The sequence below is a fragment of the Rhizobium sp. WSM409 genome (assembly GCF_057653825.1).
In genome coordinates this window covers 2,133,053-2,190,723 of record NZ_CM172794.1, presented here as the reverse complement: position 1 = coordinate 2,190,723, position 57,671 = coordinate 2,133,053, and the positions used below count along the sequence as shown (strand labels likewise).

Below are 57,671 nucleotides of genomic sequence, written 5' to 3'. Positions count from 1 at the left end.
GGCAAGGCTGCGCGCGGCCTGATCGTTGCGTGCCGCGACGATCAGGTCAGTCTTCCCGGCAAGGCGTGAGGCCAGGCCCTTGCCCATGTTTCCGATGCCGATAATTGCAGTCTTCATCGTTCTGTCTCCTGTTTCCGATGTGATGGCCACAGGGATACATCCGAAATATTCCGTCGTTAATTGCATTGATCCCGATAACAGAGATGCATAAAAGTATCGAATGCCCGATCTTCTGAACTTGCAGACCCTCATTGCCGCCGCGACATCGGGGAGTTTCGCCGCCGCCGCGAAGCGGCTCGGCATTTCGCCTGCCATGGTCGGCAGGCGCATCCAGGCGCTGGAGCAGGAGTATGGGGTCAAGCTGATCGAACGCACGACGCGTACGCAGCGGCTGACCGAGGTCGGGTCCCGCTTCCTCGTCAAGGCAAACAGAATCATCGACGAGTTGGAGGAACTCAACGACATCTCCCGGCCTGACGCCGAGGCCATGTCGGGACGCCTGCGTCTAAGCGCTCCGACGACACTGGGGATCAAGCGGCTTGCGCCTGTCATGGCCGAACTCGCGGAGCGGCATCCGGCACTTTCGGTCGAGCTCAATCTCAGCGACCGCAATGTCGACTTGGTGGCCGAAGGGTATGATCTAGCGATCCGGATCGGCGAATTGAAGCCTTCGTCGCTTATCGCGCGGCGTGTCGGCAGCTATCATTTCGTCTGCTGCGCCTCTCCGATATATCTCGATAGATTTGCCGTGCCGGAGAGGCCTGAGGATATTCGCCTCGGCCGCTGCATTCTCAACCTCAATCTCGTGCCCCGCGACGAATGGCCGTTCGAGACAAAGGGCGGTGAAAGTTTCACGGTTGGGGTTCGCGGCAACATCGAGATCGACAACGGAGAGGCGCTGCGAATGGCAGCGCTCGCCGGGGCAGGCATCATCTACGTCCCGGTGGATCTCGTGGCGGAAGACATAGCGGATGGCAGGCTCGTGGAAGTTCTCGCCGGCTGGCGGAAACTGGTGCTGCCGATCCACGCCATTCATCCGTCACGCCGGTTCGTGCCCGGCAGGGTTGGCGCGATCATTGATGCCATTGCTCGGGGGCTGCGGGATTAGGGATTGTTCCGCCGCGTGCGGGATTGCCGCCGCAGTCATCGATTTCCGATGAAAATTCAATAGGAAGTCGCTTCCTTTCTTTGCTGCCGCCGAGGGCTAATCCTTTTCGAAACTTGTTTGAGGATCGTAGCAAGCGCAAAATGCCGGCCGCGACGGTGCGGGGCGCCGGTCGCATGGAGGAAACCATGGACAATTTGAACCTCACGACCCTGCAAAGGGGGCAGACGATGGTCAATGACGTGGCCATCGATGCCTTTGCCGCCGGATTTCGCGGCAGTCTCCTGACCAGTAAGGACTTGGATTACAATGAAGCGCGGACGATCTGGAATGCGATGATCGACCGCCGGCCCGGACTTATCGCGCGCTGCGCCGGTGCTGCCGATGTTATGCGGGCGGTGCGGTTTGCACGCGACAATAATCTGCTCGTTTCAGTGCGTGGCGGCGGCCACGGCATTGCCGGCAACGCCGTCTGCGAGGGCGGTGTCGTCATCGACCTGTCGGCGATGAAATCGGTGCGGGTCGATGCGCAGACGCGGCGCGCCAGGGTCGAGCCGGGCGCCACGCTTGCCGATGTCGATCAGGAAACGCTGGCCTTCGGGCTGGCGCTGCCGACCGGCATCAATTCCACCACCGGCATCGCCGGGCTCACGCTCGGCGGCGGCTTCGGCTGGCTGACCCGCAAATTCGGGCTGACCATCGACAATCTGCTTTCGGTTGATGTGGTGACGGCCGACGGCGAGTTGGTCAAGGCGAGCGAGACGGAAAAGCCTGATCTCTTCTGGGCGTTGCGCGGCGGAGGCGGCAATTTCGGCGTCGTGACCTCCTTCGAATTCAAACTCAACCCTCTCAACACGGAGGTTCTTGCTGGGCTCGTCGTGCATCCCTTTGCTGATGCGGAAACGGTGCTGAGGGAGTACCGGCAGGCGCTGGAGACGGCACCTGACGAACTGACCTGCTGGGTGGTGATGCGCCAGGCGCCGCCGCTGCCGTTCCTTCCGGCCGAATGGCACGGCAAGGAGATCATGGTGCTGGCCATGTGTTATTGCGGAGACATCGCGGCGGGCGAAAAGGCGACGGCCAGATTGCGGGCGATCGGAAAACCGATTGCCGACGTCGTCGGTCCGGTGCCGTTCACCGGCTGGCAGCAGGCATTCGACCCGTTGCTCACGCCCGGTGCGCGCAATTACTGGAAGAGCCAGGATTTCGCCTCCCTTCCGGATGCGGCGATCGACGTGCTGCTCAACGCCGTGCGCAAGCTGCCCGGCCCGGAATGCGAGATCTTCATCGCCCATATCGGCGGCGCGGCCGGCCGTGTGCCGACCGAGGCCACCGCATTTCCGCAGCGCAGCTCGCATTTCGTCATGAATGTTCATGCGCGCTGGCGGGAACCGGGGATGGACGCAAGCTGTACCGGCTGGGCGCGGGAGCTTTTCGAGGCAACCAAGCCGCATGCTGTCGGAACCGCCTATATCAACTTCATGCCGGATGATGAGGGTGATCGCGTCGAAAGCGCTTATGGCGCCAATTACGCTCGTCTTGCCGAGGCCAAGCGGCGCTACGATCCGAACAATCTGTTCCGCATGAACCAGAACGTGAAACCGATGGCGGCGGTGCGCGCTGCCTAGCCGGACCATCCCCGCGCTCGGGTGATAGACTCGGGCGCGGGATGATGCGCCAATCGCTTGTGTCACCCTTCGGTGAGTTCGATCAATTCCTGCAACAGCGCCGTATCATCGGACGCGGCATGGTCGTCAGGCCTCAGAACATGGGCAAGCCATGCGCCGTCCGCCGCCAGGCGAACGATCTCGAGCCGCATTCCCACGTCGGTTTCAGCGTGCCTGACCAGCCGGTCATTCATCCATCTATGCCAGAGGCTCTTGGAGTAGGGGTCGGAAAGCACCGTCATCGTCTGCGCCGACCACGGGCTGTTGTTGAGGGCACGGTCGGAAAACAGGGTGCGGACGTAGGCGCGGGTGAATGTGCCGTGGCCGCCCTTGTCCCTTTCCAGTTCCTCGTCGATCTCGCGGTCGAGGTTTTCCATCATGCCGTCGAACACGGCCTCTATAAGAGCCTGCTTATTGGGGAAGTGGTGAAACAGACCCCCCTTGGTCACGCCGGCAGCACTTGCGACTGCCTGCAGGCTGACGGCGGCGAGACCATGTTCCAGCGCCAGCTTGGTGGCGCAATCGAGAAGAGCCTGCCGCACGACATCCGGCTGTTTCTTTCTGTTGCGGGGGCTATCTACCAATGCATGACCTGTGTTCGAGATAAGCTTCGCGCCGAGGCGCGCGAGAGGATCAGTATCACTCCCGGGATCGCCGAGCCATGGGAGTTCCGACCATGATAATGCTATCATACCAACCGGTAGGTATCTTGCAAAGTAAAAAAAGATCGACTATCTGTCGGCTGAGGAGGCCCGCCGAACGTCATTTCGGCGGGCTGTGCTTTTTTGGACCCCAGCGGGACCAACAGGAAGGCTAGTGAACATGCTTTTTCGAACGAAATCATTGGGTTGTACGCTTGTCCTGGCGCTGATATTCGGCGCCGACCTGCCGGCTTACGCACAGGAAGGCGGCGCGATGCCGCCAACAGCCGTCAGCGTCCTGACGCTCAACGCGCGTCCGGTTCCCGTTATCAGCGAATTGCCCGGCCGCATTGCCGCGACGCGCGTTTCCGAAGTGCGGGCCAGGGTTTCCGGCATCCTGCAGGAACGGATCTTCGAGCAGGGCAGCCTCGTTCATCAGGGCGATGTGCTCTACCGGATCGATCCAGCGCTTTTCCGGGTCCGTGTGGCCAGTGCGGAAGCAAGCCTCGATCGCGCCAGGGCGACGCAGCTGAATGCCCGCCAGCAGCTGGACCGGCAGAAGTCGCTGCGCGACCGTGATGTTGCAAGCGGTATCGAATATGATGCGGCCGCCGTCGCCCTTGCCCAGGCCGATGCCGATGTCGCGCTGGCGCAGGCCGCACTCGACGAAGCGAAGATCAATCTCGGCTATACCGAAGTCCGCGCACCGATATCAGGCATCATCGGCGGCGCGCTGGTGACGGAAGGCGCGCTGGTGACGGCCGATGGAGGCGACGCGCTGGCGATGATCCAGCAGATCGACCCCGTTTATGCCGACTTTATGCAATCCTCCGGAGACCTGCTGGCGTTGAAGCGGGCGGTCGAGAACGGCAGCCTCACATCGACCGAACCAGGCAAGGCCGACATCAAGCTCGTCTTCGACGACGGCACCGTCTATGGCGAAGCCGGGAAGCTGCTCTTCAGCAGCGCCAGCGTCGATGCGACGACGGGCCAAGTCACCCTCCGCGGTGAATTCCCCAATCCGAAGGGCGACCTGCTGCCCGGTCTTTACATCAGGGTGCGCATCGAACAGGCCGTCCGAGAGAAGGCAATCCTTATCCCGCAACGCGCCGTCATCCGCACGGCCGACGGCAAGGCGCAGGTCTACGTCGTCCAGGAGGGAGACGTGGCACAGCCGCGGGACGTGGAGCTCGGTCAATCCTTCGGCAATGAATGGGTGGTCGAAAGCGGTCTGTCATCAGGTGAGCGTCTCGTTGTCGACGGCAGCCAAAAGCTGCAGCCGGCGCAAAGGTCGCGCCGGAAGAGTGGCGGGATGGCCAGCTCGCGTCCGGTGACGCCAAGAAGCCGGAGTAAGGTCGATGGCACGTTTCTTTATCGATCGCCCGATCCTAGCCTGGGTCTTTGCGATCTTCATCTCCATCGCTGGCCTGATCGCGCTGCCGTTCCTGCCGGTCGCCCAATATCCCAAGGTCGCGCCGCCGCAGCTCAGCATCACCACCAGCTATCCCGGCGCTTCGCCCCAGGATATCTATCAGGGCGTCACCCGCCAAATCGAGGAAGAGCTGAACGGGGTCGAGCACCTTTCTTATTTCGAGTCGACGTCGGATACATCGGGCGCGATGACGATCACCGCGACCTTTGCGGCCGGCACCGATATCGACCAGGCCTCCGTCGACGTTCAGAATGCCATTCGCCGCGTCGAACCGCGGCTGCCGCAATCCGTCAAGGATCAGGGCATCACGGTCGAGGAGGCGTCGTCGGGCTTCCTGATGTTCATCTCGCTGACATCGACGGACGGGAAGACCGACGAGGTGGCGCTCGGCGACTATCTCAACCGAAACGTCATCGGCGAGCTGCGCCGTCTCGAGGGCGTCGGCCGCGCCCAGCTATTTGCGTCGCAGAGGGCGATGCGCATCTGGATCGATCCCGACAAGATGGTCGGCCTGAACCTCACAGCATCCGACATCAGCGCGGCGATCTCGGCGCAGAACGCCCAGGTCGCGGCGGGCCAGATCGGCGCAGCACCCAATCCGATCTCGCAAGACCTGACGGCGACAGTGCTGGTCAAGGGGCAACTGACCGACATCAAGGAGTTCGGAGACATCGTGCTGCGCGCCAATGCCGACGGATCGAATGTCCGGCTGCGCGATGTCGCGCGCATCGAAGAGGGCAGCGAGAGTTATAGCTTCTCCACCCGCTTGAACGGGCAGCCGAGCGCCGCCATTGCCATCCAGCTGTCGTCGACGGGCAATGCCGTCAACACTTCCAATCTGGTCAAGGCGAAGATGGAGGAGCTGTCGCGCTTCTTCCCTGCTGGCGTCGAATATTCCGTTCCCTATGATACCAGCCCGTTCGTTTCGGCATCGATCGAGAAGGTGGCGCATACGCTCGCTGAAGCCGTGGCGCTCGTCTTTGTTGTCATGCTCATCTTCCTGCAGAGCTTCCGTTACACCATCATTCCGACGCTCGTCGTGCCGGTCGCGCTGCTCGGGACGCTTGCTGTCATGTTTGCTGCCGGCTTCTCGATCAACGTGCTGACGATGTTCGCGATGGTGCTTGCCATCGGCATTCTCGTCGACGACGCCATCGTGGTGGTGGAAAACGTCGAGCGGCTGATGGCGGTGGAAGGGCTGTCACCGAAGGAAGCGACCAAGAAGGCGATGCGGCAGATCACCGGCGCGATTCTCGGGATTACGCTGGTTCTCTCCTGCGTCTTCGTGCCGATGGCGTTCTTCCCAGGCTCGACAGGCATCATCTACCGTCAGTTCAGCCTGACCATGGTCGTATCCATCCTGTTTTCCGCCTTCCTGGCGCTGTCGCTGACGCCGGCGCTCTGCGCCACTTTCCTGAAACCGATCAAGGGCCATCACGAGAAGAAGGGCGTCGCCGGCTGGTTCAACCGCAACTTCGACCGGCTGACCGGCCGTTATGCCCGCACCGTCGAGGGACTGGCCAAGCGCTCCTGGCGGGTCATGGCCGTCTATGTCGCGCTGCTCATCGGCCTTGGCTATCTTTTCGTCAACCTGCCGAGCAGCTTCGTGCCGGACGAGGATCAGGGCTTCCTGATCGTCGACGTGCAGGGACCGCCGGAGGCGAGCCGCAACCGCACGGTGGCCTCGCTCGAAAGCATCGAGGCAATCTTCAAGAAAGAGCCGGCCGTTGCCAACGTCGTCGCGATCCAGGGCTTCAGCTTCTCCGGGCAGGGACCGAACGCCGCCCTGGTGTTTGTCACGCTCAAGGACTGGGCCGAACGCGGCGCCGGCAATTCGGTGCAGGAGATCTCCAACCGCGCCAATATGCAGCTGTTTGGGCTGAAGGACGCGACGTCCTTCGCGCTGTCGCCGCCGCCGATCGAAGGGTTCGGCACGACCAACGGCTTCACCTTCCGCCTTCAGGATCGCGGGGCGAAAGGCCAGGCGGCACTGACCGAGGCGGCGGGAATGCTGATCGGCAAGGCATCGCAGAACCCCATCATCGCAGGTATCCGCCCGGAAGGCATGCCTGACTCGGCCCAGCTCGTGCTCGTCATCGATCGCGAGAAGGCAAATACCTTCGGTGTCGCCTTCGCCGACATCAACAGCACGATCACCGCCAATCTCGGCTCGAGCTATGTCAACGACTTCCCGAATTCGGGCCGCATGCAGCGCGTCATCGTGCAGGCGCAGGACAAGAGCAGGCTTCAGGCGGAAGACCTGATGAAGCTCAATGTCCGCAATGCGAGCGGCGGCATGGTGCCGCTATCGTCCTTCGCCGTCGCCGAATGGCAGAAGGGACCGGCGCAGATCGTCGGCTATAACGGCTACCCTTCCGTGCGTATCTCTGGCGCTCCGGCGCCGGGATATTCATCGGGGGCGGCGATTACCGAAATGGAGCGGCTGGCCTCGGAACTTCCCGACGGCTTCGGCTTCGAATGGACCGGCCAGTCGCTGGAGGAGCTGAGATCGGGATCGCAGGCGCCGTTCCTGTTCGGCCTCAGCATCCTCTTCGTCTTCCTGCTGCTGTCGGGGCTTTACGAGAGTTGGTCCATCCCGTTGTCGGTGATGCTGGTCGTGCCGCTTGGCGTCATCGGCTGCGTGCTCGCGGTGATGAGCCGCGACATGTCCAACGACATCTACTTCAAGGTCGGTCTGATCGCGATCATCGGATTGTCGGCAAAGAACGCCATCCTGATCGTCGAATTCGCCAAGGACGGTTTTGCCGAGGGCAAATCGCTGATGGATGCCGCGATCGAAGGCGCTCGTCTGCGCTTCCGACCGATCATCATGACCTCACTCGCCTTCACATTGGGCGTGGTGCCTCTGGCGATCGCCACCGGGCCAAGTGCGGCGAGCCAAAATGCCATCGGCACGGGCGTGCTCGGCGGCATGATCTCGGCGACGGTGCTGGCGATCTTCTTCGTTCCCGTCTTCTTCGTCTTCGTGCTGCGTCTCTTGAGGACGAAGCGGCCCGAGACTGTGAACGAGGAGGCGGCGGCCGGGCAGGAGCCGGCAACCGTGACGTCGCCGACCTGAGGTGAAGAATTGGCGGGTTGCCTTACGCAACCCGCCACAGACCTTTGCGGCGGTCCGATTTCGGAATTATGCAGTCGGCTTCGGCGTGATCGTCACGTCGGCGCCATGGGCATCGCGCAGTTCGCCTTCCTGTCCCGGCTGCCGGTCGGCGGCCTGATGCAACAAGATCGACTCGTATCCTTGCGAGCGCGTCCCCTCGATCAGGGTGATATCGGCGTTTCCAGGATTGTCGGAGCGCTCGAACCACTCGACGGGGCGGTGCAGGAAATTCATTTCGACCGCCCGGTTGGTGACGCCATGGCCGACGATCACGACGTTGTGGTCGCTATTTTCTGCATCGTGCATGACGGTTTGCAGGAACAGGCGCACCCGCTGGGCCACATCCGCCCGGCTTTCGCCATCCGGCGGCCGTGCGTAGAACTTGCCGCTGTTGCTGCGCAGCCTCGCCCATTTTTCGAACTCCTCGGGAAACTTCTGCTTCTGTTCCGCGTGATCGTAGATTTCGGTGAAGAGACCGAAATCCTGCTCGCGCAGCAGATAATCCTCCCTGATATCGCCGACGAAACTTTCCGGCAGGGCTTCGAGCAGCGCATCCTTGCTCTGCCGGGTCCTCAGAAAGGGCGAGTACCAGATATGCAGCTTGCCGAAACCAGCGCTCGGCAATGCTTGCAGGTAGGAGGCGATCACGCCGCCTGCTTCGAGAGCCTGCCGATGGCCCCATCGCGTCAGCGGCACATTGTGATCGCCGAATTGACGGTAGGCCTGTTCGTTGATGTTGCCGAGGGATTCGCCGTGGCGAACGAGAAAGAGACGCATCAGCCATCCCGCATTGTCGAATATGAATCGCCGTCATCATGAACGCCCTGAATGCACAGGGCAACCTTGTCGGCGGGCCTGGCGGCGACGGGCATACAGCCCGCGTGGCGACGGCCATGCGGCCCGCGCGGCGAACGGCCATGCGGCCGCGTGGGATGAACAGGTTTGCAGGGCTTTTCCCCAGCTTGTCATCTTTCTGAAACACGAGTCTGGTTTTGGAAGGTTAGATGAAAGATGGGACATGAGCGGCAGCTCGTGAAAGACATGATGGAACCCAGACATTTCCGCACGCTCTTCATTTCCGATGTCCATCTCGGCTCGAAGGCCGCGAAGGCCGACTTCCTGCTGGATTTCCTGCGCCACCACGAGGCCGATACGATCGTGCTCGTCGGCGACATCGTCGACGGCTGGCGCCTGAAGCGCAGCTGGTACTGGCCACAGGTCTGCAACGACGTCGTCCAGAAACTGTTGCGCAAGGCGCGCAAGGGCACGCGCGTCGTTTATATTCCCGGCAATCACGACGAATTCCTGCGCGCCTTCCCGGGCATGCATTTCGGCGGCATCGAGGTCGTCGAGCGTATGATGCATGACGGCGCCGACGGCAGAAAATATCTGATCCTGCATGGCGACGAGTTCGACGTCGTCGTCCGCAACGCCCGACTGCTCGCCTATCTCGGCGACTGGGCCTATGACACGGCAATCCGCATCAACATCATCCTGGCGGCGGTGCGCCGCCGACTCGGCATGCCCTACTGGTCGTTCTCGGCCTGGGCGAAGCTGCAGGTCAAGCATGCTGTCAACTTTATCGGCGAATTTGAGCGCGTCGTGGCCGAGGAAGCCCGCAAAAACGGCGCCGATGGGGTGATCTGCGGACATATCCATCATGCCATCATTCAGGACATGGACGGTATCCGCTACATCAACACCGGCGATTGGGTGGAAAGCTGCACGGCTGTCGCCGAGCACGAGGATGGCACGTTCGAACTGATCACCTGGCGGGCGCTCGCCAGCAGCGTGCCGGCGCTTGCCGCTATCGAAATGCATGACGAGGGCGAACTGGCCCCGCAAGCCGCCTGATTTTGGCGCCGGCGCATCCGCGCCTGCGCTCCCACGAATTTAGCCGTTACCGTCAGGCGACAGGCCCTATTTATTTTCTAAAACGTTTCAGAACGGCTATTTCTCGCAATAGTCGCCTCCAGGGTGGTGTGTTAGGACAACGTCCAGTTTCCTTCAGGTCCACCCATGATTCCCGCTCAAAATTCCCCGACGGGTGAGGGAGCGCCGCCGCGCTTCCGGCTTCTCAGTGCGCTTTCCTATTGTGCGCCGCTGCTCGTCAACGGCATCGTCCTGCCGTTCTTTCCCGTCTGGCTCGCAACCCATAGCTTTAGCGATCATGAGATCGGCATCATCCTTGCCATACCCATGGTGGTTCGCGTGCTGGTGGCGCCTGTCGTCGCCATGATCGCCGATCGATTGAAGGAGCGCGCCGACGTGCTGCTCTGGTCGGGCGGCCTTTCGCTGCTGACGGCGGTCGCGCTGTTCTGGACGACGACTTTCTGGCCGGTGACGATCGTCTATGCGCTGCAGGGCGCCACCTTCGCACCCTATGTGCCCGTCGTCGAATCGATCGTCATCTCGGGCGTGCGCCGCTGGGGGCTCGATTACGGGTCGATGCGCGTGTGGGGCTCCATCGCCTTTATCGTCTCGACGCTGGTCGGTGGCCAGATGATCAGCCGGTGGGGCGGCGGAATGGTGCTCGATGTCATGGTGTTCGGCTTTGTCATGACCGTTGTCATGGCGATCTTCTGTCCGCGCATCGGGCCAACGCGACGGCGGGGCCAGCCGATCAACATCCCAGCCGCTACCGGCAGTGGCCTGCGCGAGCCGCACCTGCTGCTGCTTTTGATCGGCGTTGCCATCCAGCAGTCGAGCCATGCGGTGCTGAACGCTTTTTCCTCGATCTACTGGCATCAGCTCGGCTTCTCCGGCACTGAGGTCGGCCTGCTCTGGAGCGCCGGCGTCGCCTCGGAAGTGACGGTGTTCTTCCTGTCGAAGCGTCTCAACCGTCGCTTCGATGCCTGGACGCTGATCCGCTTCGGCTGCGCCATCAGCGTCTGCCGCTGGATCCTGTTTCCGATGAATACCGGTTTTGCCGGTTTCTTCCTGCTGCAATGTTTCCACGGCTTCACCTATGCCTTCGTGCATACCGGCGTGCAGCGACGGATCATGGCGACGGTGCAGGAGACGCAGGAATCTTCGGCACAGGGCGCCTATTTCTTCTATGTCGGCATGGCGATGGCGCTGATGACCCTGGCGTCGGGTTATCTCTACGCCTGGCTCGGCGTCGTCAGCTATTACGTCATGGCGCTGGTCGCGTTTTCCGGCCTCGGCCTCGTCATCTTCGCCTATTACCTTCAGCCCCAAAGGGTGCTTTCCGGCGGAAAGACCAGCGAAGCGGCGTAGCGCAGGCCGGGATCGCGGTCGCGGGCAAGCAGCAGCGGACCGTCGAGATCGACGAAATCGGCATTCTGGGCGAGGAGAACGGCGGGCGCCATGGAAAGCGAGGTGCCGACCATGCAGCCGATCATGATACTGAATCCGAGCCGTTCGGCCTCGGCCTTCATCGACAGCGCCTCCGTCAGGCCGCCGGTCTTGTCGAGCTTGATGTTGATCGCGTCGTAGCGGTCGGCAAGGCTTGCGAGATCGCCGGTGTGGTGGACACTCTCATCGGCGCAGACGAGGAGCGGGCGGCGGATTTCGGCAAGCAGGCCATCGCGGCCGGCCGGCAGTGGCTGCTCGACGAGGGCGATGCCTGCTTCGGCGGCGATATGGAGATGACGCTCCAACACCGCTTCCGGCCAGCCCTCATTGGCGTCGAGAATGATGGCGGCATCGGGGGCGGCGGCGCGGACGGCGCGGATGCGGCTTTCATCGTCGCCGGTGCCGACCTTGACCTTCAGCAGGGCGCGGCCGGCATGCTCGCGCGCTTGGGCGGCCATCACCTCCGGTTCACCGAGCGAGATGGTGTAAGCGGTGGTGAGCGGCTGCGGAGCGGCAATGCCGAGGCGGGCGGCGACGCTGTCTCCTGTCTGTTTTGCCTGAAGGTCCCAGTGGGCACAATCGACGGCGTTGCGGGCCGCGCCCGGCGGCATGGCCGACAGCAGGTCATGGCGTGAAATGCCGGCCTCGATCAGCGGTCGCGCCGCCTCGATCTGGGCGAAAACGCTCTCCATGGTCTCGCCGTAGCGGCGGTAAGGCACGCATTCGCCGCGCCCCTGCGCACCCTCTTCGACAAGCGTGCAGGTGATGACCTCGGCTTCGGTCTTTGCCCCGCGGGAGATGGTGAAGGTCCCGGCAATCGGAAAGGAATTCATCTGGATATCGAGGGTACGCGGCATTATTGCTCTCCTGCAAGCATGGAAATTGCACGGTGCTTCTGTATATTGACGCGCCGGGCGAACGATCTGCTTCGCGATTCGGCAATGTCGCTGTAAGCCTTGAAAGACACAAGTATCTTGAACGCCGAGAATCGCAACGCCGCCTCCCTTGATGTGGACGACCAGGCTGATGGATCGGGACAGCGTGTGCGTCTTCAGGGCAATTGGCGCAGCGCCTACATCCATCTGGTGCTACGCGATTTCGAAAAGCTTTTGCAGAAGAAGACTGGCGACCTGACGGTAGACCTCTCGGATATTTCGGAGATCGACACCGCCGGCATCTGGCTGCTGTGCCGGCTGAAGAAGCAAGAAGAGGCGGGCGGGCGGACGGTTCGCTTCGAAGGCACCAACTCGCATATCGACGAAATGCTGGAGATGTTTTCCGAGGAGCCGACCAAGGTCGAGCCGGAGCAGACGGAGAAAGTCTCGCTTGCCGCGCGCATCTTCGCGCCGATCGGCAAAATGACCTACGAGGTCTGGGACAATTTCGCCGCCGCCATGTATATCCTTGGCTCGGCGGTGCGCGGCGCGCAGATGAAGTTCGGCCGCGGCAGCGGCGTTTCGCCGGCCTCGATCGTCAACCAGATCGACCATATGGGCGTTCGCGCCGTTCCGATCATCTTGCTGATGTCTTTCTTGATCGGGGCGATCATCGCCCAGCAGGGCGCCTTCCAGCTGCGCTACTTCGGTGCTGAGGTTTTCGTCGTCGATCTCGTCGGCATCCTGCAATTGCGCGAAATCGGCGTGCTTCTGACTTCGATCATGATCGCCGGCCGCTCGGGCAGCGCCATCACCGCCGAAATCGGTTCGATGAAGATGCGCGAAGAGATCGACGCGCTGAAGGTGATGGGGCTGAACCCGATCGGCGTGCTGATCTTTCCGCGGCTGGTGGCGCTGACCATTGCGCTGCCGCTTTTGACGGTGCTGGCGAATTTCGCTTCGCTCGGCGGTGCTGCCGCTGTCGCCTGGGGCTATTCCGGCATCACCTTCGCCAATTTCCTGTCGCGCCTCCACGAGGCGGTCACATTGTCGACGGTGCTGTCAGGCATGATCAAGGCGCCGTTCATGGCGCTGGTCATCGGCATCGTCGCCGCCGTCGAGGGGCTGAAGGTTGGCGGCAGCGCGGAATCGCTCGGCCAGCACGTGACGGCCGCGGTGGTGAAGGCGATTTTCGTCGTCATCCTGATGGACGGGCTTTTTGCGATGTTCTATGCAGCGATCGATTTCTAGGATGGCGGACCGCGTGGACGAGAAACCGATCGATATGGAAGACAAGGACGAAAGGGACATCGTGCTGTCGGCGCGCGACGTCACCGTCGGCTTCGGCTCCAAGGTCGTGCTCGACAATCTGAACCTCAATATCTACCGCGGCGAGATCCTCGGATTCGTCGGCGCGTCGGGCACGGGTAAATCGGTGCTGATGCGCACGGTGCTCCGGCTGCTGCCGCGCCGCTCCGGCACGATCAAGATCCTCGGCCAGGATTTCGACGAACTCGACGAGCCGCAGCGCAACGCCCTCGACATGCGGCTCGGCGTGTTGTTCCAGCAGGGGGCGCTGTTCTCGTCGCTGACGGTCAAGGAAAACATCCAGGTTCCGATGCGCGAATATCTCGACCTGCCGACCTCGCTGATGGACGAACTGGCGCATCTGAAGATCCGTATGGTCGGGCTTGCAGCCGATGCCGCCGACAAATATCCATCCGAACTGTCCGGCGGCATGATCAAGCGCGCAGCCCTTGCCCGCGCACTGTCACTCGATCCGGAACTCGTCTTCCTGGACGAGCCGACCTCCGGCCTCGACCCGATCGGTGCGGCCGAATTCGACGAACTGATCGCCAACCTGCGCGATAGTCTGGGATTGACCGTGTATATGGTCACGCACGACCTCGACAGCCTGTTTTCGGTCTGCGACCGTATTGCCGTGCTCGGAAAGAAGCGAGTAATGGTGGAAGGCACGATCGACGACATGCTGGCCTATGACGATCCGTGGGTGCAGGCCTATTTCAAGGGCAAACGCGCGCGGTCGATTGTGCCGCAGAACGATGCTGCCGCGCGGCACGACAGCAGCGGAAAGTGACCGGATAAGATGGAAACCAAAGCCAATTACACGATTGTCGGTTTTTTCACGGTGCTGGTGATCGCGGCTGCCTTCGGCTTCGTCTACTGGATGGCCGAATATGGCCGCGGCGGCCCGATGACGGAACTGATCGTGCGTATTCCGGGCTCGGCCAACGGCCTCAGCGTCGGCTCGCCGGTGCGCTTCAACGGCATCCAGATCGGCTCGGTGCAAACGCTGTCGATCGATGCCGACGATCCGCAATATTCGCTGGCCTTCACCCAGGTGCGCACCGATGCGCCGATCTACCCCTCGACCAAGGCCGCCCTTGAAATCCAGGGCTTGACCGGGGCTGCCTATATCGAACTCTCAGGCGGCCGCAAGGGCGAGGAAAGCATCCTCCAGCATGCGATCGACAACGGCAAACGCGCCGTCATCGTCGCCGACCAGTCGAGCGTCACCAATCTCCTGGCGACCGCAGACAAGATCCTCGATCGCGCTAATGACGCGGTCGGCGAACTTCAGGGTTTCATCGAAGATTCGCGTGGGCCGCTGACCGAGACTTTCAAGAATGCCGAGACGTTCTCCGATGCACTTGCCAAGAATTCCGGCAATATCGACGCCTTCCTGCAGAGCGTGGGTGAGCTCTCCAATACGGTGAAGGCGGTCTCCGGTCGTGTCGATTCGACGCTTCAAGCCGTCGAGTCGCTGGTCAAGGCAGTCGATGCGCAGAAGATCGATAACATCGTCTCCAATGCCGAGAAGATTACCGCCAATGTCGCCGATGCCTCAGGCGACCTCAAGGGCGCGATCCAGAAGTTCGACCAGACGGCCACCACCTTCAATGATTTCGGCAAGCAGGCGCAGGCGACACTCGACCGCGTCGATACGCTCGTTGCCCAGATCGACCCGGCGAAGGTGAAGGGCTCTGTCGACGATATCTCGCAGGCGACCAAGGATGCGCGCGCCGCCGTCGCCTCGATCCGCGAGGTCGCCAACACGGTTTCGGCGCGTCAGAAAGATATCGACCAGACGATCCAGGACGTGTCGCAGCTTTCCAACAAGCTGAATTCGGCCTCGACCCGCATCGACGGCATTCTCATCAAGGTCGATGCGCTGCTCGGCACCGACAATACGCAATCGCTGTTCACTGAAGCGCGCGACACGCTGGAATCCTTCAAGAAGGTCGCCGACAATCTCAATTCGCGGATCGGGCCGATCGCCGACAATCTGCAGAAATTCTCGAGCGGCGGCTTGCGCGACGTGCAGACTCTCGTCAACGACATGCGCGGGACCGTGAGCAATCTGAACGATACGATCACCAACTTCGACCGCAATCCGCAACGCCTGATCTTCGGCGGGGACACGGTGAAGCAATATGACGGCCGGACGCGGCGTTAACTGGGAAGTCAGGGGTAGCCTAATATGGTCGCATCGCATCTGTTGTCGCGCCGTTCTTGGATCAGGGGAACGGTGATCGCGCTGCCGCTGACGGCGCTGATCCTTTCGGGGTGCGGCACCGCGGCCAAGAACGACACCTATGACCTGCCCGCCGCCGTCGATGGCAGCGGACCCGCGGCCAAATCCCGCCAGATCCTGATCGCCAGCCCGACGGCGCTAAGGTCGCTCGACAGCGAGCAGATCGTCATCCGTGTTTCGCCTTCGGAAATCCAGTATCTCTCAAAGGCGCAGTGGGGCGACAAGCTGCCGCGCATAGTGCAGTCGAAGCTGGTGGAAGCTTTCGAGAACTCGGGCAAGCTCGGCGGCGTCGGCATGCCGGGGCAGGGGCTGGCGATCGACTACCAGATCGTCACCGATATCCGCTCCTTCGAGATCGATGCTTCGCGCGGCAACCAGGCGGTGGTCGAGATCTCCGCCAAGATCCTCAACGATCGCAACGGCTCGGTGCGCGCTCAGAAGGTGTTCCGCGCCATGGCGCCGGCCGGCGGCGACAATGACGGCTTCGTCAAAGGCCTCGACCGCGCCTTCTCCACGGTTGCCTCCGAAATCGTCACCTGGACGCTGCGCTCAATCTGAACTGGAATTCCCAGACCGCCCCTTGAATATCAGGGGTTGTCGATTCTGAAAAATATTTAACCCCATGGTATGCGGGCCGTCATCGTATTCAATTTCTTCATGAATTTATGGAACGCATCATGCAGTCCCTTTCAGGAGGAATGTTGCATGGTGGTTGCACGGGTCTTCGGGAAATCGTCATTGGAGGCGATCCAACGCGAAAATGATCGCCTGGCTGTGTTGCAGCAGCTCGATATCCTCGACACTCCGAGGGACGAGGGCTTCGAGCGGATCGTACGCCTGATAAAGGAGATCTTTTCCATCGACATCGGCATCGTGTCGCTGATCGATGCGCATCGGCAATGGTATAAGGCTTGCTCCGGCCTCGCGGGCGACGAGGTGTCGCGCGAAGACACGTTCTGCCGCTATGTCGTGGACTGTGAAAAGCCTATTGTCGTGCAAGACGCCACCAAGGATTCGCGGTTTTCACAACATCCTGCGGTGACGGGCGAGAACCATATCCGTTTTTATGCCGGCGTGCCGTTGAGAACAAAAGCCGGGCACATGATCGGAACGGTATGCGCGATCGACCGCAGGCCAAGATCGTTCGGCAACAGAGATCTCAGCATTCTCGAGGAGCTGGCGGGGGCTGCTATGGACCGCATCGAGCTCATGCAGTCGGCCGCGATCGACAGCCTCACCGAGGCGATGACGCGGCGCGCCTTCAAGCAGGAGGCAGATCAGCTCATTTCGCTCGCTTTGCGGCACAAGCACGACCTATCGTGTATCGTCTTCGATATCGACCATTTCAAGAAGGTGAACGATACGCATGGGCATGCGGCCGGAGATGAGGTCCTCAAGGCGGTCGCATCGACCTGCAAGACGACCCTTCGAGCCGGCGATCTGTTCGGCCGTCTTGGCGGGGAGGAATTTGCCGTCATCCTGCCGCATGTCGATCGGGAGGGTGCTGCCGCGGTCGCCGAGAAACTCAGAGCCGCCGTCGCTTCTCACATCATACGCGGCGATCATGGCGCCCTGACCGTCACAGCCAGCTTCGGAACTTCTGCACTCTCGATTGTCAGCAAGGAGATCGAGACCCTGCTGGCTCAAGCGGATGCGGCGATGTATCAGGCCAAGCATGGCGGACGGAATCGTTGCGTGTCGTGGAGTTCGATCCACGCCGATCACGCCATTGGGGCTCGACGGCGGGTGCTGAAGGCGGGTTCGATCCTGTTCAACGATCGACGCTCGACCATCGACTGCACCGTCAAATCCATTGGATCGGAGAGCGCCGGCATTTCAGTCTCCAATACATCAGGCATTCCTTCGGAATTCGTCCTGGCCATCAAAGGCGAAGGATTCGAAACGAATTGCAAGGTGATCGCGCAAGACCGGCAGCATCTGGAAGTGGCCTTCAGATAACCCGTCAGAGCGCCGTGCGTCTTTTCGGACGTATAAAGGACGCTCTCACTCTTTGAATCTACGCATCGGGCCGACGCGCTAGCGACCTTTCGGCAGGTCTCCGCTGGTCGATCTACTTCGTCGGCTGCGAATCCGTCATCGTCGCGCCTGGCTGGCTGACCGGTGTCGTGGAAGCTGTGGCGGTCGATGACGACTGCAGAGTACTGTCCAGCAGGCTTGCCATCTTGTCGTCGCGTATGCTCGCGGTCTTTTCGCCCATGACGACGCCGACCACGCGGCGGCCATCCTTCAATGCCGATGTCACGACATTGTAGCCCGATGCATCGGTGTAGCCGGTCTTGATGCCGTCGACGCCGTCATAGCGATACATGAGGTTGTTGTGGCCGCGCAGCTTCATGCCGCGGAACTGGAAGCCGCGCATAGAGAAGAGCTTGAACTCCTCGGGGAAGTCCCGCATCAGCGAAACGCCGAGCGTCGCCATATCACGCGCCGTGGTGACCTGCTCCGGATCGGGAAGCCCCGACGGATTCTTGAAGACCGTATCCTTCATGCCGAGCTGGTGTGCCTTGTCGGTCATTGCCTTGGCGAAAACCTGTTCAGAGCCGCCAAGCTGTTCTGCGATCGCCACAGCCGCATCATTGGCGGAGAGCACGACAATTCCTTCGACCGCTTCGCGCAGCGTCACCTTGCGGCCGGCACCGACAGCAAGCTTGAAGGGCTCCTTGCTCTCGGCATTTTCCGACATGGTGAGCTTCTGGTCCCAGTTGAGACGTCCGTCATGCAGGGCCTCGAAGGCGAGATAGAGCGTCATCATCTTGGTCAGCGACGCCGGATAGTTCAGATCGTCCTGATTGGAGCCTTCGAGGACCTGACCGGACTGCACATCAACGACGAAGCTTGCCTGACCTGCCTGGGCCAGAGTGAAGGCGCCCATCAGGAAAACGGAGGAGAGCGCGGTGGCAAGGAGCCGGGATGTCGTCTTGGTCATCAATGTTGCTGTCTCGATCGTTTGGATGGTGGAGTGAGCTATTCGCTTTAATGTGAGCGGATCAGAAAAGTTTGTGACGGAATGAAGGACAGGGGGCAATAAAAAAGGGTCATCCACAGCTGATTCCTTTTGTCTCACCCTCTTCGGTTTTGACAATGATGCGCACGGCTCGTAGAAAACTCGCCATGAGCATGAAGCGCGCGTCTTTCTCTCGTCATATCAGCACCTGCCTGCAGGTCGCGATCGTGCGCGCTCTTGGCGGGCGAGGTCTTCGCGTCCTGCTGTGACGTCAGGGCGCTCCGCGTCCGGCGCGCTGCTGGACGTAAAGCCCCTCACCACGTCAATCAAGGTTGCCAGGGAGACAGGCACCGTGCTCAATATTTATCATGTCAATTCGCTCGTCCATTGGGAGGAGCGCGAGATCCAGCTGCGCGATCATATGATCGGCTTCTTCTCGCAAGAGGTCCGCAGCTTCCTCAGATCCGTCAATCCAGCCTGGGATGTCAGGAGGGTCGAGGCGCCGGCGTTGATGCCGCGGTCGCTGGTTTCAAGCGCCTATTCGAACGCCGATATCTGGGTCCAGGAACAGCTCTCCACCAGCGAGACCGCGCTGGTGCTGAGACCGGAGACCACGCCGTCGACCTACATCTACATGCAGCATATTCTCGGCAATCATTCGAAGACATGGTTGCCGCTCTGCGTCTGGCAGGCCGGCAGATCCTATCGTCGCGAGCAGGAGCAGCCGACCAAACACATGCGGCTGAAGGAATTCTGGCAGCTCGAATTCCAATGCGCCTTCACGGCCGACAGCGGCAACGACTATCACGCCGCCTGCCTCGAGCCGGTCCGCCGGATGATCGCATCGCTGATCCATCTGCCGACCCGGATCGTGCCCTCCGACCGGCTGCCGGCCTATTCGGAGGTGACTGTCGATATCGAGGTCGACAATGGCGACAAATGGATGGAGGTCTGCTCGATCTCCCGACGCACGGATTTTCCGCAGCGCTACCGGTCGCAGCCGAGGAAGGGAGCGGCCGTCGACCACGACGTGCTGGTGCTTGAGATCGCCATCGGCCTCGATCGGTGCGTCTACAACTGGAATATAGCGGCCGATCGGTGAGATATCGGAACCCGGGGCCGCCAAACGGTCCCGGGTTCCCATGTGGTCCGAAAATTTAGGAAAAGTCGATCTCGGCAGCGGGGCGGATTTCTACCGTCGCCTTGCCCGCATCGAAACCATCGAGTGTTTCATTGTGATGGGCAATGATCTCGGAGAAGGCTAAGGTCGCCGTGTCGCTGGTCGTGTGACCATCGGCAATCAACGTCACATCATATCCGAGCGACACGGCTCGCCTGACTGTCGTGTCGACGCAGAATTGGGACATGCATCCACCCACGACGAGGTGAGTGACCGATCGTTCGCCCAGGCGTTCTCCAAGATCGGTCTCGAAGAAGGAGTCGGCGCTTTTCTTGCGCACAACGACCTCGGCCTGCCTCGGCGCGATCTCGTCGCGTAGCGCCCAACCTGGCGTGCCGACAGCCAATCGATGGCCGCTGTCGCCGTCATGCTGAACGAGTACGATCGGCGCGCCCGCCTGCCGAGCTTTTTCCTGTAGCGCGGCCAGCCGTGCGACGGTCTGGTCGAGTGCGGCATCGACTTGGGGCTGCCGCTCTGGCGAGGCTTTGCCGGAGAGGATGGCATTCTGGACGTCGATGATCACGAGGGCTTTGGTCATTTCGGGCGAAGTTTCCGTGGCTGGATGGCGAAAGCCGCCTGACACATGTTCAAGCGGCTTTCCCGGGTAATTCCAGTTCAGATCAGCGAGTTCAGCCGAGCCTGCCTGCGGCATGAGCGAGCATGGTGTAGACCTTGCCCGTGTCCGAGGTGAGGTAGGACTGCGTCACCGTCCGGTTCGGGTCGGTGCGGGCGACGTCGGCGAGCAGCTTTTCGAAATCACCGATGTAGCGGTCGACGGCGGTGCGGAACTCCGGTTCGCGGTCGTATTTGCGCTTGATCTCGTCGAAGGTCTGCTGGCCCTTCAGCGTGTAGAGGCGGCGGGTGAAGACGTCGCGCTCGCCGCGCTGGTAACGGCGCCAGAGATCGACCGAGGCGTCGTGATCGATGGCGCGGGCGATATCGACCGAGAGCGAGTTCAGCGATTCGACGACGTGGCGCGGATTGCGGCTGTCGTTGCTGCGCGCGGCCGGCGCGGCAGTTTCCGCCGGGCGGGCAGGAACACGGGCGGCCGCGGCCTCGTCGGCGGCGTCCTCACGCGATGCGCCACGCAGGAGATCGCTGATCCAGCCGCCGCTTTCCGGACGAGCCGGCTCTTGGCGACCTGTTTCCGGGCGGCCTGTTTCCTGGCGAGCGGGGGCAGGCTGCGGCGCGGCGCGCTGGGGGGCGGCAGCCGGCGCAGACGGTGCGATCGCTCCGCGCAGACCTGTCGCTTCGATCGGCGGCGGTGCTGCCGGCTGCGGCGGCTGGGCTGCGACCGGCTGGGCAGGACGCGGGGCCGGCTGCACCTGAGCGAGTGTGCGGGCGACGGGCTCGGAGATCTCGAGCTGCTGGCTGGAGCGGCCGACCAGCTGGGAGATATCCTGCAGCGCCTTGATCTGCTCGGCGACGGCCCGGCGCATGGCCGAGGCGCTTTCCTTGGCTTCCTCGGGAAGATCGAAGGCGCCGCGCTTCAGTTCGGCGCGGGTGGCGTCAAGCTCGTTGCGGATGTCGGCCGCAGAGCGACGGATATCCTCGGTGGCGCCGGAGAAGCGGCCGACGGCATCATCGATCGCCTCGCGCAGCGCTTCCCGCATGTGCTGGGCGGCGCCGTCTGAGGCGCGGCCAGCTTCGCCGAGCATGCGATCGACTTCCGACAGCGAGGCGGTGAGACCGCCGCGAATGCGATTGGAGAGATCGCCGGAGCGGCGCTCGACATTGGCGAAGGTGCCGTCGATCGTCGTATTGGCCTCGTCGCCGGCGCGGGTGATCGCCTCGCGCATCGTCTCTGCCGCTTCCTGGGCACGCTTCTCGGTTTCGGTGAGAATGCGGCCGATATCGGCGAAGGAGGACTGCACGCCCTGGCGCAAATTGCCGGTAACCTGGTTGGAGCGTTGCTCTGCCCGCTCGAACACGGTCTCGATCATGCTGCCGAGGCCTTGCATGGTCTTTTCGATCTCGGCCGAGCGCGAGACGAGGCCGACCGAGAGCGTCTGCAGCGCGCTCTCGCGTTCCTCGAGCGTCGAGGCGAGGTTGGACTGGGCGGCGCCGAGAAGCTGCGAAGCCTGGGTCAGAACCTTGGAGTGTTCGTCGAAGCGGCCGATGATGCCGCCGACCTGTGCCAGCGTCTGGCCCGAAATGTCGGAGAGGCGGTCGACCTTGCCTTCGAGAAGCCTGGTCGAGGCGGAGACCATTTCAGCGGCCTTGGTGGCGGAGTCGGCAAAGCGCGTGGTGGTATCGCCGAGACGACCGTCGACGCTGGTCAGTTGCTCGGCGGCGCGGTTCATCATCATCGCCATCGCCGCGCTGCTTTCCGACATGCGCTCGACGAGGCCGTTGACGTTGCCGACCAGGCTGTTCTCGATGGCGCTGACGGCATTGGCGACATTCTCGGTGCGGGCGGCAACGGCGCTGGCGAGCGCTTCGTTTTCGGCGCGCAGGCGGTCGGCGCTGAGGTTCGCCGCGGCGGTGATGCGGGCGGCGGCCTGCTCGCCGGCATCGGTGTAGCGGTCGATGATCGGGCGGGCCGTTTCGTCGAGGATGCGCGTCAATTCGACCGAACGGCCTGATAGCATCGAGTTGAGGTCGCGGGTGCGCTCCTCGAGCGTCGAGCGGATCGAGTTGCCGCGCGCTTCGAGCGCCCGGTCGATTTCGGAGAACGTCGTATCGATCTCGCGGGCACGCTCTTCAAGGTTGGTGCGAATGGCGCTGCTGCGTGCTTCCAGCGAGCGATCGACATCCGCCATGGTGGCGGAAATCTCGGTGCCGGCGCCCGACAGGGTCGAGCGGATGGCATTGCCGCGTGTCTCCAGAGACTGGCCGGCATCCGACAGCACCTTGGAGATGGCATTGACCTGCGTGCCGACGATGGTCTCGGCCTCGGCGACCTTGTTGACGATGGCGTTACCGGCTTCCGAGAAGGTCTGGGCAACGGCAGCGGCCTGGCTTGCCAGCCGATTCTGAGCTTCGGCGACGCGGGTGACGATCTGTGACGAGCGCTCATCCATGGTGCGGGTGAATTCGTCGCTTTTCACATTGAGATCCTCGGCGAATTGCTGGCCGGTCTTGCCAAGCAGTTCGGTGGTTCTCGTCGCTTCGCCTTCCATTCCCTGGGCCGCGTCGGCAACTGCGCTGCGCAGCGTCGAGGCGAGACCGGCGGCCTTGCCTTCGATGGTGCGATTGACGGCATCGAGGCCGACAGTCAACGCACGGTCCATGGTGGAGAGGCGTTCCTCGATGCGTTCATTGCCGCGGTCGAGCGTTTCGGCGAGGCTCGCGGTGCGGCCATCGATGGCGCCGGTCAGGCTGGTGGTGCGGCTGTCCAGCGTCTCGGCCAGATTGGCGGTGCGGCTGTCGATCGCCTGAGTGAGGTTTGCGGCACTGCCTTCGAGCGTCGCCGAGATGCGCTGTGTGGCGTCGTTGCTGAGCGCGCCGATACGGGAGACGCCGTCGGCAAGCACGCCGGACAGTTGGCCGCTGGCCGCTTCGACCTTTTCGGCAACGCCGCCGACGCCGTCGCGGATGCGGGTCTCGATCGCCGCAAGGCCGGCTTCCACACGCGATCCGGTTTCTTCAAAACGGCCCGTCAGGCTTTCGACCGACCGATCGAGATGGGTGGACAAATCCTGGGTGGAGCTCGAAATCGCACGTGCCGCCTCCTGGAAGCGACCGGCGATCTGGCCGGCGCCGGCATGCATGCGATCTTCCAATGTCTGGGCGCCGGCATCGATCGCCTGGCGGATCGCCGCTTCACGGTGCTCCAGTGACAATTCGAGCATGCCGACGCTTGTCGCCACCGAGGTGCCGATGCTGGTCGCCTGTTCGGCCAGCGTATCGCTGATCAGCGCATGGGCCTGGTTCAGCGATAGGTCGATGGCGTTGGCGCGGTCTTCGAGCGTCGTGCGGATGCGCTCATGGGCAGAGGCGAGCCCGCCCTCGATGCGCGCTGCGGCCTCGTCGGCGAGGCCTCCGAGCCGTGTATGTGCATCGGTCAGACGGCCTTCGATGCGGCCGGTCAAGCCGCCGACGAGATCCTCGAAGCGGGCGCCGCCGGTATCGAGAACGCCTGAGAGGGCGGCGCTATGTTCGGAAAGCGCATTTTCGAGCCGCTGCTGATTGTCAGTATAGGCGGTGCGGATTGCATCGGTCTTGTCGGAGAAGGCGCCGGCGACTCGGGCTTCGGCACCGGAGACGGCCTCCATGATGGCGTTGCTGCGGGCTTCGAGCACACTGTCGAAGCGGCTCTGGTTATCGTCGAGCGAAATGGCGAGCGCCATGGTCTTTTCATCGAGCGTATCGGTGAGCCGATCGTGGGTTGCCGTTACGGCGCCGATGATCGCGGCGGTGCGGTGGCCCAAGGCCTCCTCGAGGCGAGCCTGGCCTTCGGTTAGCGAGGCGGCGAGGGCGGCGGCCTTCTGGTCGAGCACTCCGTTCAGGCCGACATGCGTGCCGGAAACCGCATTGGTGATCGCCTCGGCGCCTGTTGTCAGCGTCTCCTCAAGACGGCTCTGGCTCTCGTTCAGCGAAATGGCAAGCGCCATCGCCCGATCGTCGAGTGTCTCGGACAGGCGGTCGTGAGTGGCGGAGACCGCATTGAGTAAGGATTCCGAGCGGCTCTCCAGGGTGTCCTGCAGGCGGCTCTGGCCCTCGTTCAGGGAGGCGGCGATCGCCGTCGCCTTTTCGTCGAGCGTTTCCGAGAGTCGGTCGTGCGTGCCGGACACGGCCTTGAGGAAGGCTTCAGAGCGTGCTTCCAGCGTGTCTTCGATCCGCGACTGGCTCTCATTGAGCGAGATGGCGAGCGTCATCGCCTTCTCGTCCAGCGTCTCGGACAGGCGGTCATGGGTGCCGGAGACCGCATTCAGCAGGGCTGCCGAGCGGGTTTCCAGCGTGTCTTCGATACGCGTCTGGGTTTCGTTGAGCGAGATGGCGAGGGCCATCGCCTTTTCGTCCAGCGTCTCGGAGAGGCGATCATGGGTGCTGGAGACGGCGTTCAGCAGCGCTGCGGAGCGGGTTTCGAGCGTATTCTCGATCCGGGCATGGCCTTCGCTGAGCGAGGTGGCAAAAGCTGCCGCCTTGCCGTCCAGAGTCTCCGAGAGACGATCATGGGTGCCGGAGACGGCGTTCAGCAGCGCCGCGGAGCGGGTTTCCAGCGTATCCTCGATACGGGCCTGGCCCTCGTTCAAGGAAATGGCGAGCGCCATCGCCTTTTCGTCGAGCGTTTCGGCAAGACGGTCGCGCGTGCCGGATACAGTGTTCAGCAGTGCCTCGGCGCGCGTTCCAAGCGCATCCTCGATGCGGGCATGGCGCTCGTCGAGCGAGGTCGTAAGGGCCGCCGCCTTGCTGTCCAGCGTTTCCGACAGGCGATCATGCGTGCCGGACACGGCGTTGAGGAAGGCCTCGGAGCGGGTCTCGAGCGTGTCCTCGATGCGAGCCTGGCTCTCGTTCAAGGAAATGGCGAGCGCCATCGCCTTTTCGTCGAGCGTCTCGGCAAGACGGTCATGGGTGCCGGAGACGGCATTGATGATGGCGTCGGAGCGGGTCGTCAGCGCTTCCTCGAAGCGGCCGTGATGGGTGGTGAGCGCCTCGAGCAATGCGCCGCCGCGCTCTGCCATGACGCTGTCGATACGGCCGTGGGCCGTGCCGAGCGCCTCGCTGATTTCGGCCGCACGGGCGGTAAGCACGCCGCTCAGCTCCTCGGCGCGACCGCCGAAGGCAGAGGTGACCTGTTCGGTGCCAGCGGCAACGGCAGTCGTCAGATCGGTGGTGGTGGTGCGCAGCGCGTCGCGGAATTCGGCCGAGCGTGTCTGAAGGTTGTTCTGCAGCTCGGAGGTGCCCGATGCGAGCGTCAGCGCGATGTCAGACGTAGCGCTCTGCAGCGCCGAGGTCAGTTCGCCGGTGCGGCTGGTGAGGGCTGTGGTGATTTCGTCCGCGCGGCTGCCGAGCGTGCTTTCCAGGACTTCGTGGCCGGTGGCGAGGGCGGTGGCGAGCGCCAGCGACTGGTCTGATATCGACGAACCAAGGCGGTCGATACCGGAATTCAGGATGCCGTCGATCGAATCCGAGCCGCCGGTCAGCGTCTCGTTGATACGAGCGAGGCTCTCCATCAGCTTGGTGTCGAGCGAGCCGGTGCGCTTGTCGAAGGCGCTGGTGAATTCGGAGACGCGTTCGTCGAAGGCGGTCGACAGCTGGGCGACGGTCGTCTGCAGCCGCTCCTCGAAGAAGCCGGAGCGCACGTCGAGATCCATGACGGCATCGTCGGCGGTGGTCTGCAGGCTCTGGCGGAAGCTTGCGCCCTTTTCATCGAGCGCGCTGTTCAGCTTCGACAACACGTCGTCAAGCGTGCCGCCGATGGTGCGTTCGCCTGACGTCAGGCTCTCATTGATCTCGCGGGTGCGGGCGATCAGGATCTCGTTGAGCTGGTGCGTGCGCTCATTCAGCGCCGCATTCAGCTTTTCGGTGCTGCTGTCCATGGTCGAGGCGCGCGTCTCGAACTGGCTGAGCAGCCTTTCGCCATGGTCGTTGAGATTGACGGAGAGGGCTTCGAGGCGGTTGTCGAATTCGGTGGCCAGCGCAAAACCCGATGCGTTCAGGGTCTGCAGCAGGGTATCGGTCTTGGCAGCGAGCAGGCTGCCCATCGACTGCAGGGCGCTGTCCGACTTTTCCAGGATCGTGGCGGCGCGTGTATCGATCAGCGAGGCGAAGGCTTCGCCAGATGTGGCAAGCCGCACCGCGATCTCTTCGGTCGCAAGCGACAGCTCTTCCTTCAACTGGTCGTGCACGCTGCCGATCGAGGTGCGGATACGGTCGGCATGGTTGACGATCGCCTCGCGCTCGGAGCCGAGTTCGTGGACGAGACCGCGAACGCGCAACTCGTTGTCGGCGTAAGAACGTTCAAGCGCATTGACTTCGGAATGGACGAGCGTTTCCAGCTCGGAGGCACGCGCGATGGTGCGCTCGATGCCTTCATTCATGGCCGAGACCTCACGGCGCACGGCCTGGCCGACGGTCATGATGCGCTCGGAGGCGATGGTTTCCGGCTCTGCCAGGCGCAATGCCACCTCTGCCATGGAACGGGCGGCGTTGCGCATGTCCTGGGCGCGGGAGATCATGATGGCAAAGGCATAGAACATCATCACGGGAATGATGATGCCGACGAGGCCGGCGATGACGCCGGGCAGGGCGACGAGATCGGCGAGCGAACGAATCTGCCAGATCTGCGGAGCATAAAGCAGCGACATCAGGCCGAGGCCGGCCATGACCCAAAGCACGGAAAACAGCGTGGCGGTGCGCACCGCCGAGCGGCTGGAGGCGCCGTCAAAGGATTTCAGGATCGAGGCGGGCGTATTGCGGCTGGCATCGTTGGCGGGGGCGAAGGCCGGAGCCCTGGAAGTCTGCTCGCCGGCGGCACCGCGGCGGCTGCGGCGCTGCGCTTCTTCCTGGGCCTGCTGGTTACGCGCATTTACTGGATCAGACACATTAGCCTCCGGGGCCTGGGGCGCGTCGCCGCGGCGAGACGGTACGTTATCCTTGCTAAAGTCGATCTGGAGCGCCTCGTCCAATGCCTTGAACGCCTTGTCCTCAATTGACTCGTTATATTTGTTGTTCGCCATTCGGTTATGCCTCGTTACTGTCAGCCAGTCCGACAGCGCTTCCTGGGCTTCCGCCTCACCCGGGAACAACTTTGCCGTTCCAGCCTTCCATCCCAACGAAGGACGGATAAGCATGTCATTTCAGAGTAGATAGCCGCTTTTTCAAACGGAAGGTATCAAAACACTACCATTATCCACTCGCTCGGCAAAGGCGCGTACCACAAACCCGCTCCACCAGTATCGTAGTGACACATCTGGGCTCTTCACACAATTAATGAAGGCTTGAGATTCATGGCGCGTTAACCCTTTGTTAACACCTTTGAATCCCAGGCGCGGCTCAAAAGCCAATAGTTTAGGGATATTTAACGGATGTTAACCATATGGCGAGATTTCCGCCCTGACTGTGCCGGAATTTAACGTGATGGCCACCCTCCTGTCGCAGAACTGTTGCAACTGCGGACGACAGAGACGGGAGAATTGGCAATGGCAGCCCAGATGGCAGCATTGAACATCGTATTCGAGGCGCCTGATAATGCAAAGGGACCGTGTCCCTCGAAGGTCCGGCCGATCGATCTGGTCCATCTCGCAAAGCAGACGATGGGCGACAAGACACTGGAACTCGAAGTCCTTCAGATGTTTGCGCGCCAGGCTCGCGCATGCCTGCAGGATATTGCCAGCGGCGAAACCATCCGTATCGGCGCAGCCGCGCATCGGCTGAAGGGCGCGGCAAGCTCGGTCGGCGCGTTCCGCGTGTCGCAGACGGCGGAAGCCGTCGAGGAAAACGGCGGCGATGCCGGCGCGACGGCAGCGCTCGGTGCCGCCGTCATCGACGCCGAGAATTTCATTCTGAAGCTCTGCCGCGGCTGACTCCAAGTTTTTATCTGACGCATGTTGTTGTGCCAAAACCGCTGCGCACTTTTGGGCGACGTGCATAAGATACCGTTCGAACGAGGCCCGTTGTTCCATTGCGGAACCGCGGGTCTTTTTGCGACGTTCTTTATGACGCTTTGAAGACGGCGGGCGAAGGGCCGATCTGCGAGGCTGTCGCGGATTTCCCAATGTTGACTGATGCGTCGAATTGTCGGAAGAAAATCCGCCCACCCACTGAAGACCGGAAATAGTCCTGATGCCAAAACTTACCATCGTCGCCTTCGACGGCACGCGCTTCGACCTCGACGTCGACCAAGGCTCCACCGTGATGGAGAATGCCGTGCGCAATTCGGTGCCCGGCATCGAGGCCGAATGCGGCGGCGCCTGCGCCTGCGCGACCTGTCATGTCTATGTCGACGAGGAGTGGACGGAGAAGGTCGGCCAGCCGGAAGCGATGGAAGAGGACATGCTCGACTTCGCCTTCGATGTGCGCCCGACCTCGCGGCTGTCCTGTCAGATCCGGATGAAGGCTGTCTATGACGGGCTCGTGGTGCACGTGCCGGAACGCCAGGCCTGAAGCGCGCTGCGCTTCAAACGTCGTCGAAAAATTCGATACCAAAAAAAAGACGCCTCGCGCGCTAGAGCGAGCGAGGCGAGGCGGGCGCATTACCTACGGATGAGGGAGGAACATCCGCGGCTTCGGAACGCGCCAGGAGAACCCAGCGATGAAAGTGCAGATGCCGTACCTGAACTTTCGAATGTGTTCATATTAACGCGTTCCGGTTGAGTCTGCCAGGATGAAAAATGACCAGTGAATCGCTGGGGAGGGTGCAAGTTTCGCACAAGTTTCGTTATTCAGCTAAGGGTTTCCGCTCGCAACCAGACTGAAAAAGCCTTATTTTGCGCCGGCTCGACCGTTGATTCGATTGTTCAGCAACCTCAGCATCCGCTTCTGGAAATTGACCGCCTCGACCCGGTCGAATCGCGCCTGCTGCTGGTCGTGCTCCTCTATACCGCGAGCTGATTCGCCGGAGACGAGTTCCTGCATGGCTTCGCAGCTGCGCTGCTGCGGCAGCGCCCGGATGGCGCGCTCCATGGCGCGGGCCTGGTCGCGGGCGATCTCGGCATGGCGCTCCTCGTGGCGCTTGATATCGCTCGACAGCGCGTCCCAGATCATCGACAGCTCCTTGCTGGCGCCCTTGCGACTGCTCCAGCGCGGCAGGATGATCTGGGTGTGGACCGTGACCTTGACGTTACCGACGCGGCAGCGCCCGTTATTCTGAATATAGGTTGCCTCGCCGCCGAAGCGGATCTTCGTAGCGCCGGGGTGGCGTGCCGAGGAACCGCTCGCCGTCGGGCCGCGCCGGCTGAGTTCGCGGTCGAGCTCATCCGCGCTTTTGCCGCGAATGTCGAAATAGGAATAGCTTTTCGATGCGATCACTTCGGCTGCCGACGGGCTGCAAAGGGAAAGAGCAATGGAAAAGGCGATAGGAACGACCATATAACGCACTGCAAGCGGCATTCTGAACGCAACCCGTGTTGAAATCGACAGGAGCTTGGGGCATAGCCACCCCAAGCGCAATATCAGATGGCGCTTTTTTCGTCATCAATGGGATAAGTCTGGTGACAGGGCTCGAAGGCATCATATGGCGTGTCGGCCATGGCCGGGAGATCGAACTCGGGCGTCGTTCGGTGATCATGGCGATCATCAACGTGACGCCGGACTCCTTCTCCGACGGCGGACGCTTTGAAACCGTCGATGCGGCGGTCGAACAGGCGTTGCGGGCGGTAAGCGAGGGTGCCGGGATTGTCGATATCGGCGGCGAATCGACCCGGCCGAACGCTGCAACCGTCAGCCCTTCCGAGGAGCAGGCGCGCGTGCTGCCCGTCATCGAGGCGCTGCGCGGGCGCACCCAGGCGCTAATCTCGATCGACACCTATCGCGCCGAGACGGCGCGGCTTGCAATCAGTGCCGGCGCCCATATCGTCAACGACGTCTTCGGGCTGCAAAGGGAGCCCGATATCGCCGATATTGCTGCGGTGACCGGAGCCGGGCTCTGCATCATGCATACCGGCCGCGACAGGGTAAAACTCGTCGATGTGATTGCCGATCAGGTGCATTTCCTCGAACGGTCGCTTGCGATCGCCGCTGCATCAGGCGTCAACCGCGACCGCATCGTGCTCGATCCGGGCTTCGGCTTCGCCAAGGAGACGGCGGAGGAGAACCTGGAGCTGATGGCGCGGTTTTCCGAACTTTCCCGTTTCGGCCTGCCGCTGCTCGCCGGCACGTCGCGCAAGCGCTTCCTCGGCACGGTGACGGGGCGTGAGGCGCAGGGGCGGGATGCAGCGACGGCTGCGACCAGCGCGCTGCTCAGACTTCAAGGGGCTGCGGTTTTCCGCGTGCACAATGTCGCAATCAACAGGGATGCGCTCGATATCGCCGATGCTATGCTTAATGCGCGCCAGGAATTCGAGAGGAAGCGGCCGACATGACCACCTACACGATCACGCTGCAGAACTGCGCCTTCTTCGCGCGCCACGGCGTGCATGACGAGGAGGAATTCCTCGGCCAGCGTTTCTTCGTCGATGCCGAGCTCGATGTTGTCGCCGGCGAGGCGCTGGAAAGCGATTCGATCAACGATACCGTCAATTACGGCATCGCCTTTACGGTGATCGAGCAGATCGTCACCGGCAAGCGGCGCTACCTGATCGAGTCCCTGGCGCTCGATATCGCCAAGGGGCTCTGCGAGACATTCCCGCAGATCCGGCGGGCGAAGATCACGGTGCGCAAGCCGAACGCGCCGGTGCCCGGCGTGCTCGATTTCGTGCAGGTGAGCGTTGAGCACTTTGCCTGAGGCCGCATTGCAATCCGCCACACTCGGTCTCGGCGGCAATATCGGCGACCCTGTGAAGGCGATGGCCGCGGCACTGCAGAGGCTCAACGGACGGGACGACTGCCGGGTTACGGCGGTCTCGCGGCTCTATCGCACGCCGCCCTGGGGCAAGACCGACCAATCGTTCTTCTTCAATGCCTGCGCTGCCGTCGAGACCAGGCTGAAGCCGGAGGCTTTGCTCGATGTCTGCCTGTCGATCGAACGCGAGATGAAACGCGAGCGCATCGAGCGCTGGGGTCCGCGCACGCTCGATATCGACGTGCTGACCTATGGCGACGTGATCCAGGACGCGCCGCGGCTGGAACTGCCGCATCCGCGCATGACCGATCGCGGTTTCGTGCTGATGCCGCTTGCCGACATCGCGCCGGGTCTCCTGGTCAGGGGCAGGGCGGTGAGTGACTGGCTGTCGGATGCCGAGGTGGCCGGCATCGAGATTGCCGACGATAGTCGCGACTGGTGGCTGAGCGCCTGAAGCAGGGAAACTGAAACGGAAAACGGCGGGAACCCCGCCGCTTCAGGAAAATCCGCTGTGCGATTTGTCTACTGGATGGAACCCACGGCCATCTCGTCGACCTGGCGGGTCAGCGTCAGGCCGATCACCGGGATCATCTGGCTTTCGACCTTGACCGAAACGGTGACGTTCATCGTCTTGTCATCGCGCACGCGGGCAATCATCGCACCATTCAGCTTGGCGCGGTTGATGCCGACGACGACGGTATCCTCGCTGACGGCGCCGGAGACGACGTCAAGGCCCTTGCCGGCGGCGCCGTCGAGGAATTTGCCCTTGTAGCTCGAGCCCGACTGAGAGATGACGGCGGTCATCGGCTGCTTGAAGACGCCGACGCGGCAGGTGCCGTCGAGCTTGATGCCGGCGCTGCTGTCGCCGGTGGGCTCACCGATCAGGTTGCAGGTGAATTTCGTGCCCTTGTACTTGCCGGCGACGATTTCACCAGGCCCCTTCCAGGAGCCGGCGACGGAATCGAAGAAGGCCTTGTCACGGGTTGCAGCGGTGGCTGCCGGTGCGACATCTGCGACGGGAGACAATGCCGCGGCGGCCAGGCCGCATACGATGAGAAACTTGCGCGAATACATGGATTTTCCTTGGCAAACACCACTCACGAACTGGCTGCAAGTTTTGCCGAAGAATGGTTAATCCTTCCTTTCGATTGTGCCGAAATGCAAGGTAGTACAGGGTTTTCGCGCGGTGATGGTTTTAAAATCCCGTCACTAGAGCCTTGAATCTGCTGAAATTTCTCCGGCATTACGCTACGGCAAGCGAAAACTGCGGAATCGCTGCTTCGTTCAAGGATTGTTGCCGCGCGGCGACATGGATGGGGTGAGATCGCCGATGAAATCACCGATTCCCGGCCGCTTCAGGGCGCGGAAGGCGAGCGGGCGGCAGAGATCCATCGCCGCGATTCCAATGCGGGCGGTCATCAGGCCGTTGATGACGCCTTCGCCCAGTCGTGCCGAGAGCTTCGAGGCCAGCCCGTGGCCGAGCACCTGCTGGACGAGGCTGTCGCCAACGGCGATCGAGCCCGTGACGGCCAGATGCGCCAACACGTCACGCAACAGACGGAACATGCCGAGCGTGCCGGGCCGGCCGCCGTAAAGCTCGGCCATGGCACGGATGAGGCGCACGGCCTCGTAGAGCACGTAGAGCAGGTCGACCACGGCGCGCGGGCTGACGGCGGTGACGATCGAGACGCGCTTCGAGGCGTTGACGATCAGGGCGCGGGCCTTGCGGTCGAGCGGAGCGAGCAGTTCGCGTTCGGCAAGCGCAATCAGATGCGGGGGATCTATGACCTCGCCTTCGGTCGCCTTCAGCGTCGCGCGGCCCTTCGATGTCTCAGGATTGGCGGAAAGGAGCGTGGTAAGGCGTGCGACGACGGCACGCGCCTTCACTGGTCGGGTTTCGAGCATCGCCGCGTCTGCCTCGGCCCTGATCGTCTGGACGGCGGCAAGGCGCATCATGCCTGATGTTTCGCGGATGACGAGGGCCAGCACGGCGAGGATGCCTACCGCGAGCACGGCAAGGGCCGCATAGCCTAACCAGTCGGCGCGGGTGAAGAGATCGCGGATCAGGCTATCGGTCCAGAGGCCGATGGCGAGCGACAGCAGGATGCCGAAGGCGCCGGCGGCGATCTTGCCGAAGGAGGTCCGCCGCTTGCGCGGCGCTGCAACGGGGACCGCGCTCAGATCCTTGTCGGGATTGAGGAAGGGATCGTCCTCATCCGGCGTCACGACGACATTCTCGGAGAAGCTTTCCGGCTTGCGCCGCTCACCTCCTTGCCGGCCGTTGTCACGCCGCTCGGTGGCTTCGTCCTCATAGATGAAGGCGGCGGGTGCGCGGCGCGGCGGATCGGACGGGGGCTTGCTCATGCGAGACGGTCTCCGAACAGGAACTGCATGGCGCGGTCGAGGCGGATATGCGGCACCGACAGCTTGATGCCGCCGCCGGTTTCTTCGAGATGCGGCGGGCGGAACCTGACGACGTTAACATCGGGCAGCTGCAGGCCGGTCTCGCCCGAGGCGATGCGGTCGAACAGGCTTTCCGGATCCTCCGGCAGGTCACCGGGGAAGATCGCGGTCTTTCTCTGGCCGTCGAAGCGTTCGCCGGCGATGGTTTCGCCCTCTATCGGCGTGCCGACGATGACCGGAAGTTCATGGCCGTCACGTTTGACGGTCGCCTCGCGGGTGGCGCGCACGGAAGCAAGTGCCATGACGTCGATGCCGGCGCCAGCCATGCCGATGCGGTCGATGGCGCGATCCACCAGGCGGCGGGTCAGCGCATCGAGCCGGTCGTGGCTTTCATGATGGAGATGATCGGCTTTGGTGGCGGCGACCAGCACGCGGTCGATGCGGCGCCCGAGCAGGGAGGAGAGCAGCGAATTGGTGCCGGGGCGGAAACAGGCGAGCACATCGGTCAACGCGCGTTCCAGATCCTGCACTGCTTCGGGGCCGCGGTTCATCGCCTGCAGCGCATCGACGAGGACAATCTGGCGATCAAGCCGGGCGAAATGCTCACGGAAGAAAGGTTTGACGACGACCGATTTGTAAGCCTCGTAGCGCCGCTCCATCATCGTCCAGAGCGAGCCGCGGCCGGGACGCCCGTCCGGCGGCAGAGCCAGCGGCGCAAAGGTCAACGCCGGCGACCCGTCGAGATCGCCGGGCAGGAGCAGGCGGCCAGGCGGCAGGGTGGAAAGCGAGCGTTCGTCGGCCTTGCAGGCTTTGAGATAATCGGCAAAAGCGGTGGCGAGGTCGCGGGCGATCATCTCGTCGGCGCCGGCATGGATGTCAGTGGCGCGCGTCAGCGCCAGCCATGGGCGCGACAGTTCGGAGCGGACGCCCGTTTCGGCAAGTGCCAACGTTTCCTCGCTGAACGTGCGATAATCCTTGCCGAGCAGCGGCAGGTCGAGCAGCCATTCGCCGGGATAATCGACGATATCGATCGACAAGCGGCCGGGCGAAAACAACCGGTTCCAGCCGCTGGCGCTCTGATAATCCAGCGTGATGCGCAATTCTGATATGGCGCGGGTCGAATCCGGCCAGATACGGTCCTTCACCAGTGCGCGGATATGGTCCTCGTACTGGAAGCGCGGCACGGCATCGTCCGGTTGTGGTTCCAGCCGCACCGCCGAGACGCGGCCGGATTGGACCGGCTCGAACAGCGGCAGTCGGCCGCCATGTAGGAGATTGTGGACCAGCGAGGAGATGAAGACCGTCTTGCCGGAGCGGGAGAGGCCGGTAACGCCGAGCCGCACGGTCGGATTGACGATCCCGCTCGCCCGATCGGCGAGATTGTCGAAGGCGATGCGGGCGTCATCGGCAAAAGATGTCAGGCGTGGCGGCAAGGCGCAATTCCGGTTGGTGACTGCCCGCAATATAGGGAGGGCGCCCCGCCTGCAAAAGAAGCGGCGCGAAAGTCTTCAGACGACCACGAAATCGATAAGGCGCCAGACGGCGCCCGAAGCGTCGTAATCGACAACGGCAAGGCCTGCCGTCGGGAAGCCGCCGGGAAGGGCGCTTGCCATCGCCTCATGGCCGATCAGCGCCTCCAGCGTCTGCTCCATGGTCGGATTGTGGCCGACCAGCATAACGGCAGATTCGTCCTGCGCATCGATGATCTCGAGATAGGTGTCGACCGTGGCGTTGTAGAGCGCGTCGACATAACGAACCTCAAGCGTGAGGCCTATCGCCCGGTAGACCGCATCGGCGGTATCGCGGCAGCGCAGCGCCGTCGAACTGATCAGAAGATCGGGACGGTAGCCTTTGTCGGCGGCCTTATCGGCGATGATCTCAGCATCGCCGAAGCCCTTTTCATTGAGCGGCCGGTCGAAATCGCGCTGTCCGGATTCGGCCCAGCCGGCCTCGGCATGACGCAGGAGATAGATGCGGTTGGGCGGAGGCACGGGTACGGTCATGGGCAAATCCAGGATCGGGCGGGTCTTTTCAGTAGCGGTTGTAATTGGCCGCCGTCAATCGCCAGTCAGGCCGCAACTCCCTAAAACCTGGCTGACAACACGGCGTTTTGAAGGCGAAGCAAAAAACGGCGGCCGGAATAACCATGACAAAATAGATCGTTAGCCGAAAATTGTAACAGATTTAAAAATCTGTTTACCTGTCGTATTTGGCTTGAATCGCGACTAGCGCTTGGGATATACACCCGGCCAGATGAGATGTTCTTCAGGAGAATCGCGTTGAGTGAGAAGATCGATCTTAGCAATTACGTTCCCTCGGAAGAGGAAGAGTTCATGAACGTAAACCAGCGCGCCTATTTCAGGGCCAAGCTGGTTGCATGGAGAAATGATATCCTTAGAGAAGCGCGTGAGACACTCGACCATCTGGCCGAGGAAAGCGCAAACCATCCCGACCTCGCCGACCGGGCGTCGTCGGAAACAGATCGGGCGATCGAACTTCGCGCCCGTGATCGGCAGAGAAAGCTGATTTCGAAGATCGACGCGGCAATGCAGCGCATCGACGACGGCACCTACGGCTATTGCGAGGAAACCGGCGAACCGATCGGCCTCAAGCGTCTCGATGCCCGCCCGATCGCGACACTGTCGATCGAGGCGCAGGAGCGTCACGAACGCCGCGAAAAGGTCTATCGCGACGAATGAGAGTTTTCATGCGGGCATGAAAGCAGAATAGGCGCCGCGATCTGATCGTGGCGCTTTTTCGTTTATCCTTATCCCGGTGTGTTGGATAACAAGCCACAAAGGCCCAGGATCGAGCCGTTGTGGCCGCGGATTTCCGCGATTACAGCGGATCTCCTGATGCCAGAGGTTTCCACGATTGCTCTCGATCGGCCTGCATGGCGAGGTCGATCACGATAAGGGTGCCATTCTTGATTCGCCGCCGCATCACGTCTGCTGGGTGAGGATTTGTCAGAACCATGCCTTGATTATGAAGAGCCTGCAGCCGCGAGCGCGAAACTTTCAACTCGGAGGCCAGCAGACGGTCAAGCCGTGTGCTGGTTGGAAACGGGACCATCAGTTCGATTGCCAATCTCGTCCAATCTGCAGTTTTCTGGTGAATCTCCTTTGCGATTTCAAATTCAGCAAACTCGTCCACACGCTGCGACTTGTGCCGGAGAGCCTCGAGGTTGAAGGTTTCTGCCCGGATCCAGTCGGGATCGTTGGATTGTAACGCGTCAAGGACGGCAGGATCGATGTCGCGAACATTGCGGCGCTCGATGATTGGCCGGTTCCATGTCCTTTCGCAGGTCAGGCATTTGTAGATAAGCCAAGCGTCGAGCTTGCGACCGTTGGCGTTGAGCCGGATCTTGCCGCTGGATTGGAAGGCTCTCAGGCCTCCGCATCCGCCGCATGCAATCCAAGGCTGGGGAGCTGTCTTGGGAATAATGGTCCATCGGACCCGAAGCGTATTGCACATACCGTCTTGGTCTTCCGTTCGGAAGTCCACCAAGATGGTGCATGAGAAAACCCCTTGCGGGCGCGGTGTGGCGATGTTGTGGGCGGCTGAAGAGCTGAGACAGCGGAGCTGCACATGGCACATTGTAACAATGCCAAACCGGTCTCTCGCCACCACCCGATGAACATGTTCGCATGCCGCCAGCGTATCGCTCTGCGGCAGTACGGGTGAAACTGGAGTGAGACCGGTATTTACTTAGGCAAAGTGCAACCTCGAATGCGCCGACGCTCTTCAACCCTAGGGATAACAAATGATCGGCATGAAAGGGAGCCCCCAAGCCCGTTCGGGGTGCTGAAAGCCAGGGCAATGCGGCTTTTATGCAACTTAGTGATGAAGGAGGGGCGCTCTAGCAATCCGACATCACTTGTCGCGATTGACACTCATTTCGCCGAAGATGCGGGCGACTTCCTTCTGCAGCTCGGTATCGGCGCCGGTGATCGGGGCAAGCTCGGGATCACGGCGTGGCAGGTTGGCCGGCTGCGACACCGCTTGGCGAGGCGCCTGGTTTGCCGGCGCCGGCACGATGCGTTCGGCCGTCAGATTGTTCGACATTTCCTCTTCCAGCACCCGCTGGAAATCATGACGGATCGCCGCTGCCGACTGCGCAGCCGCCTCGTCTTCGGCGCTACCTGGTGCGGCGCGCGCGGCCGCCGGCATGTCCCGGACAGGCGGGGCGGAGACCTCGGGTTCGATGCGCTGCTGCGGCAGCACGCGCTGGCGGGCGGCATCGAGGATCTCGGCGGCACTTGAGGCATCGTGAAACGGTGCGGGCTGCGCGGCTGGGGGAGCGGCGGGACGCTCCTGCGGGCGCGGCTGGGGCGGGACGGCGCGCAGAGGATTGTCGCGTTCGGCCGACAGCGGAGCTGTCACGGGCTCTGCCGGAAGAGGGCTCGTGACCACCGGCGGTGCCACGGCAGGCTGAGACGGCGGTTGGGCCGGTGGTTCTGGGCGCGGGCGCGGCTCTGGCGAAACCGGCGCAGAGAAAGTGGGCTCGGCGGCCGGCTCGACACGGGCTGCGACCGGCGGGCGTGGTGGAGAGACCGGCGGTGTTTCCGGCCGCGCGACCGATATCGGACGCTGCTCGGCGGGCTGCTGCGTGCCGCTGACGCTTTCCGGCTGTTCGGCCGCTGCGGGCAGGATACGGCTTTCGATGACGATATCGCTCGGGCCGCCGATCATGATCAGGTGTTCGACGTCGTCGCGGCGCACCAGCACCAGCCGGCGACGGGCATCGACGGCTGCGGCATCCAGCACCTGCAGCCGGGGCTGCCGGTTGCGGCCGCCGCGCACGAAGGGCGAGGGCGCCCGGCTGCGGATCACCCAGAGCACGATGATGAGCAGGAGAAGCGCCAGACCGACGCCACCGGCGGCAAGCAGGAAACGGCTGCCATAAGCTCCGACAACATCATCCAACATAGTCACTCACTCCATTTCGCATTCGGCACATATTGACGACTTTTCCGTTCCTTAGGCAAGGGCCGCCGATACTGTCCAGTCACGGGAGAACGCGATTTCGTGTTCCGCTGCCAGGCACTCGGCGACCTCACACACAGGCGGCAGCTTTGGGTTTCTGGGGCAGATGGCGCTGTTGCCTGTGAATTCAAGCAGTCTTGCCGGCCAGCGGTGTTTTTGCCGACGCGGCAAATTGCTAAGAAGGAAAGAGTGCCTGATTCCTGCTTCGTGTTCGTGCTACGAAGCGGTAGGGTTTATGTGAGGAATATATGACGAAACCGCGTCAGGCCGACGACTATAACGCACCGCTTGTGGATCGTGGGGGGCGTTCTGGCACGGTCTTGCGCATTCTTCTGCTGGCGCTCGTGCTGATTGCGGCTGCCGGCGCCTTCGTCTTCTTCAAAAAATCGCTCGACAACGAGGTCGTGCTTGGCGGCCTCGGCGTGCTCGCCATGGTCGGCATCTTCTTCCTGGTGTCCTCGGTCATCGGCTTCATCGAGGTGATGCCGCAGCGCCAGTCCGACAGCCTGGCGCGCGCCTTCCTCAACAGCCATCCCGACGGTACGCTGATCACCGACGAAAAAGGCCGGATCATCTATGCCAATGCCGCCTATGGCGCGCTGACCGGCGCGCGCAAGGCGACCGAGGTGCAGACGCTGGAAACGCTGCTGTCGCGCCACCGCGAATCCAACGAGGCGCTCTACCGGCTGGTCAACGGCCTGCGCGAGGGCAAGGAAGGCCGGGAGGAATTTCGCCTGCTGCGCGCCGTCGGGCCTGGCAGCAACAGCTCCGGCGCGCATTGGTACCGGCTGAAGGCGCGGCTGCTGCAGCCGGAGGAAAACGGCGGCCAGCCGCTGCAGATCTGGCAGATCACCGACATCACCACGGAGCGCGACGACCAGGAGCGCTTCTTCAAGGAATTGCAGAACGCGATCGATTATCTCGACCACGCGCCGGCCGGCTTCTTTTCCGCCGGCAGGAAGGGCGAGATCTTCTACCTGAATGCGACGCTTGCCGAATGGCTGGGCCTCGACCTCACCAAGTTCGTGCCGGGCTCGATGACGATCGGCGACGTCGTGGCGGGCGAGGGACTGGCGCTGATCCAGTCGGTGCAGGCCGAACCGGGCCTGAAGAAGACCGTGACGCTCGATCTCGACCTGCGCAAGAGCAACGGCCAGAGCCTGCCGGTACAGATCGTCCACAGCGTCACCTCGATGCGCGACGGCGCACCCGGCGAAAGCCGGACGATCGTGCTGGCGCGTGAAAAGGGCGATGCCGGCGGCCAGTCCGCTTCGGCCGCCGCCATGCGCTTCACCCGCTTCTTCAACAATACGCCGATGGCGATCGCCTCGGTCGACGGCAACGGGCGCATCTTGCGAACCAATGCGCCGTTCCTGAAGATGTTCTCCGGCGTCGTCTCTCGCGACGATCTCGAAAAGGCGCCGCATCTTGAAACCATCGTGCAGGAAAGCGACCGGCCACAGCTGGCCGCGGCGCTGGCGGCGGCCAAGGATCGGCAGGGCGACATCGCGCCGCTCGACACCCGCACACCGACCGACGAGGCGCGCTATTTCCGCTTCTATGTCAATGCCGTCATCGACCAGAGCGACGAGGCGCCCGAGGAAGCGGCGATCGTCTATGCCGTCGAGGTGACCGAGCAGAAGGCGCTGGAAGCGCAGATGGCGCAGACGCAGAAGATGAATGCGGTCGGAACGCTCGCCGGTGGCATCGCGCATGATTTCAACAACGTGCTGACGGCTATCCTGCTTTCCTCCGACCATCTGCTGCTGCAGGCGCGGCCGGCCGATGCCAGCTTCGCCGATCTGATAGAGATCAAGCGCAACGCCAACCGCGCCGCAGTGCTGGTGCGCCAGCTGCTCGCCTTCTCACGCAAGCAGACGATGCGGCCCTCGGTGCTGAACCTCACCGATGTCGTCGGCGACCTGCGTATGCTGGTCGATCGGCTGCTATCAGGCACCAATGTCAAGCTCGACGTGCAATATGGCCGCGACCTCTGGCCTGTCAAAACAGACCTTTCGCAGTTCGAGCAGGTGCTGATCAATCTCTGCGTCAATGCGCGCGACGCGATGCCAGAGGGTGGCACGCTGACATTGCGCACCCGAAACCTGACCGCTGCCGAGGTCTCGGCCTTCAATTACTCCTACATGCCGGCCGAGGACATGGTGCTGGTCGAGGTTGCGGATAACGGCACAGGCATCGCACCTGAAATCATGGACAAGATCTTCGAGCCGTTCTTCACCACCAAGGATGTCGGCAAGGGCACCGGTCTTGGCCTCGCCATGGTCTATGGCATCGTCAAACAGTCGGGCGGCTACATCCAGCCGGAATCCGAAGTCGGCAAGGGCACGACCTTCCGCGTCTTCCTGCCGCGCCACATCCCGGAGCCGGCGGTTGCGGCCGAAGCGGGTTCGATCGACGGCGCCATCGCCGGAGCCGAAGTGGTGCCGCTGCCGGTATCGCCGCAGCAGCCCGAGGACCTGACGGGATCGGCCGTCATCCTTCTCGTCGAAGACGAGGAGGCGGTGCGCCGCGGCGGCAAGCGCATGCTGGAAACGCGCGGCTACACCGTCCACGAGGCGGGCTCGGGCGTCGAGGCGCTGGCTATCTTGGAAGAACTCGACGGCAAGGTCGACATCGTCGTCTCCGACGTCGTCATGCCCGAAATGGACGGCCCGACGCTGCTGCGCGAGCTGCGCAAGACCTATCCCGACATGAAGTTCATATTCGTCTCGGGTTATGCCGAAGATGCCTTTGCCCGCAACCTGCCGCCGGAAGCGAAATTTGGCTTCCTGCCGAAGCCGTTTTCGCTGAAACAGCTTGCTGTCGTCGTCAAGGAGACGCTGGACGGGTGAGGGAAGGGATGGTTGTCGGGGAAGCTGTGCCGTGCAAGCCCCTTCTGCCCTGCCGGGCATCTCCCCCACGGGTGGGGAGATCGGCTGGGCGCACCGGCTTCCCTAGCCAAGTATCCATTGCAGCTCGGCGAAACGTTGATGTGATGCGAAGGTCTCGCCGCTTGTCATCTCCCCATCTGTGGGGGAGATGCCCGGCAGGTGTCCGACCCGGATAGATAGGTAACAGAACGGACCGTTTACATAGGTGACAGTTCTCTAGCAGCCGGGAGGGCCCGGCGATGGTTTGGAGAGAGACTGGCATCATGGACGAGCGGCTGCGCTTTGTTGGGGAATGTCTTGCGGGCGAGGAGACGATGACGGCGCTGTGTGCGGCCTACGGGATATCGCGCAAGACGGGCTACAAATGGTTGGAGCGGTATCGGGCGCTCGGCCCTGCGGGGCTTATCGACCTGCCGCGGGCGCCGCTTGAGCACGGGCGGGCAACGGCGGCGGAGCTGGTGGCGCGGATCGTGGCGGAGAAGGAGGCGAATCCGCAGTGGGGGCCGAAGAAGGTGCTGGCGCGGCTGAAGCGGTCGGCGCCGCAGCTTTGCTGGCCGGCGGCCTCGACGATAGGCGAGATCCTGAAGCGACACGGGCTGGTCGGGCGCCGGCGGCATCGCTGGCGGGCGGCTGGTTGCGGCCCGTTCGCGCCGGCCAACGGGCCCAATGCGGTGTGGAGCGCCGATTACAAGGGCTGGTTCAGGACCCGCGATGGGCGGCGCTGCGAGCCACTGACGGTGATGGATACGGCGAGCCGCTTTCTGCTGGCGCTGGAAGCCTGCGCGACGCCGGCCGAGGTAGAGGCCTGGCCGGTGTTCGAGCGGCTGTTTGCCGAGCACGGACTGCCGGAGCGCTTTCGCAGCGACAACGGTTCGCCCTTCGCGGCGATCGGCGTCACCGGGCTGACGACGCTTGCTGTACGGTTCATCAAGCTCGGCATCGGCCTGGAGCGCATCCAGCCGGGCAAACCGCAGCAGAACGGCCGCCACGAACGCTTCCATCTGACGATGCTGCCGCTGGCCATGGCGCCGGAGGTCGACCATGCCGCGCAGCAGGCGGTCTTTGACGCATTTCGCCAGAATTACAACGCCGAGCGTCCACACGAGGCGCTCGCTATGGACGTGCCTGCTGATCATTACCGACCATCACTGCGGCGCCTGCCCGACCGCCTGCCTGAACCGGACTATCCGGCCGAGGCGGCGGTGCGCCGGGTGCGCTCCAATGGCGAGATCAAATGGAACGGTGACCTCGTCTATGTCGCAGCAGCGCTGGCCGGCGAGGTCGTGGCGATCGAGGAGAGTGAAGCGGGCATCTGGACGCTACGCTTCCATGCCCATCCGCTCGGCATCATCGACAAGAAGACCAAGCGGCTTGTCCGCCCCAGCGCCCTGCAACCCCGACCAGCCGGCGCAGGGGCGGACACTGGTTTACAAGGGGGAGAACTGTAACCCATCTATCCGGTTCAATCTGTTACCCATCTATCGGCTGGACACAGGGCAGAGGGGGGCTTACACGGCGCGACCGTTTTGAAGGCCATGCTGGCCCAGCCCCGTCACCCCTCATTCACCCAGCGCCACCGCAATCTCAGCGGCAAGCCGCGCATTGTTTTCAACGAGCGCGATATTGGTCTTGAGGCTTTGGCCATCCGTCAGGTCGAAGATGGTCGACAGAAGATAGGGTGTGACCGCCTTGCCGGTGACTTCGTCGCGCTCGGCGCTGTCGAGCGCCCGCTCGATATAGATTTCCATTTCCTCGCGCGCGATTTCGTCGGCCTCAGGCACGGGGTTGGCGACGAGCATGCCGCCGTCGACGCCGAGTTGTTCGCGCACCGTCTGGAAGTTGGCGATGGCGGCCGGGCTGTTCAGCGACAGCGGGCTGCGGATGCCCGAGGAGCGCGACCAGAAGGCGGGGAATTCCTCGCTCTCATAAGTGACGACAGGCACGCCGCGGGTTTCCAGCACTTCCAGCGTCTTCGGAATGTCGAGGATCGCCTTGGCGCCGGCGCAGACGACGATGACGCCGGTGCGCGCGAGTTCCTCGAGATCGGCTGATATATCGAAGCTTTCCTCGGCGCCGCGATGCACACCGCCGATGCCGCCTGTGGCAAAGACGCGGATGCCGGCGCGCGCCGCCGCGATCATCGTCGCCGCAACCGTGGTGGCGCCGGTGCGGCGCTCGGCGATGGCGAAGGCGAGATCGGCGCGCGACACCTTCATGACTTCAGTGGCCTTGGCCAACTGTTCCAGCTCCGCGGCTTCAAGGCCGATATGCAGCGTGCCGTGAATGACGGCGATCGTTGCCGGCACCGCACCCTGTTCGCGGATGATCGCCTCGACGCTGCGGGCCATCTCGATATTGCCGGGATAAGGCATGCCGTGGGTGATGATCGTGGATTCCAGCGCCACCAGCGGCGCGCCGCGCTGCTTGGCGCTGGCGACTTCCTTCGAATAGGCGATCGGCAGAAGAGGGGAGATGGGCTTGGTCATGGTCTTGTCCTGTGATCGACAGAGCATGATGCCGAAAAGGGTGAGCGGTTTTCGGTCGACATCATGCTCAACTATTTAATTCGCCGCTTCAATGCAGAATTCTGACCTTGGGGACAAGGGCAAGCGCCTCATTCAGGAGATCGGGCGTCAGATTTTCGTTGACGGCGTGCCGCGACTGCACGGTCAGTATGGCGGCCGCAGTGCCGTGGCGGACGGCTTCTTCGAGCGGCAGGCCTGATATCAATGCGGCGAGCGTGCCGGCTGCAAGGGAATCGCCGGCACCCGTGACATCGGCGACGATGTCGGCAATCGGCGGCTGTAGCGTCACGGCGCGGCCGTCGCAAAGCGCGACGAGCTCGCGCCGGCCGCGGGTGACGACGGCGTTCCTGATGCCGATCTCGTTCAGCAACGGCGGCCAGCCTGCAGCCCCTTCCGGCCGCTCACCGGCAAGGGCGGCAGCTTCTGCCTCATTCAGGAACAGGTAGTCGATATCCCCGATGCAGGGTTTCAGCCTGACGACCTTGGCCGGCGAGATGGCGATTGCCGCGATGGGCTTGCCTAGCGAGTGCGCCTTCGCGACGATCGCCGCGATCGTCTCTTCCGGCAGGTTGGCGTCAAAAAGGATGAAGTCATGGGCGGCGAAGGCCTCCCGCACCCAGCGGATGGAGAGACGCCGTGGCACGAAGAAGCGGTAAAGATCCATGTCGGCAAGGGCGATCACCAGATTGCCGTCCTTCTCGATGATTGCCGTATAGCTCGGCGTCTTGCGGTCGAGGAAGACGAAGGGCCGGTCGTCGATGCCGGCAAAATCGGCAGCTTCTCCGACCGTCTCGCCCATCGGATCGCCGCCGCGCGGCGAGATCATCGTCACCTGAAAACCGAGCCTTGCCAGGTTGCGCGCCGCATTGAAGCCACCGCCGCCCGGCTCCTCGAACCAGGTGCCGGGATTGCTGGCGCCAGGCGCCGTCTCGCCGGAGATGCGGCCACGCCGATCGATATGGGCGCCGCCGAGAACAAGAATCTTTTTCTTCATCCGAGCCGCTCTCCCGATGCCCGAAAGGCGAATCGATGCGATGCGCCTTGCGCCGCTCGTGCCAGCACTTCAAACCTAAGTCGTTGCTTTCCATCGATAAAACAAATACAGAACACGGGTCGTTTTACCTTTTTCTTTCAATTATTTGATCGCCTATTGCGAAAATGGAACAAATAGGGTACAAACTCGACATTGCTAGAGCGGCTTCAATAACCTAAAGGTGGATCGGATGTCTCAGAATTCATTGCGGCTGGTAGAGGACAAATCGGTGGACAAAAGCAAGGCGCTTGAAGCGGCACTCTCACAGATAGAGCGGTCGTTCGGCAAGGGCTCGATCATGAAACTCGGCTCCAACGAGAATGTTGTCGAGATCGAGACGATCTCGACCGGCTCGCTTGGCCTCGATATTGCACTCGGCGTTGGTGGCCTGCCGAGGGGCCGCATCGTCGAAATCTACGGGCCGGAGAGCTCCGGCAAGACGACGCTTGCATTGCAGACGATTGCCGAAGCGCAGAAGAAGGGTGGCATCTGCGCCTTCGTCGATGCCGAACATGCGCTCGATCCCGTCTATGCCCGCAAGCTTGGCGTCGACCTGCAGAACCTTTTGATCTCGCAGCCCGATACCGGCGAGCAGGCGCTCGAAATCACCGATACGCTGGTGCGCTCCGGCGCCGTCGACGTTCTGGTCGTTGACTCGGTCGCTGCCCTGACGCCGCGTGCCGAAATCGAAGGCGAGATGGGCGACAGCCTTCCCGGCCTGCAGGCACGACTGATGAGCCAGGCGCTGCGCAAGCTCACCGCTTCGATCTCGAAGTCGAACACCATGGTGATCTTCATCAACCAGATCCGCATGAAGATCGGCGTCATGTTCGGCTCGCCGGAAACGACGACGGGCGGCAATGCGCTGAAATTCTACGCCTCCGTGCGCCTCGACATCCGCCGCATCGGCGCGGTCAAGGAGCGCGAAGAGGTGATCGGCAACCAGACCCGCGTCAAGGTCGTCAAGAACAAGATGGCGCCGCCCTTCAAGCAGGTCGAGTTCGACATCATGTATGGTGAGGGTGTTTCCAAGACCGGCGAACTGGTCGATCTCGGCGTCAAGGCCGGTATCGTCGAAAAGTCGGGCGCCTGGTTCTCCTATAACAGCCAGCGCCTCGGCCAGGGCCGCGAAAACGCCAAGACCTTCCTGCGCGATAATCCGGACCTCGCCCGCGAGATCGAACTGTCGCTGCGCCAGAATGCCGGCCTGATCGCCGACCGCTTCCTGCAGAATGGCGGACCGGAGCCCGATGACGGCGATGGCGATGCCTCCGCGGAAATGTAATTTTCGCGCTTAAACTCATCGGACAGTTCCAACCGGCCGCATTCCTGATGAGAATGCGGTCGGTTTTGTTTGTCTGCTGGACAGTGGCGGGGGCGAACGTTAAAAGCCGATGGATTTGTATTTACCTGCCTCCGGCAGCATTGAAGGGCATAGCATGAGCGGCGTGAACGATATCCGGTCGACCTTCCTCGACTATTTCAAGAAGAACGGCCATGAGATCGTTCCGTCGAGCCCGCTCGTGCCGCGCAACGACCCGACGCTGATGTTCACCAATGCCGGCATGGTGCAGTTCAAGAACGTCTTCACCGGCCTCGAAAAGCGTCCCTATTCGACGGCGACGACTTCGCAGAAATGCGTGCGAGCCGGCGGCAAGCACAACGATCTCGACAATGTCGGCTATACTGCACGCCACCTGACCTTCTTCGAGATGCTCGGCAACTTCTCCTTCGGCGACTATTTCAAGGAGAATGCGATCGAGCTTGCCTGGAAGCTCGTCACCGAGGGCTTCGACCTTCCGAAGAACCGCCTGCTGGTGACCGTCTATTCCGAGGACGAAGAAGCTGCGACGCTGTGGAAGAAGATCGCTGGCTTTTCCGACGATAAGATCATCCGCATTCCAACCTCCGACAATTTCTGGCAGATGGGCGATACCGGCCCCTGCGGCCCGTGCTCGGAAATCTTCATCGATCAGGGTGAGAATGTTTGGGGCGGTCCTCCGGGCTCCCCGGAGGAAGATGGCGACCGGTTCCTGGAATTCTGGAACCTGGTCTTCATGCAGTTCGAGCAGACCGCACCCGGCGAGCGTTCGCCGCTCCCGCGCCCATCGATCGATACCGGCATGGGCCTGGAGCGCATGGCCGCCGTTCTGCAGGGCGTTCAGAGCGTATTTGACACCGATCTCTTCCGCACGCTGATCGGCACCATCGAGGACACGATGGGCGTCAAGGCGGAAGGCAGCGCCAGCCACCGCGTCATTGCCGACCATCTGCGCTCCTCAGCCTTCCTGATCGCCGACGGCGTGCTTCCGTCGAATGAGGGCCGCGGTTATGTGCTGCGCCGCATCATGCGCCGCGCCATGCGCCATGCACAACTGCTCGGCGCCAAGGAACCGCTGGTCTACAAGCTGCTGCCGACGCTGGTGCAGCAGATGGGCCGCGCCTATCCGGAACTGGTGCGCGCCGAGGCGCTGATCTCGGAAACGCTGAAGCTGGAGGAAAACCGTTTCCGCAAGACGCTGGAACGCGGCCTGTCGCTTCTGTCAGACGCGACGACGAATCTTTCCAAGGGCGATATGCTGGATGGTGAGACCGCCTTCAAGCTCTACGACACCTACGGCTTCCCGCTCGATCTGACGCAGGATGCACTGCGTGCCCGTGAGATCGGCGTCGACATCTCCGGTTTCACCGATGCGATGCAGCGCCAGAAGGCCGAAGCCCGCTCGCACTGGGCCGGTTCCGGCGAGAAGGCGACGGAAACCATCTGGTTCGAGCTCAAGGAAAAACACGGTGCGACCGAATTCCTCGGCTACGACACCGAAACGGCTGAAGGCGTCGTGCAGGCGATCGTCAAAGAGGGCGCGGTTTCGACCGCGGCCAAGGCCGGCGACAAGGTGCAGATCGTCGTCAGCCAGACGCCATTCTACGGCGAATCCGGTGGCCAGATGGGCGATACCGGCGTAATCTCGTCCGACCACGGCAAGATCGAGATTTCAGATACGCAGAAGAGGGGCGAAGGCCTGTTCGTGCATCAGGGTACTGTCATCGACGGCGTGTTCAAGGATGGCGATGCAGTCGTGCTGACGGTCGATCATGCTCGCCGTTCGCGGCTGCGCGCCAATCACTCAGCGACCCACCTGCTACACGAGGCTTTGCGCGAAGTGCTCGGCACCCATGTGGCGCAGAAGGGTTCGCTGGTTGCGCCCGAGCGCCTGCGTTTCGACGTTTCGCATCCGAAGCCGATGTCGGCCGAGGAGCTGAAGATCGTCGAGGACATGGCAAACGAGATCGTGCTGCAGAATTCGCCGGTTACAACTAGGCTGATGAGCGTCGACGATGCGATCGCCGAAGGCGCGATGGCGCTGTTCGGCGAAAAATACGGCGATGAAGTCCGGGTCGTGGCGATGGGTGAGGGTGTGCGCGGCGCCAAGGCCGGCAAGGCCTATTCGATCGAACTCTGCGGCGGCACGCATGTCGGGGCCACAGGCCAGATCGGCCTGATCCGTGTTCTCGGTGAAAGTGCCGTCGGCGCCGGCGTTCGCCGCATCGAGGCCGTCACCGGCGAATCGGCGCGCGAATATCTGGCCGAACAGGACGAACGCGTGAAGACACTGGCCGCCTCGCTGAAGGTGCAGCCGGGCGAAGTGCTGTCACGTGTTGAAGCGCTGATGGACGAGCGCCGCAAGCTCGAAAAGGAATTGGCTGACGCCAAGCGCAAACTCGCCATGGGCGGCGGGCAGGGCGGCTCGGTCGATGCCGTGCGCGAAGTTGCTGGCGTCAAGTTCCTCGGCAAGGCGATTTCGGGTGTCGATCCCAAGGATTTGAAGGGACTGGCCGATGACGGCAAGACCAGCATCGGCTCGGGCGTCGTTGCCCTCGTCGGCGTTTCCGACGACGGCAAGGCAAGTGCTGTTGTGGCGGTGACACCGGATCTGGTGCAACGCTACAGCGCCGTCGATCTCGTCCGCATCGCCTCTGCCGCCCTCGGCGGCAAGGGCGGCGGCGGCCGCCCCGACATGGCCCAGGCCGGCGGTCCCGATGGGTCGAAGGCCGACGAGGCGATCGAGGCCGTTGCCGTAGCACTCGCCGGCTGATTAGCCGGCTAATCAATGCGTTTCGAAAAGGCGGAGGCTTGGCTTCCGCCTTTCTCATTTCATCGGCTCACTGCCGAGGGCAAGTCAGCAGGATTTGTCAAATCGGGATATGGTTCTCTCAAGCCGATCGATTGCACGAGGTTCCGAGATGAATGGCGAAACGGCATGGGCACTTTATGAAAACCGTCTGAGACGGGTTTCGGCCTATATTCACGACCACCTCGACGAGGAGCTGGATATGGAACGCCTTGCCGAAATCGCCTGCATGTCGAGCTATCACTGGCACAGGATCTACCGGGCGATTTACGGCGAGACGCTGGCGGCCACCGTCAAGCGGCTCAGGCTGCATCACGCGGCTGGCGAGATCGTCCGCACGGAACTTGCCGTCAGTGAAATTGCGAAGCGATCAGGCTACCCCAATCTCCAATCCTTCAATCGTATCTTCAAGTCGGTCTACGGCATGCCGCCGGCGCGCTACCGGAAAGAGGGAAGCCATACAGCCTTTGAACCCTCACCCAACGGAAAGACCAAAGCAATGTTAGACGTTACCATACGCGAGATCGGACCGATCGAGCTGATCGGCGTTGCCCATACCGGCTCCTACATGCATATCGACAGGGCCTTCGAGACGCTGTTCGGCACGCTTTATGCTCGCGGCCTCGCCAGGCCCGACATGCGGATGATCGGCGTCTATCTCGACGATCCCGACATCGTGCCTGAAGAAAAGCTGCGCTCGATCGCCTGCGTCACCGGCGCTTCCGACGTGCCGGTCGAGGCGCCGTTCGAGCGGCGCACCATCGACGGCGGCGATTATGCGGTGCTGCGCCACAAGGGTCCCTATGCTAATATGCCGAAGTCCTATCAGTGGCTCTTTGCCGAATGGCTGCCGAAATCCGGCCGGCAGTTGAAGGACAGGGTGATGTTCGAGGAATACCTCAACAACCCGCGCGAGGTGTCGCCGACCGAGCTTCTGACGGATATTCATATGCCGCTCGTCTGAGGTCGCTATTTGGGGGGGCGGCGGATCTGCCGCGTCCCCGAGCTCTCAAGCGGCCTGCATGGTCTTGATGGCTTCGTCATCGAGGGCGTTCGCCCGCTTGTAGGCCTCGCGCTCGTTGATGCGGCCGAAATAGTCGATGAAGGCTTGGCGCTTCTCGATGGAGCCGAAGCCGAGGCCCCAGGCGATATGGGAGCCGACATAGACGTCGGCGGCGGTGAAGCGCTCGCCGGTGACGTAGGTCGAACCGGAGACGGCTTTCTCGAGTGTGTTCATCACGTCGCCGAAGCCGCCGCAGCCGGCCATGCGCAGGCGTTCCTGCGGAATTTCGAAGCCGAGAGCCTTCATGGTCACCGCCGATTCGAGCGGACCGGCGGCAAAGAACATCCAGCGGTAGTAATCCGCGCGCTCTTCCGGCCTCGGCGCCAGCGCCTTGTCGGGAAAGGTTTCGGCGAGATAGGCGCAGATCGCCGCGCATTCGGTAACGACGGTATCGCCGTGGCGGATCGCCGGCACTTTGCCCATCGGATTGACGGAGAGATATTCCGGCGCCTTCATCGTCTCGCCGAAGGTCAGGTATTCGGTGCGGTAGGGCTGGCCGATCTCTTCCAGCATCCAGCGCGCGATGCGGCCGCGCGACATCGGGTTGGTATAGAATACCAGTTCTTCGGTCATGAGATCCTCCTGTTGTTCCTATGTTTGCGGAACCACCCCTTCGAGAATCAACACTTATCAACCCTTGATGTCAAATTTCGCCAGCAGTCAGAGCGCCTTGCGATACTGGATGAAGCCGGAGCGCTCGGCGATGCTGTCATAGAGCCGGCGCGCCGTCGCGTTGGCCTCGTGCGTCATCCAATAGAGCCTGCCTGCGCCGTTTCCGCGCGCGAGATCTGCGACGGCGTCGATGAGTGCAGCACCGGTGCCGAGCCCGCGCTGGCTGCTCTCGACATAAAGATCCTGCAGATAGCAGGTCCATTGCGGCAGCCAGCAGGAACGGTGAAAGATGGCATGGACGATGCCGACGAGGCGGCCGTCTTCGTCGAAGGCGCCGAGCGCATGCATCGGTTCGTCAGGGTCGTGGAAGCGAGCCCAGGTGAGATCGGTGGTTTCAGGCGGGATGACCACTTCATAGAAGTGCTGATAGGCAGCCCATAAAGGTTCCCAGGCGGCACGGTCAGAGGCTTCGAGCGGGCGCACGGTTGCCGTCATCGGTTCATCCTCGCAAATGAAAACGGCGGGGAAAGCCCCGCCGTTTCAATGCTATACCGAAAAGACCGGCTTACGCCATGGCCTTCTGCAGGTTCTCGTCGATCTTGTCGAGGAAGGCGGTGGTCGACAGCCACGGCTGGTCGGGGCCGATCAGCAGCGCCAGGTCCTTGGTCATGAAGCCGGATTCGACGGTGTCGACGCAGACCTTTTCCAGCGTCGAGGAGAAGCGGGCGAGCTCGGCATTGTCGTCGAGCTTGGCGCGGTGCGCCAGGCCACGGGTCCAGGCGAAGATCGAGGCGATCGAGTTCGTCGAAGTTTCCTGGCCCTTCTGGTGCTGGCGATAGTGACGCGTCACCGTGCCGTGGGCGGCTTCGGCTTCGACCGTCTTGCCGTCGGGCGTCAAGAGAACCGAGGTCATCAGGCCGAGCGAGCCGAAGCCCTGGGCTACGGTGTCGGACTGGACGTCGCCGTCATAATTCTTGCAGGCCCAGACATAGCCGCCCGACCACTTCAGCGCCGAGGCGACCATGTCGTCGATCAGGCGGTGTTCGTAAGTGATGCCGGCTTCCTTGAACTGATCCTTGAATTCGGTCTGGTACACCTCTTCGAAGATGTCCTTGAAGCGACCGTCATAGGCCTTGAGGATGGTGTTCTTGGTCGACAGATAAACCGGCCACTTACGCATCAGGCCGTACATCATTGAGGCGCGGGCGAATTCGCGGATCGACTCGTCGAGATTGTACATGGCCATGGCAACGCCGGAGCCGGGGGCGTCGAAGACGTCCTTCTCGATAACCGTGCCGTCTTCACCGACGAACTTGATCGTCAGCTTGCCCTTGCCGGGGAAGCGGAAGTCGGTGGCACGGTACTGGTCGCCGAAGGCATGACGACCGACAACGATCGGCTTGGTCCAGCCGGGAACGAGGCGCGGCACGTTCTGGCAAATGATCGGCTCGCGGAAGATGACGCCGCCGAGAATGTTGCGGATCGTGCCGTTCGGGCTCTTCCACATCTGCTTGAGATTGAATTCCTTGACGCGGTCTTCATCCGGCGTGATCGTCGCGCACTTGATGCCGACGCCGTATTTCTTGATGGCGTTGGCGGCGTCGACGGTGACCTGGTCGTTGGTGGCGTCGCGGTTTTCGACCGAGAGGTCGAAATAGTCGATGTCGAGGTCAAGATACGGATGGATCAGCTTATCCTTGATGAGCTGCCAGATGATGCGCGTCATTTCATCGCCGTCGAGATCGGCGACGGGATTTGCGACCTTGATCTTGTTCATGTATCTGCCTCGTTCGAGCTTGAATGGGGACGGGGGTCCCGGGTGGGTGATGTGATGAGGAGCGCTATAGCATTGTGAACCGGGAACGCAAAGCTGCAACGGGTTTCAGAATGCGTTTTTGCCGCCATTGCCAAGTGCTGGAATTTGGTTAGTGTCCGCCACGATCTGCCGCCCCGGACATTCGACCATGAAGACAATCGCCGTTGTTATCGCATGCCTTATCGCCTTTTCCGGCACCGGCCATGCCGCCGATATCATCGCTCCCGTGAAGGAGATCATGGAGGCGACCAGGAGCAATTGGGCCGACAATAACAGCGACTGGACCGACATCTTCGATGCGAGCCGGCTCGACCATCTCTACAGCCGCGATTTCGTCGCGAAATACCAGGCGGCGGCTCAGTTTCCCGCCATCGACGATGACGGCATTTCGCCCTTCGACTACGACGTCATCGTCAACGGCCAGGATGCCTGCCCGCTGGAGGATCTGACGATGGCGGCAGCGCCTGTGGTCGACGGCGTGGCCGAGGTGACCGTGCGCTTCAAGAAATCCGCCTGCTCGGACGCTGCTGACGCCAAGGATTATACGACTGTTCATTTCCAAGTGGTCGAAGAGGGCGGCAAAACCGTCATCGACGATATCGTCACCGAAAATATCGAAACGCAGGCGCGCGATTCCCTGAAGGCAACGATGGCGCTGATTGCCAAGGGCCAATAGGCGCGCGACATTCGAGAGCATCTGGATTCGATCTCGGGTGGTTTGATTTCCGCTCTTGCGGCGGTATCTGTCGATCCCTGGGCAGCATGAGGGGCTCTTGCACTTGTTTTCCGGTTTTCAGTTCCGCGACTGGCTGCTTGCCAACGATCCGGCGCTATCGCGCCTGCGGATGGCCTCGCGGGTGACGCTGACGATCGCTTTCTCCTTTTTAGTCCTCCTCGCCATCCAGATGTTCATCCTGCCTTTGCCGACGGCGGCTTTCGGCCTTGGCATCGTGCTGTCGATCGAGGGCGGGGTGGCGGTTCGCGACAAGGGCAATGCGCGACAACTGGTGACGCGGCTCTTCGGTTGTGCCGCAAGCCTTGGCGTTGTCGCCATCGCGGCGGGCCTCGAAGATCACCGCTTTCTCTCCGATCTCGTCTTCCTGGTGGTGATCGCGCTCGCATCGGCGGGCCGCGTGTTCGGGCCGCGCGGTTTTGCGATCGGCATGTTCGCCTTCACCTCCTATTTCATGGGGTCTTATTTCCGGCCTTCTCTTGCCGAGCTGCCTGATGTGGCGATCGGCCCCGTCGTTTCGGTGCTCTTCGGGCATCTGGTGAGAGCCGTGCTCCTGCCGGACGATTGGCGGCGCGACCTGCTGCGGTCGCTCGAAAGCGTGCGCGGCCGGATCAATCAGATCCTCTTCAAGCTCGCCGCCCTTGCCGGTGGCGCCGAGATCGGCGAAGCCGACAGGCAGGAGCTGCGTCAGTTGGAAGACCGGCTGAAGGAAGTGGTACTGATGGCCGAAACCTTCATTCCACGCCCGGCCGGCGGGGTTTTCGATGCCACCGCCGATCCCGCCGCAGAGCTGGCAATCCGGCTCTTCGACGCGCATCTTGCTGCTGAGAGCGCGATCGTGCTGAGCTTCCAGAGCCCGCCGCCCTTCGCACTCGTCCATGCGGTGATCGAGGCGGATGCAGCCGAACTTGCACCCTATAGCGCCATGGCGGAAGCCATCAAGGACGAGCCGCAGGGCGAAACTGTGCGGGCGCTTCTCTGGCTCGGCGAGGCGCGGCAGCAGCTAACGCAGGCGATTGGCGAGGGGCAGGTCTCCGGCTTTGCCGGCATCGATGCCGTCAGGGACACTGCGCAGCCTGAAAAGATCGACTTTTCCTTTGCCAATCCGCTGCTGCGTTCGGCGCTGCAGATCACGCTCGCTTCGGCGATCGCCATGGGCTTCGGCCTGCTTCTGTCGCGCGAGCGCTGGTTCTGGGCGGTGCTGGCCGCCTTCCTCGTCTTCACCAATACCAATTCGCGCGGCGACACGGCGATGAAGGCGCTGTCGCGTTCGCTCGGCACGGTGTTCGGGATCGCCATCGGGCTCCTGTTGGCGACGCTGATTTCGGGGCAGCTGGCAATCGCCATTCCGGTTGCGGTCATCTGCATCTTCCTCGCCTTCTATTTCCTGCAGGTCTCCTATGCGACGATGACCTTTTTCATCTCGATCGTGCTCTGCCTGGTCTACGGCATGACCGGGGTGCTAACGCTCGACCTGCTGCAGCTGCGCATCGGCGAGACCGTGATCGGCGCGGTGGCCGGAACGGCGGTCGCCTTCCTCGTCTTTCCGGCGCGCACGCGGGGTGCGCTCGATGCTGCACTTGCCCGCTGGTTCCAGGCGCTGGAGGACCTGCTGAACGCGATCGGTGAGGGCAGTAGCGGCTTCGAGCTGATCGCCCTGTCGCAGAAGATCGATGCCTGCTACCGCGACGTGACGGTGGCCGCGAAGCCGCTCGGCTCGTCCTGGTCGGTGGTGACGCGGCCGGGCCAGATCCGCCAGACGCTGGCGATCTTCCTTTCCTGCACCTACTGGGCGCGCATCCTGGCGAAGAGTTCCACAGCGCCGGCCGAGGCCGACGACCTGAAGAGGCTGATCGCGTCGGATCTGGCGCTGATGAAGGATGCGGCCCCGCGCGGCTCGACCTGTTTCTTCATTGAGCGCAAGGCGTCGCGGACGACAGGGCGGCACCTGCCGCTGTCGCGCGAGGGCGCGAGACTGGGGCTCGAAATGATCGGTTCTGCGCTGGAAAGGCTTTATCCGCAGGCTGACGTCTTGCCGTTTGCAGCGGGCGAGGTTATTGCGCGCTCGAAACAGGGATAGAACGATGGCAGGCACGAACAGCGAGCGTCAACTTCTGGCCGAAGGGCCGGCCATCATTCTGGTCGAGCCGCAGATGGGCGAGAATATCGGCATGGTGGCGCGCGCCATGGCGAATTTCGGCCTTGCTGAACTGCGCCTCGTCAATCCGCGCGACGGCTGGCCGAACGAGAAAGCCCTGGCGACCGCCTCCAAGGCCGATCACGTCATCGAGGCGACCAAGGTCTACGATACGCTGGAACAGGCGGTCGCCGACCTCAATTTCGTCTATGCGACGACGGCGCGCGAGCGCGACGGCTACAAACCGGTGCGTTCGCCGGTCATTGCCGCCGAGACGCTCCGGGCGAGGTTTCGTGCCGGCGAGGGAACCGGAATCCTCTTTGGGCGCGAGCGCTGGGGGCTGACCAACGAGGAGGTGGCGCTTGCAGACGAGATCGTCACTTTCCCCGTCAATCCGGCCTTTGCTTCGCTGAACATCGCCCAGGCAGTGCTGCTGATGTCCTATGAGTGGATGAAATCAGGCATGGAGGATCTCGGCGCGGTGCCCTTCCAGGCAATGGGGCAGACGCCCTCGACCAAGGACCAGCTGTTCGGCCTGTTCGACCAGCTGGAGGAGGCGCTCGATGCGCGTGGTTATTTCCACCCTGCCGGGAAAAAGCCAAAAATGGTCGACAATCTCCGTGCCGTACTCTCCCGCCGGGCCTTCACGGAGCAGGAAATCAGCGTGCTGCGCGGCGTCATCTCCTCCCTCGACCGCTTCTCGCGCAAGAGCCCGCGCGGCGGCCGGTTCCCGACAGCGGCCAAGGAAACACCGCCCGATGACAGCGCCGACGCATGAGCTGAAACCCGTCCTCGTCTTCGATTCCGGCATCGGCGGGCTGACCGTGCTGCGCGAGGTGCGCGTGCTGATGCCGGAACGCGGCTTCATCTATGTGGCCGACGATGCCGGCTTTCCCTATGGCGGCTGGGAGGAACAGGCGCTGAAGGAGCGGGTGATCGGGCTTTTCGGCCGGCTGCTCGAGGAGCACGATCCCGAAGTCTGCATCATCGCCTGCAACACCGCCTTCACGCTTGTTGGTGCCGATCTCCGCGCCGCCTTTCCTCAGATGACCTTCGTCGGCACCGTGCCGGCGATCAAACCGGCGGCGGAGCGCACGCGCTCCGGCCTGGTCTCGGTGCTCGCGACGCCGGGCACGGTCAAGCGCGCCTATACGCGCGATCTCATCCAGTCCTTTGCGCAGCAATGTCATGTGCGGCTCGTCGGCTCGGAAAACTTGGCGCGCATGGCGGAGGCCTATATCCGGGGCGACGCGGTTTCCGATGAGGCGGTGCTGACCGAGATCGACCAATGTTTCGTCGAGAAGGAAGGCCGCAAGACCGATATCGTCGTGCTCGCCTGCACGCATTATCCCTTCATGGCCAATCTATTCCGCAGACTGGCGCCTTGGCCGGTGGACTGGCTGGATCCGGCAGAAGCCATTGCCCGGCGGGCGCGCACACTCGTTCCGCAGATCGCCGATGCCGTTCACCCCGATAATTTCGACTTTGCCGTTTTTACATCCGGCAATCCCGACTTTGCGACGCGCCGGCTGATGCAGGGTTTCGGTCTCAGCATGCGATAAGGCACTGCGCGCTTTATTTCACCGATGTCATCGCGCAACATCTCTGTGGGGAATCGCGGGCGGGTGTTTGCCGCTCGATACATAAAGGGATGCGCCGTGCCGCTGCAAAGACTTGTCATGCTGATCTTCTTTCTGCAGCCGATAGCCTTTGGCGCCTGGTTGCCGCGCATTCCTGATATCCAGGCGAAGCTTGAACTCGGCACCGCCGATCTCGCCGTCGCACTTCTGGGGTTGCCGATCGGCACGCTGATCACCCTGCCGTTTGCCGGCCGCCTCGTCTCGCGCATCGGCGGGCGCATGGCGATCATCTATGGTTTCATCTTCTTTCTTGCCGTGGTTTCGCTTCCAGCCTTCGCCCCCAGCGTCATGCTTCTATTCTTCGCCTTGATTGTCGTTGGGGTTGCGCTTTCGACGGTGGAACTCGGCATGAATGTCGAGGCCGATGTGACGGAGAAGGCGACGGGGCTGATCATCATGAGCCGCTGCCACGGCTTCTGGAGTTTCGGTATCATGGCCGGCAGCCTGATCGGCGTTGGT

At 62.4% G+C, this 57,671-nt stretch carries 46 protein-coding genes and 1 pseudogene (2 of these 47 running past the window's edge); 28 read left to right on the top strand and 19 right to left on the bottom strand.

Annotated features, from left to right (window positions below):
- Nucleotides 1-117 carry the 5' portion of an NADPH-dependent F420 reductase gene (locus AC25BC_RS10995; RefSeq protein WP_128440210.1) on the bottom strand. It extends 504 nt beyond the left edge of the window, so the window shows 117 of its 621 coding nt (coding positions 1-117); its start codon is at nucleotides 115-117; the stop codon falls past the left edge of the window.
- Nucleotides 118-220: 103 nt separating this feature from the next.
- On the opposite strand from AC25BC_RS10995, the gene AC25BC_RS10990 reads away from it, so the two are divergent.
- Both AC25BC_RS10990 and AC25BC_RS10985 read left to right on the top strand, forming a co-directional pair.
- Nucleotides 221-1,108, top strand: coding sequence for a LysR family transcriptional regulator (locus AC25BC_RS10990; RefSeq protein WP_128440211.1), 888 nt, complete (start codon nucleotides 221-223; stop codon nucleotides 1,106-1,108).
- Nucleotides 1,109-1,293: 185 nt separating this feature from the next.
- Entirely contained in the window at nucleotides 1,294-2,733 is a 1,440-nt protein-coding gene (locus AC25BC_RS10985) for an FAD-binding oxidoreductase (RefSeq protein ID WP_128440212.1), read from the top strand.
- Nucleotides 2,734-2,795: 62 nt separating this feature from the next.
- On the opposite strand, the gene AC25BC_RS10980 is transcribed toward AC25BC_RS10985, so the two are convergent.
- Complete coding sequence (locus AC25BC_RS10980; RefSeq protein WP_128440213.1) at nucleotides 2,796-3,356, bottom strand: TetR/AcrR family transcriptional regulator; 561 nt, start codon at nucleotides 3,354-3,356, stop codon at nucleotides 2,796-2,798.
- A gap of 238 nt (nucleotides 3,357-3,594) precedes the next feature.
- On the opposite strand from AC25BC_RS10980, the pseudogene AC25BC_RS10975 reads away from it, so the two are divergent.
- A pseudogene (locus tag AC25BC_RS10975) lies at nucleotides 3,595-4,766 on the top strand (efflux RND transporter periplasmic adaptor subunit).
- A 5-nt stretch (nucleotides 4,767-4,771) separates the two neighbouring features.
- Nucleotides 4,772-7,924, top strand: coding sequence for an efflux RND transporter permease subunit (locus AC25BC_RS10970; protein WP_012757684.1), 3,153 nt, complete (start codon nucleotides 4,772-4,774; stop codon nucleotides 7,922-7,924).
- A gap of 66 nt (nucleotides 7,925-7,990) precedes the next feature.
- On the opposite strand, the gene AC25BC_RS10965 is transcribed toward AC25BC_RS10970, so the two are convergent.
- Nucleotides 7,991-8,740, bottom strand: a complete 750-nt coding sequence (locus tag AC25BC_RS10965; RefSeq protein WP_012757683.1) for a histidine phosphatase family protein — start codon at nucleotides 8,738-8,740, stop codon at nucleotides 7,991-7,993.
- 234 nt (nucleotides 8,741-8,974) lie between these two features.
- Between AC25BC_RS10965 and AC25BC_RS10960 the strand changes: the two genes are divergently transcribed.
- Nucleotides 8,975-9,817, top strand: coding sequence for a UDP-2,3-diacylglucosamine diphosphatase (locus AC25BC_RS10960; protein ID WP_017994239.1), 843 nt, complete (start codon nucleotides 8,975-8,977; stop codon nucleotides 9,815-9,817).
- Nucleotides 9,818-9,982: 165 nt separating this feature from the next.
- A complete protein-coding gene (locus AC25BC_RS10955; RefSeq protein ID WP_012757681.1) occupies nucleotides 9,983-11,203 on the top strand; it encodes an MFS transporter in 1,221 nt (406 codons plus the stop codon).
- Here the strand turns inward: AC25BC_RS10955 and dgcA are convergent.
- Nucleotides 11,155-12,138 (bottom strand): N-acetyl-D-Glu racemase DgcA, encoded by a 984-nt coding sequence (gene dgcA, locus AC25BC_RS10950; RefSeq protein ID WP_012757680.1) that lies wholly within the window; start codon nucleotides 12,136-12,138, stop codon nucleotides 11,155-11,157. The genes AC25BC_RS10955 and dgcA overlap by 49 nt on opposite strands.
- Before the next feature lie 99 nt (nucleotides 12,139-12,237).
- Here dgcA and AC25BC_RS10945 point away from each other — a divergent pair, with 99 nt between their 5' ends.
- The 5 genes from AC25BC_RS10945 (at nucleotide 12,238) to AC25BC_RS10925 (ending at nucleotide 17,671) form a co-directional block, all read left to right on the top strand.
- Nucleotides 12,238-13,407, top strand: coding sequence for an ABC transporter permease (locus AC25BC_RS10945; protein ID WP_197725657.1), 1,170 nt, complete (start codon nucleotides 12,238-12,240; stop codon nucleotides 13,405-13,407).
- 1 nt (nucleotide 13,408) lies between these two features.
- Entirely contained in the window at nucleotides 13,409-14,254 is an 846-nt protein-coding gene (locus AC25BC_RS10940; RefSeq protein ID WP_011652197.1) for an ABC transporter ATP-binding protein, read from the top strand.
- Nucleotides 14,255-14,263: 9 nt separating this feature from the next.
- Nucleotides 14,264-15,634, top strand: a complete 1,371-nt coding sequence (locus AC25BC_RS10935) for an MlaD family protein (protein ID WP_128440214.1) — start codon at nucleotides 14,264-14,266, stop codon at nucleotides 15,632-15,634.
- A 24-nt stretch (nucleotides 15,635-15,658) separates the two neighbouring features.
- Nucleotides 15,659-16,270 carry an ABC-type transport auxiliary lipoprotein family protein gene (locus AC25BC_RS10930; RefSeq protein WP_012757677.1) on the top strand — a complete coding sequence of 204 codons (612 nt, stop codon included), beginning with the start codon at nucleotides 15,659-15,661 and terminating at the stop codon, nucleotides 16,268-16,270.
- A gap of 147 nt (nucleotides 16,271-16,417) precedes the next feature.
- Complete coding sequence (locus AC25BC_RS10925) at nucleotides 16,418-17,671, top strand: sensor domain-containing diguanylate cyclase (protein ID WP_017994236.1); 1,254 nt, start codon at nucleotides 16,418-16,420, stop codon at nucleotides 17,669-17,671.
- A gap of 112 nt (nucleotides 17,672-17,783) precedes the next feature.
- Here AC25BC_RS10925 and AC25BC_RS10920 read toward each other — a convergent pair whose 3' ends face one another.
- The gene (locus AC25BC_RS10920; protein WP_017994235.1) at nucleotides 17,784-18,659 is read right to left on the bottom strand and encodes a D-alanyl-D-alanine carboxypeptidase family protein; all 876 of its coding nucleotides are present in this window, start codon (nucleotides 18,657-18,659) and stop codon (nucleotides 17,784-17,786) included.
- Nucleotides 18,660-19,029: 370 nt separating this feature from the next.
- On the opposite strand from AC25BC_RS10920, the gene AC25BC_RS10915 reads away from it, so the two are divergent.
- Entirely contained in the window at nucleotides 19,030-19,779 is a 750-nt protein-coding gene (locus tag AC25BC_RS10915; protein WP_017994234.1) for an aminoacyl--tRNA ligase-related protein, read from the top strand.
- Nucleotides 19,780-19,834: 55 nt separating this feature from the next.
- Here the strand turns inward: AC25BC_RS10915 and AC25BC_RS10910 are convergent, their stop codons facing one another.
- Both AC25BC_RS10910 and AC25BC_RS10905 read right to left on the bottom strand, forming a co-directional pair.
- Nucleotides 19,835-20,395, bottom strand: coding sequence for a cysteine hydrolase family protein (locus AC25BC_RS10910; protein WP_012757673.1), 561 nt, complete (start codon nucleotides 20,393-20,395; stop codon nucleotides 19,835-19,837).
- 91 nt (nucleotides 20,396-20,486) lie between these two features.
- Entirely contained in the window at nucleotides 20,487-27,482 is a 6,996-nt protein-coding gene (locus AC25BC_RS10905) for an apolipoprotein A-IV repeat region-like domain-containing protein (RefSeq protein WP_012757672.1), read from the bottom strand.
- Nucleotides 27,483-27,944: 462 nt separating this feature from the next.
- Here AC25BC_RS10905 and AC25BC_RS10900 point away from each other — a divergent pair, with 462 nt between their 5' ends.
- Both AC25BC_RS10900 and AC25BC_RS10895 read left to right on the top strand, forming a co-directional pair.
- Entirely contained in the window at nucleotides 27,945-28,328 is a 384-nt protein-coding gene (locus tag AC25BC_RS10900; RefSeq protein ID WP_003540152.1) for an Hpt domain-containing protein, read from the top strand.
- A gap of 259 nt (nucleotides 28,329-28,587) precedes the next feature.
- Nucleotides 28,588-28,908, top strand: coding sequence for a 2Fe-2S iron-sulfur cluster-binding protein (locus AC25BC_RS10895; RefSeq protein WP_003540151.1), 321 nt, complete (start codon nucleotides 28,588-28,590; stop codon nucleotides 28,906-28,908).
- A gap of 318 nt (nucleotides 28,909-29,226) precedes the next feature.
- On the opposite strand, the gene AC25BC_RS10890 is transcribed toward AC25BC_RS10895, so the two are convergent.
- Nucleotides 29,227-29,853 (bottom strand): DUF922 domain-containing Zn-dependent protease, encoded by a 627-nt coding sequence (locus AC25BC_RS10890; RefSeq protein WP_012757670.1) that lies wholly within the window; start codon nucleotides 29,851-29,853, stop codon nucleotides 29,227-29,229.
- A gap of 101 nt (nucleotides 29,854-29,954) precedes the next feature.
- Between AC25BC_RS10890 and folP the strand changes: the two genes are divergently transcribed.
- From folP to folK, 3 genes are read left to right on the top strand one after another with little or no spacing between them, the layout of a single operon-like run.
- Entirely contained in the window at nucleotides 29,955-30,824 is an 870-nt protein-coding gene (gene folP / locus AC25BC_RS10885; protein WP_029875473.1) for a dihydropteroate synthase, read from the top strand.
- Nucleotides 30,821-31,186: a dihydroneopterin aldolase gene (gene folB, locus AC25BC_RS10880; RefSeq protein ID WP_003540148.1), complete on the top strand. Its 366-nt coding sequence runs from the start codon at nucleotides 30,821-30,823 to the stop codon at nucleotides 31,184-31,186. Before folP ends, folB begins: the two co-directional genes overlap by 4 nt.
- Nucleotides 31,179-31,697: a 2-amino-4-hydroxy-6-hydroxymethyldihydropteridine diphosphokinase gene (gene folK / locus AC25BC_RS10875; RefSeq protein WP_171815717.1), complete on the top strand. Its 519-nt coding sequence runs from the start codon at nucleotides 31,179-31,181 to the stop codon at nucleotides 31,695-31,697. The genes folB and folK overlap by 8 nt, the downstream gene beginning before the upstream one ends.
- A gap of 68 nt (nucleotides 31,698-31,765) precedes the next feature.
- Here the strand turns inward: folK and AC25BC_RS10870 are convergent, their stop codons facing one another.
- From AC25BC_RS10870 to AC25BC_RS10855, 4 genes are all read right to left on the bottom strand, one after another.
- On the bottom strand, nucleotides 31,766-32,317 hold the full coding sequence (locus AC25BC_RS10870; protein ID WP_003540146.1) for a hypothetical protein: 552 nt from the start codon (nucleotides 32,315-32,317) through the stop codon (nucleotides 31,766-31,768).
- A 210-nt stretch (nucleotides 32,318-32,527) separates the two neighbouring features.
- The gene (locus tag AC25BC_RS10865) at nucleotides 32,528-33,607 is read right to left on the bottom strand and encodes a YcjF family protein (RefSeq protein WP_128440215.1); all 1,080 of its coding nucleotides are present in this window, start codon (nucleotides 33,605-33,607) and stop codon (nucleotides 32,528-32,530) included.
- The gene (locus tag AC25BC_RS10860) at nucleotides 33,604-35,079 is read right to left on the bottom strand and encodes a YcjX family GTP-binding protein (protein WP_012757666.1); all 1,476 of its coding nucleotides are present in this window, start codon (nucleotides 35,077-35,079) and stop codon (nucleotides 33,604-33,606) included. Before AC25BC_RS10860 ends, AC25BC_RS10865 begins: the two co-directional genes overlap by 4 nt.
- Before the next feature lie 75 nt (nucleotides 35,080-35,154).
- On the bottom strand, nucleotides 35,155-35,649 hold the full coding sequence (locus AC25BC_RS10855) for a SixA phosphatase family protein (protein WP_012757665.1): 495 nt from the start codon (nucleotides 35,647-35,649) through the stop codon (nucleotides 35,155-35,157).
- Between the two features lie 276 nt (nucleotides 35,650-35,925).
- On the opposite strand from AC25BC_RS10855, the gene dksA reads away from it, so the two are divergent.
- Nucleotides 35,926-36,345 (top strand): RNA polymerase-binding protein DksA, encoded by a 420-nt coding sequence (gene dksA, locus AC25BC_RS10850; RefSeq protein WP_003559816.1) that lies wholly within the window; start codon nucleotides 35,926-35,928, stop codon nucleotides 36,343-36,345.
- Nucleotides 36,346-36,484: 139 nt separating this feature from the next.
- Here dksA and AC25BC_RS10845 read toward each other — a convergent pair whose 3' ends face one another.
- Complete coding sequence (locus AC25BC_RS10845) at nucleotides 36,485-37,120, bottom strand: DUF1062 domain-containing protein (protein ID WP_012757664.1); 636 nt, start codon at nucleotides 37,118-37,120, stop codon at nucleotides 36,485-36,487.
- Nucleotides 37,121-37,519: 399 nt separating this feature from the next.
- The gene (locus tag AC25BC_RS10840) at nucleotides 37,520-38,581 is read right to left on the bottom strand and encodes a flagellar biosynthetic protein FliO (protein ID WP_128440216.1); all 1,062 of its coding nucleotides are present in this window, start codon (nucleotides 38,579-38,581) and stop codon (nucleotides 37,520-37,522) included.
- A gap of 299 nt (nucleotides 38,582-38,880) precedes the next feature.
- On the opposite strand from AC25BC_RS10840, the gene cckA reads away from it, so the two are divergent.
- Nucleotides 38,881-41,484 carry a cell cycle histidine kinase CckA gene (gene cckA, locus AC25BC_RS10835; RefSeq protein ID WP_012757662.1) on the top strand — a complete coding sequence of 868 codons (2,604 nt, stop codon included), beginning with the start codon at nucleotides 38,881-38,883 and terminating at the stop codon, nucleotides 41,482-41,484.
- Between the two features lie 278 nt (nucleotides 41,485-41,762).
- Nucleotides 41,763-42,971, top strand: a complete 1,209-nt coding sequence (locus AC25BC_RS10830; RefSeq protein WP_012757661.1) for a helix-turn-helix domain-containing protein — start codon at nucleotides 41,763-41,765, stop codon at nucleotides 42,969-42,971.
- A 111-nt stretch (nucleotides 42,972-43,082) separates the two neighbouring features.
- On the opposite strand, the gene AC25BC_RS10825 is transcribed toward AC25BC_RS10830, so the two are convergent.
- Nucleotides 43,083-44,009 (bottom strand): pseudouridine-5'-phosphate glycosidase, encoded by a 927-nt coding sequence (locus tag AC25BC_RS10825; RefSeq protein WP_012757660.1) that lies wholly within the window; start codon nucleotides 44,007-44,009, stop codon nucleotides 43,083-43,085.
- An 88-nt stretch (nucleotides 44,010-44,097) separates the two neighbouring features.
- Nucleotides 44,098-45,042, bottom strand: a complete 945-nt coding sequence (locus AC25BC_RS10820; RefSeq protein ID WP_012757659.1) for a carbohydrate kinase family protein — start codon at nucleotides 45,040-45,042, stop codon at nucleotides 44,098-44,100.
- Nucleotides 45,043-45,271: 229 nt separating this feature from the next.
- Between AC25BC_RS10820 and recA the strand changes: the two genes are divergently transcribed.
- The 3 genes from recA to AC25BC_RS10805 all read left to right on the top strand — a co-directional run bounded on the left by recA (nucleotide 45,272) and on the right by AC25BC_RS10805 (nucleotide 50,175).
- Nucleotides 45,272-46,366, top strand: a complete 1,095-nt coding sequence (recA, locus tag AC25BC_RS10815) for a recombinase RecA (protein WP_012757658.1) — start codon at nucleotides 45,272-45,274, stop codon at nucleotides 46,364-46,366.
- Nucleotides 46,367-46,520: 154 nt separating this feature from the next.
- The gene (alaS, locus tag AC25BC_RS10810; RefSeq protein WP_017994221.1) at nucleotides 46,521-49,175 is read left to right on the top strand and encodes an alanine--tRNA ligase; all 2,655 of its coding nucleotides are present in this window, start codon (nucleotides 46,521-46,523) and stop codon (nucleotides 49,173-49,175) included.
- A gap of 148 nt (nucleotides 49,176-49,323) precedes the next feature.
- On the top strand, nucleotides 49,324-50,175 hold the full coding sequence (locus AC25BC_RS10805) for an AraC family transcriptional regulator (protein ID WP_128439323.1): 852 nt from the start codon (nucleotides 49,324-49,326) through the stop codon (nucleotides 50,173-50,175).
- 45 nt (nucleotides 50,176-50,220) lie between these two features.
- On the opposite strand, the gene AC25BC_RS10800 is transcribed toward AC25BC_RS10805, so the two are convergent.
- From AC25BC_RS10800 to AC25BC_RS10790, 3 genes are all read right to left on the bottom strand, one after another.
- Nucleotides 50,221-50,847, bottom strand: coding sequence for a glutathione S-transferase family protein (locus AC25BC_RS10800; protein ID WP_012757655.1), 627 nt, complete (start codon nucleotides 50,845-50,847; stop codon nucleotides 50,221-50,223).
- 87 nt (nucleotides 50,848-50,934) lie between these two features.
- A complete protein-coding gene (locus AC25BC_RS10795; RefSeq protein WP_012757654.1) occupies nucleotides 50,935-51,381 on the bottom strand; it encodes a GNAT family N-acetyltransferase in 447 nt (148 codons plus the stop codon).
- A gap of 70 nt (nucleotides 51,382-51,451) precedes the next feature.
- A complete protein-coding gene (locus AC25BC_RS10790) occupies nucleotides 51,452-52,663 on the bottom strand; it encodes an NADP-dependent isocitrate dehydrogenase (protein WP_012757653.1) in 1,212 nt (403 codons plus the stop codon).
- 187 nt (nucleotides 52,664-52,850) lie between these two features.
- On the opposite strand from AC25BC_RS10790, the gene AC25BC_RS10785 reads away from it, so the two are divergent.
- The 5 genes from AC25BC_RS10785 to AC25BC_RS10765 all read left to right on the top strand — a co-directional run.
- Nucleotides 52,851-53,378 carry a hypothetical protein gene (locus AC25BC_RS10785; RefSeq protein WP_012757652.1) on the top strand — a complete coding sequence of 176 codons (528 nt, stop codon included), beginning with the start codon at nucleotides 52,851-52,853 and terminating at the stop codon, nucleotides 53,376-53,378.
- 97 nt (nucleotides 53,379-53,475) lie between these two features.
- A complete protein-coding gene (locus AC25BC_RS10780) occupies nucleotides 53,476-55,515 on the top strand; it encodes an FUSC family protein (RefSeq protein WP_012757651.1) in 2,040 nt (679 codons plus the stop codon).
- A 4-nt stretch (nucleotides 55,516-55,519) separates the two neighbouring features.
- The gene (locus AC25BC_RS10775; protein ID WP_012757650.1) at nucleotides 55,520-56,350 is read left to right on the top strand and encodes an RNA methyltransferase; all 831 of its coding nucleotides are present in this window, start codon (nucleotides 55,520-55,522) and stop codon (nucleotides 56,348-56,350) included.
- Nucleotides 56,331-57,134, top strand: coding sequence for a glutamate racemase (gene murI / locus AC25BC_RS10770; RefSeq protein WP_012757649.1), 804 nt, complete (start codon nucleotides 56,331-56,333; stop codon nucleotides 57,132-57,134). Before AC25BC_RS10775 ends, murI begins: the two co-directional genes overlap by 20 nt.
- 24 nt (nucleotides 57,135-57,158) lie before the next feature.
- Nucleotides 57,159-57,671: the 5' portion of an MFS transporter gene (locus tag AC25BC_RS10765; protein WP_171815686.1), read on the top strand. The gene runs 735 nt beyond the window's last position; only the first 513 of its 1,248 coding nucleotides appear in the window; it begins with the start codon at nucleotides 57,159-57,161; its stop codon lies off the right edge, out of view.

Coding starts and splice junctions, on each gene's coding strand:
- AC25BC_RS10955 (WP_012757681.1), top strand. CDS start 9,983: ATGATTCCCGCTCAAAATTCCCCGACGGGTGAGGGAGCGCCGCCGCGC.
- AC25BC_RS10990 (WP_128440211.1), top strand. CDS start 221: ATGCCCGATCTTCTGAACTTGCAGACCCTCATTGCCGCCGCGACATCG.
- murI (WP_012757649.1), top strand. CDS start 56,331: ATGACAGCGCCGACGCATGAGCTGAAACCCGTCCTCGTCTTCGATTCC.
- dgcA (WP_012757680.1), bottom strand. CDS start 12,138: ATGCCGCGTACCCTCGATATCCAGATGAATTCCTTTCCGATTGCCGGG.
- AC25BC_RS10970 (WP_012757684.1), top strand. CDS start 4,772: ATGGCACGTTTCTTTATCGATCGCCCGATCCTAGCCTGGGTCTTTGCG.
- alaS (WP_017994221.1), top strand. CDS start 46,521: ATGAGCGGCGTGAACGATATCCGGTCGACCTTCCTCGACTATTTCAAG.
- AC25BC_RS10935 (WP_128440214.1), top strand. CDS start 14,264: ATGGAAACCAAAGCCAATTACACGATTGTCGGTTTTTTCACGGTGCTG.
- AC25BC_RS10870 (WP_003540146.1), bottom strand. CDS start 32,317: ATGTATTCGCGCAAGTTTCTCATCGTATGCGGCCTGGCCGCCGCGGCA.
- AC25BC_RS10800 (WP_012757655.1), bottom strand. CDS start 50,847: ATGACCGAAGAACTGGTATTCTATACCAACCCGATGTCGCGCGGCCGC.
- AC25BC_RS10820 (WP_012757659.1), bottom strand. CDS start 45,042: ATGAAGAAAAAGATTCTTGTTCTCGGCGGCGCCCATATCGATCGGCGT.
- AC25BC_RS10925 (WP_017994236.1), top strand. CDS start 16,418: ATGGTGGTTGCACGGGTCTTCGGGAAATCGTCATTGGAGGCGATCCAA.
- AC25BC_RS10965 (WP_012757683.1), bottom strand. CDS start 8,740: ATGCGTCTCTTTCTCGTTCGCCACGGCGAATCCCTCGGCAACATCAAC.
- AC25BC_RS10825 (WP_012757660.1), bottom strand. CDS start 44,009: ATGACCAAGCCCATCTCCCCTCTTCTGCCGATCGCCTATTCGAAGGAA.
- folB (WP_003540148.1), top strand. CDS start 30,821: ATGACCACCTACACGATCACGCTGCAGAACTGCGCCTTCTTCGCGCGC.
- AC25BC_RS10900 (WP_003540152.1), top strand. CDS start 27,945: ATGGCAGCCCAGATGGCAGCATTGAACATCGTATTCGAGGCGCCTGAT.
- AC25BC_RS10920 (WP_017994235.1), bottom strand. CDS start 18,659: ATGACCAAGACGACATCCCGGCTCCTTGCCACCGCGCTCTCCTCCGTT.
- AC25BC_RS10905 (WP_012757672.1), bottom strand. CDS start 27,482: ATGGCGAACAACAAATATAACGAGTCAATTGAGGACAAGGCGTTCAAG.
- AC25BC_RS10960 (WP_017994239.1), top strand. CDS start 8,975: ATGGGACATGAGCGGCAGCTCGTGAAAGACATGATGGAACCCAGACAT.
- AC25BC_RS10775 (WP_012757650.1), top strand. CDS start 55,520: ATGGCAGGCACGAACAGCGAGCGTCAACTTCTGGCCGAAGGGCCGGCC.
- AC25BC_RS10785 (WP_012757652.1), top strand. CDS start 52,851: ATGAAGACAATCGCCGTTGTTATCGCATGCCTTATCGCCTTTTCCGGC.
- AC25BC_RS10790 (WP_012757653.1), bottom strand. CDS start 52,663: ATGAACAAGATCAAGGTCGCAAATCCCGTCGCCGATCTCGACGGCGAT.
- AC25BC_RS10845 (WP_012757664.1), bottom strand. CDS start 37,120: ATGTGCAATACGCTTCGGGTCCGATGGACCATTATTCCCAAGACAGCT.
- AC25BC_RS10930 (WP_012757677.1), top strand. CDS start 15,659: ATGGTCGCATCGCATCTGTTGTCGCGCCGTTCTTGGATCAGGGGAACG.
- AC25BC_RS10985 (WP_128440212.1), top strand. CDS start 1,294: ATGGACAATTTGAACCTCACGACCCTGCAAAGGGGGCAGACGATGGTC.
- AC25BC_RS10895 (WP_003540151.1), top strand. CDS start 28,588: ATGCCAAAACTTACCATCGTCGCCTTCGACGGCACGCGCTTCGACCTC.
- AC25BC_RS10865 (WP_128440215.1), bottom strand. CDS start 33,607: ATGAGCAAGCCCCCGTCCGATCCGCCGCGCCGCGCACCCGCCGCCTTC.
- AC25BC_RS10940 (WP_011652197.1), top strand. CDS start 13,409: ATGGCGGACCGCGTGGACGAGAAACCGATCGATATGGAAGACAAGGAC.
- AC25BC_RS10910 (WP_012757673.1), bottom strand. CDS start 20,395: ATGACCAAAGCCCTCGTGATCATCGACGTCCAGAATGCCATCCTCTCC.
- AC25BC_RS10830 (WP_012757661.1), top strand. CDS start 41,763: ATGGTTTGGAGAGAGACTGGCATCATGGACGAGCGGCTGCGCTTTGTT.
- AC25BC_RS10855 (WP_012757665.1), bottom strand. CDS start 35,649: ATGACCGTACCCGTGCCTCCGCCCAACCGCATCTATCTCCTGCGTCAT.
- AC25BC_RS10805 (WP_128439323.1), top strand. CDS start 49,324: ATGAATGGCGAAACGGCATGGGCACTTTATGAAAACCGTCTGAGACGG.
- AC25BC_RS10795 (WP_012757654.1), bottom strand. CDS start 51,381: ATGACGGCAACCGTGCGCCCGCTCGAAGCCTCTGACCGTGCCGCCTGG.
- cckA (WP_012757662.1), top strand. CDS start 38,881: ATGACGAAACCGCGTCAGGCCGACGACTATAACGCACCGCTTGTGGAT.
- recA (WP_012757658.1), top strand. CDS start 45,272: ATGTCTCAGAATTCATTGCGGCTGGTAGAGGACAAATCGGTGGACAAA.
- AC25BC_RS10890 (WP_012757670.1), bottom strand. CDS start 29,853: ATGCCGCTTGCAGTGCGTTATATGGTCGTTCCTATCGCCTTTTCCATT.